58 protein-coding genes (2 of these 58 cut by a window edge) are annotated in these 55,034 nt (G+C 70.4%); 28 read left to right on the top strand and 30 right to left on the bottom strand.

The window, feature by feature from the left end:
* Positions 1-620, top strand: partial view of an SDR family NAD(P)-dependent oxidoreductase gene (locus ACQPXB_RS07485; RefSeq protein WP_366578793.1) — the 3' portion only. 127 nt of this gene lie to the left of the window's left edge; 620 of the gene's 747 nt are visible here — the last part of the coding sequence; the start codon falls outside the window, past its left edge; its stop codon occupies positions 618-620.
* A 40-nt stretch (positions 621-660) separates the two neighbouring features.
* Here the strand turns inward: ACQPXB_RS07485 and ACQPXB_RS07480 are convergent, their stop codons facing one another.
* From ACQPXB_RS07480 to ACQPXB_RS07470, 3 genes are all read right to left on the bottom strand, one after another.
* On the bottom strand, positions 661-1,575 hold the full coding sequence (locus tag ACQPXB_RS07480; RefSeq protein WP_386949075.1) for a GlxA family transcriptional regulator: 915 nt from the start codon (positions 1,573-1,575) through the stop codon (positions 661-663).
* Between the two features lie 108 nt (positions 1,576-1,683).
* A complete protein-coding gene (locus ACQPXB_RS07475; protein WP_386949078.1) occupies positions 1,684-2,676 on the bottom strand; it encodes a glutathione S-transferase family protein in 993 nt (330 codons plus the stop codon).
* A gap of 28 nt (positions 2,677-2,704) precedes the next feature.
* Positions 2,705-3,184 (bottom strand): MarR family winged helix-turn-helix transcriptional regulator, encoded by a 480-nt coding sequence (locus tag ACQPXB_RS07470; RefSeq protein WP_366578787.1) that lies wholly within the window; start codon positions 3,182-3,184, stop codon positions 2,705-2,707.
* A gap of 109 nt (positions 3,185-3,293) precedes the next feature.
* Between ACQPXB_RS07470 and ACQPXB_RS07465 the strand changes: the two genes are divergently transcribed.
* Entirely contained in the window at positions 3,294-3,854 is a 561-nt protein-coding gene (locus tag ACQPXB_RS07465) for a YceI family protein (RefSeq protein WP_366578785.1), read from the top strand.
* 96 nt (positions 3,855-3,950) lie between these two features.
* Here the strand turns inward: ACQPXB_RS07465 and ACQPXB_RS07460 are convergent, their stop codons facing one another.
* From ACQPXB_RS07460 to ACQPXB_RS07450, 3 genes are all read right to left on the bottom strand, one after another.
* A complete protein-coding gene (locus ACQPXB_RS07460; protein ID WP_432850340.1) occupies positions 3,951-4,838 on the bottom strand; it encodes a TIGR03620 family F420-dependent LLM class oxidoreductase in 888 nt (295 codons plus the stop codon).
* A 67-nt stretch (positions 4,839-4,905) separates the two neighbouring features.
* Positions 4,906-5,220 (bottom strand): ArsR/SmtB family transcription factor, encoded by a 315-nt coding sequence (locus tag ACQPXB_RS07455; protein ID WP_432850338.1) that lies wholly within the window; start codon positions 5,218-5,220, stop codon positions 4,906-4,908.
* A 42-nt stretch (positions 5,221-5,262) separates the two neighbouring features.
* Positions 5,263-5,856 carry a TetR/AcrR family transcriptional regulator gene (locus tag ACQPXB_RS07450; RefSeq protein ID WP_432850336.1) on the bottom strand — a complete coding sequence of 198 codons (594 nt, stop codon included), beginning with the start codon at positions 5,854-5,856 and terminating at the stop codon, positions 5,263-5,265.
* Positions 5,857-5,946: 90 nt separating this feature from the next.
* On the opposite strand from ACQPXB_RS07450, the gene ACQPXB_RS07445 reads away from it, so the two are divergent.
* Positions 5,947-6,717, top strand: coding sequence for an SDR family NAD(P)-dependent oxidoreductase (locus ACQPXB_RS07445; protein WP_432850334.1), 771 nt, complete (start codon positions 5,947-5,949; stop codon positions 6,715-6,717).
* A gap of 1 nt (position 6,718) precedes the next feature.
* Here ACQPXB_RS07445 and ACQPXB_RS07440 read toward each other — a convergent pair whose 3' ends face one another.
* Genes ACQPXB_RS07440 through ACQPXB_RS07430 form a run of 3 tightly spaced genes read right to left on the bottom strand, consistent with a single transcriptional unit; the run spans position 6,719 to position 9,206 of the window.
* Positions 6,719-7,345 carry a hypothetical protein gene (locus ACQPXB_RS07440; protein ID WP_432850333.1) on the bottom strand — a complete coding sequence of 209 codons (627 nt, stop codon included), beginning with the start codon at positions 7,343-7,345 and terminating at the stop codon, positions 6,719-6,721.
* A complete protein-coding gene (locus tag ACQPXB_RS07435; protein WP_432850331.1) occupies positions 7,342-8,910 on the bottom strand; it encodes an alpha/beta hydrolase in 1,569 nt (522 codons plus the stop codon). The genes ACQPXB_RS07440 and ACQPXB_RS07435 overlap by 4 nt, the downstream gene beginning before the upstream one ends.
* Positions 8,907-9,206 carry a hypothetical protein gene (locus ACQPXB_RS07430; protein ID WP_366578771.1) on the bottom strand — a complete coding sequence of 100 codons (300 nt, stop codon included), beginning with the start codon at positions 9,204-9,206 and terminating at the stop codon, positions 8,907-8,909. The genes ACQPXB_RS07435 and ACQPXB_RS07430 overlap by 4 nt, the downstream gene beginning before the upstream one ends.
* A gap of 360 nt (positions 9,207-9,566) precedes the next feature.
* On the opposite strand from ACQPXB_RS07430, the gene ACQPXB_RS07425 reads away from it, so the two are divergent.
* From ACQPXB_RS07425 to ACQPXB_RS07410, 4 genes are all read left to right on the top strand, one after another.
* The gene (locus tag ACQPXB_RS07425; RefSeq protein ID WP_366578769.1) at positions 9,567-10,967 is read left to right on the top strand and encodes a sugar porter family MFS transporter; all 1,401 of its coding nucleotides are present in this window, start codon (positions 9,567-9,569) and stop codon (positions 10,965-10,967) included.
* A gap of 167 nt (positions 10,968-11,134) precedes the next feature.
* Complete coding sequence (locus ACQPXB_RS07420) at positions 11,135-11,536, top strand: DUF742 domain-containing protein (protein ID WP_432850328.1); 402 nt, start codon at positions 11,135-11,137, stop codon at positions 11,534-11,536.
* Positions 11,537-11,558: 22 nt separating this feature from the next.
* Complete coding sequence (locus tag ACQPXB_RS07415; protein ID WP_432850326.1) at positions 11,559-12,770, top strand: monodechloroaminopyrrolnitrin synthase PrnB family protein; 1,212 nt, start codon at positions 11,559-11,561, stop codon at positions 12,768-12,770.
* Between the two features lie 141 nt (positions 12,771-12,911).
* Positions 12,912-15,515: a choice-of-anchor P family protein gene (locus ACQPXB_RS07410; protein WP_432850324.1), complete on the top strand. Its 2,604-nt coding sequence runs from the start codon at positions 12,912-12,914 to the stop codon at positions 15,513-15,515.
* A 118-nt stretch (positions 15,516-15,633) separates the two neighbouring features.
* Here ACQPXB_RS07410 and ACQPXB_RS07405 read toward each other — a convergent pair whose 3' ends face one another.
* Positions 15,634-16,077 carry a MarR family winged helix-turn-helix transcriptional regulator gene (locus ACQPXB_RS07405; RefSeq protein ID WP_432850322.1) on the bottom strand — a complete coding sequence of 148 codons (444 nt, stop codon included), beginning with the start codon at positions 16,075-16,077 and terminating at the stop codon, positions 15,634-15,636.
* Positions 16,078-16,139: 62 nt separating this feature from the next.
* Here ACQPXB_RS07405 and ACQPXB_RS07400 point away from each other — a divergent pair, with 62 nt between their 5' ends.
* On the top strand, positions 16,140-16,508 hold the full coding sequence (locus tag ACQPXB_RS07400) for a VOC family protein (protein ID WP_432850320.1): 369 nt from the start codon (positions 16,140-16,142) through the stop codon (positions 16,506-16,508).
* Positions 16,509-16,722: 214 nt separating this feature from the next.
* Here the strand turns inward: ACQPXB_RS07400 and ACQPXB_RS07395 are convergent, their stop codons facing one another.
* The 5 genes from ACQPXB_RS07395 to ACQPXB_RS07375 form a co-directional block, all read right to left on the bottom strand.
* Positions 16,723-17,577, bottom strand: coding sequence for a hypothetical protein (locus ACQPXB_RS07395; protein ID WP_432850318.1), 855 nt, complete (start codon positions 17,575-17,577; stop codon positions 16,723-16,725).
* A gap of 174 nt (positions 17,578-17,751) precedes the next feature.
* Positions 17,752-18,948 (bottom strand): DNA polymerase IV, encoded by a 1,197-nt coding sequence (dinB, locus tag ACQPXB_RS07390; RefSeq protein ID WP_432850316.1) that lies wholly within the window; start codon positions 18,946-18,948, stop codon positions 17,752-17,754.
* A gap of 148 nt (positions 18,949-19,096) precedes the next feature.
* Positions 19,097-20,092, bottom strand: coding sequence for a MerR family transcriptional regulator (locus tag ACQPXB_RS07385; RefSeq protein WP_432850314.1), 996 nt, complete (start codon positions 20,090-20,092; stop codon positions 19,097-19,099).
* Positions 20,079-20,765, bottom strand: a complete 687-nt coding sequence (locus tag ACQPXB_RS07380; protein WP_432850312.1) for a HEAT repeat domain-containing protein — start codon at positions 20,763-20,765, stop codon at positions 20,079-20,081. Before ACQPXB_RS07380 ends, ACQPXB_RS07385 begins: the two co-directional genes overlap by 14 nt.
* A gap of 53 nt (positions 20,766-20,818) precedes the next feature.
* Positions 20,819-21,379 carry a TetR/AcrR family transcriptional regulator gene (locus tag ACQPXB_RS07375; RefSeq protein ID WP_386949116.1) on the bottom strand — a complete coding sequence of 187 codons (561 nt, stop codon included), beginning with the start codon at positions 21,377-21,379 and terminating at the stop codon, positions 20,819-20,821.
* Positions 21,380-21,505: 126 nt separating this feature from the next.
* Here ACQPXB_RS07375 and ACQPXB_RS07370 point away from each other — a divergent pair, with 126 nt between their 5' ends.
* The gene (locus tag ACQPXB_RS07370; protein ID WP_366578747.1) at positions 21,506-22,426 is read left to right on the top strand and encodes an SDR family NAD(P)-dependent oxidoreductase; all 921 of its coding nucleotides are present in this window, start codon (positions 21,506-21,508) and stop codon (positions 22,424-22,426) included.
* Between the two features lie 82 nt (positions 22,427-22,508).
* Positions 22,509-23,150, top strand: a complete 642-nt coding sequence (locus ACQPXB_RS07365; RefSeq protein ID WP_432850309.1) for an HAD family hydrolase — start codon at positions 22,509-22,511, stop codon at positions 23,148-23,150.
* Between the two features lie 4 nt (positions 23,151-23,154).
* Here the strand turns inward: ACQPXB_RS07365 and ACQPXB_RS07360 are convergent, their stop codons facing one another.
* The gene (locus tag ACQPXB_RS07360; protein WP_432850307.1) at positions 23,155-24,642 is read right to left on the bottom strand and encodes a serine/threonine-protein kinase; all 1,488 of its coding nucleotides are present in this window, start codon (positions 24,640-24,642) and stop codon (positions 23,155-23,157) included.
* A 133-nt stretch (positions 24,643-24,775) separates the two neighbouring features.
* On the opposite strand from ACQPXB_RS07360, the gene ACQPXB_RS07355 reads away from it, so the two are divergent.
* The 6 genes from ACQPXB_RS07355 to ACQPXB_RS07330 all read left to right on the top strand — a co-directional run bounded on the left by ACQPXB_RS07355 (position 24,776) and on the right by ACQPXB_RS07330 (position 30,953).
* Positions 24,776-26,014: an MFS transporter gene (locus ACQPXB_RS07355; protein WP_386949128.1), complete on the top strand. Its 1,239-nt coding sequence runs from the start codon at positions 24,776-24,778 to the stop codon at positions 26,012-26,014.
* Positions 26,015-27,084: 1,070 nt separating this feature from the next.
* A complete protein-coding gene (locus ACQPXB_RS07350) occupies positions 27,085-28,323 on the top strand; it encodes a GGDEF domain-containing protein (RefSeq protein ID WP_366578739.1) in 1,239 nt (412 codons plus the stop codon).
* Positions 28,324-28,423: 100 nt separating this feature from the next.
* The gene (locus tag ACQPXB_RS07345) at positions 28,424-29,224 is read left to right on the top strand and encodes a heavy metal-binding domain-containing protein (protein WP_386949131.1); all 801 of its coding nucleotides are present in this window, start codon (positions 28,424-28,426) and stop codon (positions 29,222-29,224) included.
* A gap of 10 nt (positions 29,225-29,234) precedes the next feature.
* A complete protein-coding gene (locus ACQPXB_RS07340; protein ID WP_366578735.1) occupies positions 29,235-30,053 on the top strand; it encodes a heavy metal-binding domain-containing protein in 819 nt (272 codons plus the stop codon).
* Entirely contained in the window at positions 30,053-30,469 is a 417-nt protein-coding gene (locus ACQPXB_RS07335; protein ID WP_366578733.1) for a hypothetical protein, read from the top strand. Before ACQPXB_RS07340 ends, ACQPXB_RS07335 begins: the two co-directional genes overlap by 1 nt.
* Positions 30,470-30,536: 67 nt before the next feature.
* Positions 30,537-30,953: a VOC family protein gene (locus tag ACQPXB_RS07330; protein WP_386949137.1), complete on the top strand. Its 417-nt coding sequence runs from the start codon at positions 30,537-30,539 to the stop codon at positions 30,951-30,953.
* On the opposite strand, the gene ACQPXB_RS07325 is transcribed toward ACQPXB_RS07330, so the two are convergent.
* From ACQPXB_RS07325 to ACQPXB_RS07300, 6 genes are all read right to left on the bottom strand, one after another.
* On the bottom strand, positions 30,950-31,948 hold the full coding sequence (locus ACQPXB_RS07325) for an IS481 family transposase (RefSeq protein WP_432848563.1): 999 nt from the start codon (positions 31,946-31,948) through the stop codon (positions 30,950-30,952). The genes ACQPXB_RS07330 and ACQPXB_RS07325 overlap by 4 nt on opposite strands.
* 121 nt (positions 31,949-32,069) lie before the next feature.
* Positions 32,070-32,825 (bottom strand): SDR family NAD(P)-dependent oxidoreductase, encoded by a 756-nt coding sequence (locus tag ACQPXB_RS07320; RefSeq protein ID WP_432850303.1) that lies wholly within the window; start codon positions 32,823-32,825, stop codon positions 32,070-32,072.
* A 52-nt stretch (positions 32,826-32,877) separates the two neighbouring features.
* Positions 32,878-33,846 carry a zinc-binding dehydrogenase gene (locus ACQPXB_RS07315; protein ID WP_432850301.1) on the bottom strand — a complete coding sequence of 323 codons (969 nt, stop codon included), beginning with the start codon at positions 33,844-33,846 and terminating at the stop codon, positions 32,878-32,880.
* Positions 33,847-34,080: 234 nt separating this feature from the next.
* A complete protein-coding gene (locus tag ACQPXB_RS07310; RefSeq protein ID WP_432850299.1) occupies positions 34,081-34,308 on the bottom strand; it encodes a hypothetical protein in 228 nt (75 codons plus the stop codon).
* A 96-nt stretch (positions 34,309-34,404) separates the two neighbouring features.
* Positions 34,405-35,259, bottom strand: a complete 855-nt coding sequence (locus tag ACQPXB_RS07305) for an SCO6745 family protein (RefSeq protein WP_432850297.1) — start codon at positions 35,257-35,259, stop codon at positions 34,405-34,407.
* Between the two features lie 69 nt (positions 35,260-35,328).
* Complete coding sequence (locus ACQPXB_RS07300) at positions 35,329-36,345, bottom strand: S1 family peptidase (RefSeq protein ID WP_432850295.1); 1,017 nt, start codon at positions 36,343-36,345, stop codon at positions 35,329-35,331.
* Positions 36,346-36,618: 273 nt separating this feature from the next.
* Here ACQPXB_RS07300 and ACQPXB_RS07295 point away from each other — a divergent pair, with 273 nt between their 5' ends.
* Positions 36,619-37,053, top strand: coding sequence for an SRPBCC family protein (locus tag ACQPXB_RS07295; RefSeq protein ID WP_432850293.1), 435 nt, complete (start codon positions 36,619-36,621; stop codon positions 37,051-37,053).
* 13 nt (positions 37,054-37,066) lie between these two features.
* Here ACQPXB_RS07295 and ACQPXB_RS07290 read toward each other — a convergent pair whose 3' ends face one another.
* On the bottom strand, positions 37,067-37,378 hold the full coding sequence (locus tag ACQPXB_RS07290; RefSeq protein WP_432850291.1) for a GNAT family N-acetyltransferase: 312 nt from the start codon (positions 37,376-37,378) through the stop codon (positions 37,067-37,069).
* Positions 37,379-37,631: 253 nt separating this feature from the next.
* On the opposite strand from ACQPXB_RS07290, the gene ACQPXB_RS07285 reads away from it, so the two are divergent.
* From ACQPXB_RS07285 to ACQPXB_RS07260, 6 genes are all read left to right on the top strand, one after another.
* The gene (locus ACQPXB_RS07285; RefSeq protein ID WP_432850289.1) at positions 37,632-39,869 is read left to right on the top strand and encodes a family 2 encapsulin nanocompartment cargo protein terpene cyclase; all 2,238 of its coding nucleotides are present in this window, start codon (positions 37,632-37,634) and stop codon (positions 39,867-39,869) included.
* Between the two features lie 859 nt (positions 39,870-40,728).
* Positions 40,729-41,517, top strand: a complete 789-nt coding sequence (locus ACQPXB_RS07280; RefSeq protein WP_432850287.1) for an MBL fold metallo-hydrolase — start codon at positions 40,729-40,731, stop codon at positions 41,515-41,517.
* Positions 41,514-42,107, top strand: a complete 594-nt coding sequence (locus ACQPXB_RS07275) for a DedA family protein (protein WP_432850285.1) — start codon at positions 41,514-41,516, stop codon at positions 42,105-42,107. Before ACQPXB_RS07280 ends, ACQPXB_RS07275 begins: the two co-directional genes overlap by 4 nt.
* On the top strand, positions 42,104-44,224 hold the full coding sequence (locus ACQPXB_RS07270; RefSeq protein ID WP_366584374.1) for a phage holin family protein: 2,121 nt from the start codon (positions 42,104-42,106) through the stop codon (positions 44,222-44,224). The genes ACQPXB_RS07275 and ACQPXB_RS07270 overlap by 4 nt, the downstream gene beginning before the upstream one ends.
* Positions 44,221-44,445 carry a glutaredoxin family protein gene (locus ACQPXB_RS07265; RefSeq protein ID WP_366584376.1) on the top strand — a complete coding sequence of 75 codons (225 nt, stop codon included), beginning with the start codon at positions 44,221-44,223 and terminating at the stop codon, positions 44,443-44,445. Before ACQPXB_RS07270 ends, ACQPXB_RS07265 begins: the two co-directional genes overlap by 4 nt.
* Positions 44,442-44,678, top strand: coding sequence for a putative acetyltransferase (locus ACQPXB_RS07260; RefSeq protein ID WP_386949163.1), 237 nt, complete (start codon positions 44,442-44,444; stop codon positions 44,676-44,678). Before ACQPXB_RS07265 ends, ACQPXB_RS07260 begins: the two co-directional genes overlap by 4 nt.
* 49 nt (positions 44,679-44,727) lie before the next feature.
* On the opposite strand, the gene ACQPXB_RS07255 is transcribed toward ACQPXB_RS07260, so the two are convergent.
* From ACQPXB_RS07255 to ACQPXB_RS07235, 5 genes are all read right to left on the bottom strand, one after another.
* Complete coding sequence (locus ACQPXB_RS07255; protein WP_432850282.1) at positions 44,728-45,513, bottom strand: TetR/AcrR family transcriptional regulator; 786 nt, start codon at positions 45,511-45,513, stop codon at positions 44,728-44,730.
* A 42-nt stretch (positions 45,514-45,555) separates the two neighbouring features.
* Positions 45,556-46,077, bottom strand: a complete 522-nt coding sequence (locus tag ACQPXB_RS07250) for a hypothetical protein (protein ID WP_432850280.1) — start codon at positions 46,075-46,077, stop codon at positions 45,556-45,558.
* A 139-nt stretch (positions 46,078-46,216) separates the two neighbouring features.
* On the bottom strand, positions 46,217-46,411 hold the full coding sequence (locus ACQPXB_RS07245; protein WP_285970096.1) for a ferredoxin: 195 nt from the start codon (positions 46,409-46,411) through the stop codon (positions 46,217-46,219).
* A gap of 24 nt (positions 46,412-46,435) precedes the next feature.
* Positions 46,436-47,674, bottom strand: coding sequence for a cytochrome P450 (locus tag ACQPXB_RS07240; protein ID WP_432850278.1), 1,239 nt, complete (start codon positions 47,672-47,674; stop codon positions 46,436-46,438).
* 154 nt (positions 47,675-47,828) lie between these two features.
* Positions 47,829-48,455 (bottom strand): TetR/AcrR family transcriptional regulator, encoded by a 627-nt coding sequence (locus ACQPXB_RS07235; protein ID WP_366584388.1) that lies wholly within the window; start codon positions 48,453-48,455, stop codon positions 47,829-47,831.
* A gap of 116 nt (positions 48,456-48,571) precedes the next feature.
* Between ACQPXB_RS07235 and ACQPXB_RS07230 the strand changes: the two genes are divergently transcribed.
* From ACQPXB_RS07230 to ACQPXB_RS07220, 3 genes are read left to right on the top strand one after another with little or no spacing between them, the layout of a single operon-like run.
* Entirely contained in the window at positions 48,572-49,225 is a 654-nt protein-coding gene (locus ACQPXB_RS07230) for a YbaB/EbfC family nucleoid-associated protein (protein WP_432850275.1), read from the top strand.
* 16 nt (positions 49,226-49,241) lie between these two features.
* Complete coding sequence (locus ACQPXB_RS07225; RefSeq protein WP_386949179.1) at positions 49,242-49,559, top strand: hypothetical protein; 318 nt, start codon at positions 49,242-49,244, stop codon at positions 49,557-49,559.
* Positions 49,556-52,291 carry a hypothetical protein gene (locus tag ACQPXB_RS07220; protein WP_432850273.1) on the top strand — a complete coding sequence of 912 codons (2,736 nt, stop codon included), beginning with the start codon at positions 49,556-49,558 and terminating at the stop codon, positions 52,289-52,291. Before ACQPXB_RS07225 ends, ACQPXB_RS07220 begins: the two co-directional genes overlap by 4 nt.
* Before the next feature lie 618 nt (positions 52,292-52,909).
* Here ACQPXB_RS07220 and ACQPXB_RS07215 read toward each other — a convergent pair.
* A complete protein-coding gene (locus ACQPXB_RS07215) occupies positions 52,910-53,614 on the bottom strand; it encodes an SDR family oxidoreductase (protein ID WP_432850271.1) in 705 nt (234 codons plus the stop codon).
* A gap of 101 nt (positions 53,615-53,715) precedes the next feature.
* On the opposite strand from ACQPXB_RS07215, the gene ACQPXB_RS07210 reads away from it, so the two are divergent.
* Positions 53,716-54,204 carry a winged helix-turn-helix transcriptional regulator gene (locus ACQPXB_RS07210; RefSeq protein ID WP_432850269.1) on the top strand — a complete coding sequence of 163 codons (489 nt, stop codon included), beginning with the start codon at positions 53,716-53,718 and terminating at the stop codon, positions 54,202-54,204.
* Positions 54,205-54,346: 142 nt separating this feature from the next.
* Positions 54,347-54,925 (top strand): snapalysin family zinc-dependent metalloprotease, encoded by a 579-nt coding sequence (locus ACQPXB_RS07205; protein WP_432850267.1) that lies wholly within the window; start codon positions 54,347-54,349, stop codon positions 54,923-54,925.
* A 71-nt stretch (positions 54,926-54,996) separates the two neighbouring features.
* On the opposite strand, the gene ACQPXB_RS07200 is transcribed toward ACQPXB_RS07205, so the two are convergent.
* On the bottom strand, positions 54,997-55,034 hold the 3' end of the coding sequence (locus tag ACQPXB_RS07200; RefSeq protein WP_366584402.1) for a GntR family transcriptional regulator. Its footprint extends 640 nt past the window's final position; 38 of the gene's 678 nt are visible here — the last part of the coding sequence; the start codon falls outside the window, past its right edge; it ends in the stop codon at positions 54,997-54,999.

Below are 55,034 nucleotides of genomic sequence, written 5' to 3'. Positions count from 1 at the left end.
GGGGCGAGCAGGTGGTGAAGGAGATCGTCGCCGCCGGTGGGCAGGCCGCGTTCCTGGGCTCCGACCTCGCCGACGCCGCGTCGGCGCGGGACCTCGCGGTCCGGGCGCTCGCGGTGACCGGTCAGGTCGACGTGCTGGTGAACAGCGCCGGCATCTTTCCCTTCGGCCCCACCGAGGACACCACCGAGCCGGACTTCGACTCGGTGTACGCGTTGAACGTGAAGGCGCCGTACTTCCTCGTCGCGGCGCTGGCGCCGGCGATGGCCGAGCGGGGCGCGGGATCCATCGTGAACGTGTCCACCATGGTCGCCGAGTTCGGTGCTGCGGGGATGGGCTTGTACGGATCCAGCAAGGCCGCGCTCGAACTGCTCACCAAGTCGTGGTCCGCGGAGTTCGGGCCGCGCGGCGTGCGGGTGAACGCGGTGAGCCCCGGGCCGACGCGCACCGACGGCACGGCCGCGATGGGTGAGAGCCTGGACCAGCTGGCGTCCCTCGCGCCGGCCGGGCGCCCGGCCGGCCCGGAAGAGATCGCAGCGGCGATCGTCTTCCTGGTGACGGGTGGCGCGAGCTTCATCCACGGCGCGGTGCTGCCGGTGGACGGCGGACGGGTTGCGGTGTAAGGGATTTCGAGTGGCTGAGCCGGCGCGGGTTCACGCCGGGCTACTGGTGCTGCAGTTCCTGCGACTTCCGCAGCGACCGCAATGATCGTGAGTCCGCGAAACCCGCGCTGCGGGCCGCCGCCTCGAGCGTCGACCCGTCGGCCAGCAGGTGCTCGGCGTGTTCCAGCCGCAGCGTTTGCTGATAGCGCAACGGAGTCATGCCGACGGCGTCGACGAAGTGGCGCGTGACCGTCCGCTCGCTGCAGCCCAGCTCCCGCGCCAGCGACGAAAGCCGCAGCGGTTCCGCGTAGCGCGTCTCGATCAGGTCCTGCACGCGGTGCACCAGGTCGGACAGGTGGTTGCGGTGGCGGAGCAGGCCGGTGACGGGCTGCTGGCCGTTGCGGCGCGCGTAGAAGACGAGCGAACGCGCGATGCGGCCCGCGACGCCCGGACCGTGGGCGCTGGCGACGAGGTGCAGCGCCAGGTCGATGCCGCTGGCCATGCCGGCGGAGGAGGCAACGCGGCCGTCGACGACGTAGAGCACGTCGCGGACGACGGTGGTGGCCGGGTAGCGCAGGGCGAGGTCGTCCTGGAGGTCGTGGTGGGTGGTGCAGCGCCGGCCGTCGAGCAGACCCGCCTCGGCGAGCGCGACGGTGCCCGCGCAGACGCTCGCGACGAGGCCGCCCGCGGAGTGGTGGACACGCAGCAGGTCGAGCCCGCGTGGCATGGCCGGGGCGACGCCCGGCGTGAACCCGGCGCCGCCGGGGACCACGAGGATGTCGTCACGGCCGAGCACGGGGACGCGGGTCGAAGCGCGCACCGGCAGGCCCTCGGCGGTGGGCACGTCGGGTTCTTCGGCGAAGTAGGCCAGCTCGTAGGGCAGGCCCAGCGAGCGCGCGGCGAGGAACACGTCGGCCGCGCCCGCGATGTCCAGCAGGTACGCCTGAGGTGCGAGCAGGAACACCACCCTCGTCATGAGCGCGACGCTACCCGCGAGCGTCTCCCGGACCGGCGGCGTCGGCGCGGGTCCGGGAGACCTCGGGTAAGGGTGCTGCCCTCGTGGGCCCAGCTGTGGCGAAACGCGTCACGCCGCCAGCGGGGGCACCTGCTCGCCTTCGATCGGCGGCCCGGGCGGGGTGCCGTCGCCGAACGGACGGCCGCCCAGCTCCTCGCGGCCGTGCGGCGTCAGCCAGCCCGACAGGTCGGGCCCGGCGGGGATGATGCCGGTCGGGTTGATGGAGCGGTGCACCACGTAGTAGTGCTCCTTGACCTGGTCGAAGTCGATCGTGTCGCCGAATCCGGGGGTCTGGAACAGGTCACGCGTGTAGGCCCACAGCACCGGCATCTCGGTGAGCTTCTCGCGGTTGCACTTGAAGTGGCCGTGGTACACCGCGTCGAAGCGGACGAGCGTGGTGAACAGCCGCACGTCGGCCTCGGTGATGGTGTCGCCGACGAGGTAGCGCTGGTTCGCGAGGCGCTCGGAGAGCCAGTCGAGACGGGCGAACAGCGCGTCGTACGCCTTCTCGTACGCCTCCTGCGAACCGGCGAAACCGGCCTTGTAGACGCCGTTGTTCACGTCGCGGAACACCTTGTCGGCGACGTCGTCGATCTCGTCACGCAGAGGTTCCGGGTACAGGTCGGGCGCGCCTTCGCGGTGGTACGCGCGCCACTCCAGGGACAGGTCGAGCGTCATCTGCTTGAAGTCGTTGGTCACGACCTGGCCGGTGGGCACGTCGACGATCGCCGGCACGGTGATGCCGCGCGGGTACTGCGGGTCGCGCTTGAAGAAGGCCTCCTGCAGGCGCTCGATGCCCAGCACCGGGTCGCGCCCGCCCGGGTCGAGGTCGAACGTCCAGCTGCGCTGGTCGTGCGTCGGCCCGCAGATGCCCATGGACAGCACGTCCTCGAGGCCCAGCAGCCGGCGCACGATCGACGCGCGGTTGGCCCACGGGCACGCGCGGGCGATCACGAGGCGGTAGCGGCCGGGCTCCACGGGCCAGCCGTCGCGGCCGTCGGCGGTGATGCGGTCGGCGAGGTAGTTCTGGTCGCGCTTGAACTCGCCCTTGTCGGCAGTCATGGCACCACTTTCGTCGAAGGGTTGCAGGTCACTCGGGGCACGGCTGGGGGCCGTCCGGCTCCAGCGCCGCGGCCACCCGGGCGAGGATCGGGCCCGCGCCGCGGATCTCTTCGGGGGTCAGGTGGTCGAACAAGTGCGACCGTACGCGCGCGAGGTGCCCCGGGTAGGCGCCCGCGAGCTTGGCGCGACCCGATTCGGTGAGCGACGCGTTGGCCGCGCGGCCGTCGCTCTCGCACTTGGCCTTCTCCACCAGGCCGCGCTTGACCAGGCTGTCGACGACGCGGCTGATGCGGCTGAGCGAGAGCGCCGTGGCCTTGGCCAGGTCGGACAGCCGCAGCCACCCCTCCTCGGCCTCGGACAGGGACACGAGCACGGTGTAGTCGGTCATCGAGATGCCGGTCTCGTTCACGAAATGATCTTCCAGCACCCGCGGCAACACGGTGATGATCCGCGTCAGCGGCCGCCACACGGCCTCTTCTTCCCTGCTCAACGGCACTCTGTCCACCATATGGGCAGTCTACCGGAATACTTGCTCGCGCAATCAGGTTATGTGGGCTAGAGTCTTGTTGAGCCCTCAACCAAGTGGTTGGGGGAGCGAACCCGAAGGAAGAGATCCCATGACCAGCGCGACCACCACTTACCCCCAGCTGACCGGCGAGTACACGATCGACGCCGCCCACAGCCGCATCGGCTTCGTCGCCCGCCACGCGATGGTGACGAAGGTCCGCGGTGCGTTCAACGAGTTCGACGGCACCTTCACCGTCGACGGTGAGAACCCGGCGAACTCGACCGCCAAGGTCACCATCCAGGCGCACAGCATCGACACCCGCAACGCCGACCGCGACGGTCACATCCGCAGCAACGACTTCCTCTCGATGGACGAGTACCCGCAGATCACCTTCGTGTCCACCGGGATCACCCAGACCGGCGACACCAGCTTCGACGTGACCGGCGACCTGACCATCAAGGGCGTTGCCAAGTCCATCACCATCCCCTTCGAGTTCGAGGGCTCGGCGAAGGACCCGTTCGGCAACGACCGCGTCGGCTTCGAGGGCTCCACCACGATCTCCCGCAAGGACTACGGCATCACCTGGAACGCCGCGCTCGAGACCGGCGGCGTGCTGGTGTCCGACAAGGTCACCCTCGAGTTCGAGGTCTCGGCGATCAAGAACGCCTGAACCTCGTCCCAGACCCCGGGTAACCGGGTCGCGCAGGGCCGGCTCACTTCAGTGGGCCGGCCCGTTCGCGTTTGCAGGGTCCCCGCGCTCCGCGGTTCAGCTTTCGGGCAGGAGGGCTTCGCCCAGGCGACGCCAGTGCGGCATGGCCGAGGCTCCCGGTGAAGTGCCGATGACCTGGATCCCGACGTGGTCCGCGCCCGCTGCCAGGTGGCCGCGGAGTTTCTCCACGACGGTGTCCACGTCGCCCCAGAAGACGAGGGCGTCGACGAGGCGGTCGGAGCCACCGTGGGACGTGTCGGCTTCGGAGTAGCCGAGGCGGCGGAACTTGGCGACGTTGTACTTCGACGTCAGGTAGCGCGCCAGGTGCGCGCGCGCGACGGCGCGGGCCACCGAAGGATCGCGCTCGAAGAGGACGGCGTGCTCGACGCCCAGGAAGGTGTCCGGGCCGAGGATCTCGCGGGCTTGCGCCGTGTGGTCGACGGTGACGTGGTACGCGTGGGCGCCCGAAGCGCGGTCGCGGGCCAGCTCCAGCATCTTCGGTCCGTACGCGGCCAGGATGCGGCGGACCGGTGAAGCCGGCGCGGGGTTCGGAGTCTGCACGGCGTCCATCTCGTCCAGGTACGCGGCCATGGCGGCCAGCGGTTTGACGTCCGGCCGGGAGGCGCCGCCGTAGCCGAGACCGAGGACGTGGCGGCCGGGGTAGGCGTCAGCGAGCAGGTGGGCGGCGCCTTGGGTCCACCGCGCTTGGCGGGACCAGATCTGGGCGATGCCGTTGACGACGTGCACGCGCTGGGTCGCGGCAAGCAGGAAACCCGCGTGCGTCAAGGCTTCGCGGCCCAGCAGTTCCGGCACCCAGATCGCGCGCCAGCCGTGTTCTTCCAGTTCCTGCACCGAATCCCGGATCAAAGCGGCGGGCTGGTGTTCGAAGTCGAACGTCCAGATCCCGAACTTGCCCAGCCCGTCCACAGCATCTGCTCGCGTCACGTATCGAAGTATCGCAGAATTACGATATGACGCGCAACCAAGGAGCCGGGGCTGAGAACACCTGGACCTACAACGTCCGACCCAGCACCGAAACCAGCGAGGCGATCCGCTCCTCGTCGCGCCGGTAATGGGTCCACTTCCCCACTCGCGTGGACCGCACCAGGCCCGCGCGCTCCAGCTCCGCGAGGTAGGCCGACACCGTCGACTGCGCCAGGCCCGCCTTCGCCTGGATGTGGCTCACGCACACGCCGACGTCGAGCACCCCGCCGTCGAGCGGGAAGTGCTGCGCGGGGTCCCGCAGCCACGTGAGCAGATGCAGCCGCACGGGGTTGGCCAGTGCGCGCAACGCCCGCACGACCTCGGGATCCGCGACTGTTTCCACAGCTGCAGGATACCGCGCACATTTCGTGGTATCCCGATCCGACTAGCTGCGCCGCAGGTTCTCGATCGCCACGTCCAGCGCGTTCTCCAGGTGCGCGGACGACCCCGTGGACAGCAGCATCATCACCCCGCCCTGCAGCCCGGCGAGCAATGCCGACGCCGCTCGCGCGGGATCGACCGACGGTCCGACCTCGCCGGCCGCCTGCAGGTGCCGGATGCCGGCCGCGAGCTCGGCGAGCCAGCGCTCCATGAGCTGCGTCGACACCGCCTGTGCGCCCGGGGTGTTGCGGCCGAGCTGCGACATCACGACGTTGATCGGACAGTGCCGGCCCTGCTCGGTGTAGTGCGCCACCACGGTGTCGCGCCACGACTGCCACGCGTCCCACGTGTGCAGCGCGCCGAGGTAGGGCTGCTGCGAACCCAGCACCTGCTCGGCCTCGAACTCCGCGACGGCCAGCAGCAGCTGCTCCTTGCCGTCGGGAAAGTAGTGGAAAAGCTGGCTTTTGCTCGTGCCGGTGCGCGCTCGGACGTCGTCGAGCGTGGTGTCGAACACCCCGCGCTCGCGGATCTCGGCAGCGGCGCCCTCGACGATGCGCTGCCGCGTCGCGGCGCCCTTGCTGGTGAGCGTCTGGGTCACGGCCACCCCTTCGCGGTCTGGACTTGCCGGTCCAATTTAGCGCGGGCACGGTTGAACCCGCCAGTCCATTCCACGAAAGGAAGCTCCACCGTGACCTCACGTTTCGAAGGCCGCACCGCGCTCGTCACCGGTTCGACGGGCGGAATCGGCGTCGCCGTCGCGCGCGCGTTCGCCGCCGAGGGCGCCCACGTGCTGGTGAGCGGCCGCGACGCCGAACGCGGCGAGAAGGTGACCGCCGGGATCGCCGAGTCAGGCGGCCGCGCCACGTTCGTGCGTGCCGACCTCACCACCGGCGCGGCCGTGCGCGAGCTCGCCCAAGCCGCCGAACAGGCAGCGGGTGGCGCGCTCGACATCCTCGTCAACAACGCCGCCCTGCTGATCTTCCCCTCGCCCACCGCCGACGTGGCCGAAGAGCTGATCGACGCCGCGCTCGCCGTGAACATCAAGGCGCCGATGCTGCTCACCGGCCTGCTCGCGCCGGGCATGGCCGCGCGCGGCAGCGGCGCGATCGTGAACCTCGGCTCCATCAACGGCCTCGACGGCATGGCCGGCTCCGCCCTCTACAGCACCACCAAGGCCGCCGTGCACTCGCTGACGAAGTCGTGGGCCGCGGAGTACGGACCGTCGGGCGTGCGCGTGAACACCGTCGCGCCCGGACCCACCTTCACCGAGCGCATCGCGGGTTCGGCCGAAGCACTGGAGCACGTGCGGCCGATGCTGGCGACCCTCCCGTCGCGGCGGGCGAGCCAGCCGGAGGAGATCGCGAACGCCGTGCTGTTCCTGGCGAGCGACGACGCGCTGAACATCCACGGCACCACGCTCAGCGTCGACGGCGGCTACCCGGCCGTGCGGTCGGCCTGAGTCAGAAGGCCGTTCCGCCGTCCGACCAGTTCGTCTCGCCGAAGTCCTCGTCGTCCACCGCCGCACGACGAGGACGCGGCTGCGGTTTCGGCGCGGGCTCGGGCTCCGGCGTCGCGGCCACCGCGGTCTCCGCGGGCTCCCCCGCGGCTTCCGGCACCCCGTTCGGCCACACGCACGGCGAGGTCGCCCCGAGGTACAGCTTGCCGAGCTCGTTGGCCTGGATCGACATGTCGAAGCTGTCGGAAGCGTTGCGCGCGAACACGTACTGGTCCGTCGGCCGCCGGTCGATGACGACGGTGAAGCCGTGCGCCCGCCACCAGGTGACCACGGCGTCGAAGTACTGGCCGAACGCCGCCACCTGCACCCCGGTGATCTCGTAGGTCACCGAGATCTCGAAGCGCCCGGGTGGGCCGTCGTCGGTCGGGTCGGTGCACTCGGACCGGTTCTGCGAGAACAAGGTGCGCGACGCCGCGGGCGGCAGCGCCTCGAACGCGGCGCGCACGTAGTCCTCGACCCGGTCGTGGGCTTGTTTCTCGGTCATCGTGGTTTCCATGGCCCCACCTCCGGGGGAGCAGGCGACACAGGTCAGCAGGACGGTCAGCGCGGCGAGCGCGCGGCGAGCGCTCACCCCGGCTTCCCCGCGATGATGCGGCCGAAGCTGCGCAGCGAGGGGTTGTTGTCCTCCCAGTACTGGCTGTGCGCCGCCCCGGAAAGCCCGCCCTCGTACCACGGGCCCTTGGTGCCCGGCGCGGAGTCGAAGACCTGGCCGCCGAAGTCCGAGCCGGTCGGGCTTGGCCCGAGGGGGTCGTGGCCGGCGACGCCGACGTTGGTGATCTTGATCATGTCGTGCTCGGCGACGGTGGAGTGCACGTGCTGCGCCACCTGGTCCTGCGGCACGCCGTCGAGGTGCAGCTGGTTCGCGTGGTCGACGCCGACGCCGGGGCTCGCGACGAACACGAGCTCGTCGGCGTCGAGGCCACCGTCGCGCGCGGCGTGGCCGACCACGGTGGTGCCGTAGCTGTGGCCGAGCACGGTGTTGTGCGAAGGCGCGCCGTCGTGCGAGGCGCGCAGGCCTTCCTCGAACTTCGACAGGTCGGCTTTTCCGTGATCGGCATAGCTTTCGCCGGCGGCGTCCCACAGCTCGTCCGGCGCGTCGTAGCCGACCCAGGTGATCACGGACGGCGAGGGTGAGCCCGCCATCGTCGCCGACTGCCACATCTTGTCCGAGCGCCCGAGGTCACCGCCGATCTTCGAGAGCTCACTGCCGGTGCCGGGCACGTACGTGGCGACATCCGTTGCTGTGTCGGGGTTTCCCGCGGCGACCACGGCCTTGCCGTCGCCGCTCGTGTCGAGCTGCACCAGGTACGCCTGCGGTTTGCCGGGACCGGTGTCCTTGAGCCGGTTGTCGATGTCGGTGAGCCCGCGCAGCTTCGCCTTCGCGTCGTCACTCGGATCGTTGCGCAGCCGGGTCATTTCCCGTTGCAGGACAAGCCGGTTGGCGGCGTCGCGGTCCTTCACGGGGACGCCGTCGAGGTTGCGGACGAGGTCCGGGTTGTCGCGCAGGATCGTGCCCTGCGCGGTGGTCGACAGGCTGTCCCACCACGCGCGGTTGTCACCGGGCGTGCCACCCTGCGGCGGGCCGATCGTCGACAAGCCGCTTTGCGCGGTGCCGGCGTCGGCCGCCTGCGCGAGCGTGGTGGCGCCCTGGTCGGTGATCTCGCCGTTCGCCGCGCGCGTGAGGATGCCGGCGAAATCGGCGTCGACGTCGGTGGCCTGGCGCAGGATCTGCTCGATCCGGTCGGACAGCTCGACGCGAATGCGCTCGTCGGGCGCCGCGCCCGGGCCCGGCACGGTCGTGACCCAGCCGCCGTCGTCGATGGCGAACCCGTTGTGCGCGGCCAACTCGTCGGTGTCGCGGACGTCGGCGGAGATGCGTTCCACGGCCAGCTGCGTCTCGTGCGCGCCGCGCCGCACGGCCGAAGCCTCGGCGACGAGCTGTTCGAGGCGAGTGGTCAACGCGGTGCCGCGGGCCTGCGCGGCCGTTGCGGCGTCTCCGGTCCAGCCGTCGAGGCGCGACATGCCTTCGACGTCGCCGTCGGCGGCCAGGAGCTGCTCGCAGCGTTGGTTCAGCAGGTCGGCCACCGTGCCGACCGCCCCGGCGTTCCAGCTCCGCACGTCGCCCCAGGTGATCACCGGCCTGCCCCGTTCACGTCGTTCGTGGCCTGCTGCTCGGTGCCGCGGTAGCCGCGCGCGGCGTCGTCGAGCTGCCCGCCGTAGGCCTCGGTGTCGGTCGCCCACTGCGGCACGGCCTCGTGCCAGACCTCGCTCAGCCGCGCCGCCGCGGTCACGCTCGTGCCGCCCGGCAGTCCGGTCGCGATCCCGCCGAGCGCGCCGGCCAGATCCACCGGACGCACCGCCGCGGCCGCGCGGTGGGCGTGCCCCGCCGCCTCGCTCACCGTCGCCGGAACGACTTCGAACCCCGCACCCATGCGCGTACCTCGTCTTCCCCAGGTGACCAGACGACACCGTACGACGAACGGCGTATGCACGCGGTTCCGAGACAACCCCGGAAATCCGGATTGTCTGTACCACTGCGCCTGACCTGCGCACTTTCGCTCTTACCTTGTCCACATATGTGAATGCCAGTCACGTGACTGAATAGTTATCAGCCGGTGTATTGCCCCCGGATGGGCTGCGTGTGACGGTGTACGGCGAAGTTCGCCGGAACGCGTCCGGCGCCCTGCCAGGGAAAAACCGGCTATTCGAGACCCACCATGTTCGGCCGACGGCGCTGGTCCCCACCGGCGAACCGCACCGGCCGGCCAGCACCGGAAAGAGACGGCTCGGTTATGACACAGACAGCCGCGGCGCGGCGGCCCATCAACAGGACCACGTTGTACTTCTTCGGTGCCCTCGGCGGCATCCTGTTCGGTTACGACCTCGGTGTCATTTCGGGTGTGCTGCCGTTCATCGGCAAGACCTGGAACCTGACCGGGTGGGACAAGGGCGTGATCACCGCCAGCCTGTCGGTCGGCGCGATCATCGGTGCCGTCTTCTCCTCGCGGATGAACGAGAAGCTGGGCCGGCGGCGCACGATCATGGTGGCCGCGGTCATCGTCATCATCGGCACGATCGCGGCGAGCGTCTCGCCGAGCTTCGCGCTGCTGATCGTCTCGCGGCTCGTGATCGGTGTCGGCATCGGGCTTTCCTCGTCCACGGTGCCGACCTACCTGTCCGAGCTGGCCCCGGCCCGCCAGCGCGGCGCCATGGGCGCGCTCAACCAGATCTTCATCGTGCTCGGCATCCTGATCGCGTTCCTCGTGAGCTACGGCCTCGGCCCGTCCGGCAACTGGCGGCTGATGTTCGCCGGTGCCGTCGTGCCGGCCGTGATCCTGCTGGTGGGCTTGATCTTCCTGCCCGAGACGCCGCGGTGGCTGGTCGCCAACGGTCACGAGGAGCAGGCGCGCTCGGTGCTCAAGAGCTCGCACGGCAACTCGGTGAACGTCGACAAGGAGATCAGCACCATCCGCGAGGTCATCCGCCTCGACACGGAATCGGCCAAGACGCGCTTCCGCGACCTGTGGGCGCCGATGGTGCGCCCGATGCTGATCGTGGCTCTGCTGCTCGCCGTCGGCCAGCAGTTCAGCGGCGTGAACGCGGTCAACGCGTACTTCCCGACCATGCTGATCGGCCTCGGCTTCGCCACGCAGGCGGCGCTGCTGTCCGGTGTGCTGCTGGGTGTCACGAAGTTCCTGTTCACCGCGTGGGTGGTGTTCGTGGTCGACCGCTGGGGCCGCAAGCCGCTGCTGCTGATCGGCAACGTGCTCATGGTCATCACGCTCGTCGCGGCCGGGTTCATCGTGATCGAGGTGGACGACGTGACCACCAAGGGCATCCTGATGCTCGTCGCGATGGTGCTCTACCTGGTGGGCTACGAGCTCGGCTGGGGCGCGGTCGTGTGGGTGATGATGGCCGAGGTGTTCCCGCTCAAGGTCCGCGCGGCGGGCATGGGCATCAGCAGCGTGGTGCTGTGGGCCGCGACCGGCATCATCAGCGCGATCTTCCCGATCATCTCCGATCCGGGCGCGCTGGGGCTCGGCGGTTCGATGTTCCTCTTCGCCGGGATCAACGTCGTGCTGTTCGGCCTCACCAAGTGGCTGGTCCCCGAGACCAAGGGGCGCACGCTCGAGCAGATCGAGCTCGACCTGCGCGGGCGCCACAAGGCGCGCGCCAAGGCCGAAGCGGCCTGATCATTCCCATCCGGCCGGCCGGCCGGGGCGGGGCGTTCGCGCCGCGCCCCGGCCGCCGTCGTTTTCAGGTCCGCATCAGGTCCACTTCGGACAGAATTTGCCGCGCGGAGTTGGCACGGCGGTGATCACGGTGCTGTACTGCCACCAGAGCGCGAGGAGGTGGCGGCATGACCGAGCCGGACGGGACACCGGGCCGCCACCGCGTGTCCGACCCCGCCGAGGGTGCCGGTGACCTGCCACTCGTGCGGCCGTACGCGCGCACCCGCACGCCCGCGCCGGTCAGCCACGAGCTGGCGCTGGAGACACTGGTCTCGACCACCGAGCTGGGCCGACGGCTGAGCCGCCTGCTGCGGGAGCCCTACGGCAGCGCGTGCGGGCTGTGCGTGTCCACGGTGTCGGTCGCCGAGCTGTCGGCGTATCTGAACCTTTCGATCGGCACCGCGCGCGAGCTCGTCGACGAACTGGTCGGCGAGGAGCTGCTCTACGCCCACCCGCCGGTCGGCGCGTACGACCCGGAGTCCCGCACGCAGGTGCTCGACCGCATGCTCGGCGGGCTCGACCGGCTGTAGCGGCGCGGATATCGTCGGAGCGGTGACGACTTCCGTGGCCCGGTTCGACCGGTGGATCAGGAACGAGTTCGTCGAGTACAACACCGCGCTGGAAGAGGCGTACTTCGCCGAGCGGCGCGAGGTGCTCGGCGGCCGTCCCGAGCTGGACGAGCTCAAGCGCGCCATCGTCACCGAAGGCCACCACCTGATCGGCCGCATCCTCGACGAGGGCGCGCTACCCGTGGTAGAGCGGGAGAAGTACCAGCTTCTCGGCATGGTGGGCTACCACCTCGCTGCCTGCCGGAGGCACGAATCGGTTGCGCCGGGTGCCGAGGAGCTGTCGTCCGCCTGGTCGCTGGCATCGTTGCTCGGGTCCTCGCTGGGTGTGGCGCCGCGGTTCGTTTTCGCGCACCAGGCGATGTACAACCCGGCCAGTGGCGGGCAGTTCCAGACCTTCACTTCTCTCGAGGACGAGGCTGTTTTCCTGACCAACAACGGGCTGGCCGTTTTCGCGTACCAACGCGCAGCCGAGGCCGTTCGGCGGATTGTTCCGATCGGGGTGTCGAGTCCGCTTTCCGCGTATTTACTGGAAACGGCTCGGGCGGCTTTGGAAGACGTACTGCAGTTCAACCGGACGCTGTCGAAGACGCTGGACGTGGAGCGGTTCTTCTTCAACGTCCGACCGTACTTCAAAACGTACCGAGTGGGCAACGCCGAATACCGCGGGGCGAACGCCGGCGATTTCTCCGCGATCAACGAGCTCGACGTCCTGCTGGGACTGGCGACTACGCGGGATCCCTTCTACCAGAACGTGGTGGTGGAGAAGTACCCGTACGTGACCCCCGAAGACCAGGTGCGGCTGCGGGCGATCGGCGACGAGGAATCACTGCTCACGCGGTTCCTGCGGGAAGCCGAGAGTGCACCCGGCCCGCAGCTGAGCCGCAACGCGGAACTGTTCCTCGCCGTGTGCCGCGCCCACGGCGCCGCGTACACCTACCACCACCACAAGCTCGTTCTGCCGTTCCTCGTCGAACCCGCGAAAACGGCGCCGCCGGAACGGCTTTCCGAACTCACGGCGAGCGGCCCGCCGTTGGAGGTCGTGGTTTCCGGGCTTTCACACCTGGCGGATCTGCGTTCGGCACGCGACCGGCCCGGAAAACCGTCGGCGCGAAAAGACCTCGACCGGCTCCGGGAACTGGTTTCACGCGGAACCGGTGACGGCCACCCTGCGTCACTCACCGCATCGGCCGAGTAACTCCGCAGGTGCGGCGGCGACTTTCCCACCGTTGATCCCGATCGACGAAGGGGAAGTGAAGCCTTGAGACCGAGAATGTGGGCCGGCGCCGCAACGCTGGCCGTGACGGCTCTTGCCATGAGTGCGATACCGGCCGCGGCCGTGACCGGGAACCTGCCGGGCGGGACGAGCATCGCGGTCACCGTGACCGGGCCGGCCGAGGACACCGTGATCCCCCAAGGCCCCGCGACCGTCACCGGCACCGCGTCGGTGGGCACCGGCGCGGCGGTGAAGGACACCGGGCTCACCTACGTGCTCGACGTGTCCGGCAGCACCGGCTCCGGCTGCGCGAACACCACCGTGCTGGGCTGCGAGATCGCGGCGGCCAAGGCGCTCAACAACGACGCGGCGGCCCCCAACACCGTGATCGGCAGCGTCGGCGCGGCCGTGTTCGGCACCGGCGGCGCCGCGGCCGACGTGCGTCCCGCGGCCGGCGACCAGCCGCTGACCACCCCGACCGCCGACGACAACGGCAACGGCACCCGCGACATCAACGAGGTCCTCGACTCGGCCGTGATCGGCGGCGTCGGCAAGTTCACCGCGAAGAACTTCCCGAGCGGCACGGACTACGTCGCCGGGATCAACGCCGCGAAAACCGTGACCAACGCGCAGAGCGAGAACCGCAAGATCGTGGTCTTCCTCTCCGACGGCATCGCGGCCGGTGACGTGCGGCCGCCGCTGAGCTCGGTGCCCGCGAGCGTCACGTACTACACGTTCGCCGTCGGTGCCGGCGCGAGCTGCGCCGGCACCTCGTACCCGGCGAGCCTGCAGGCCATCGCCGACCTCACCGGCGGCACCTGCACCGCCGTACCCGACCCCGCCAGCCTGCCCAACGTGCTCCCGGGCGTGATCGACTCGCAGCTCAGCGCGCTGACGCTGTCGGTCGACGGCGGCGGCGCGACGCCGGTGACGAACGTGAACCCCGGGCTGCCCCGCACGGGCCCGGCGTCCGTCACGTATTCCGTGGCCACCGGCCCCCTCGCGCCGGGGCGCCACGAGCTGTGCGTGACGGCGCACGGCACCGACGGCGGCGGCCCGGGCACCGTGGCCGACTGCACGCACGTGATCGTGAACGCGCCGCCGGTGGTCTCGGCGGGTGGCCCGTACGCGGGTCAGGAAGGCGCGGCGATTTCGCTGGCCGGCACGGTCACCGACCCCGACGGTCCGGCCGGCACACGGCACTGGAGCATCGCGCCGGGCTCGGGCGTCGACGCTGGCGCGACGTGCTCGATCGGCGACGCGGCTGCGCTGAGCACCACCGTGACATGTGACGACGACGGCGTGTGGACCCTCACCCTGACCGCCGACGACGGCGTGAACCCGCCCGTCTCGCGCACGGCGAACCTGACCGTGTCGAACGTGGCCCCGCACGTGAGCGTCACCGCGCCGGCCACCGACGCGGTGTTCGACCACGGGGCCGCGGTGGCGGTGACCGCGCCGTTCACCGACGTCGGCAAGCACGACACGCACACGTGCACCGTCGACTACGCCGACGGTTCGCCGCTCGTGACGGGTTCGGTCTCGGAGACCCCGGGCTCGGGCACCTGCACGGCTTCGCATGCGTACACGGTTTCGGGCACGTACAACGTGCTGGTGCGCGTGACCGACGACGACGGTGGCGCGGCGACGGCGATCGTGCGGATCATCGTGAACGATCCGCCGGTGGTGGTGGCCGGTGGCCCGTACGCGGGCCAAGAGGGCACGGCGGTTTCACTGGCCGGTTCGGTGTCCGATCCGGACGGTCCTTCGCTTGCCACGCACTGGAGCGCGACTCCGCAGTCCGGTGTGGACAGTGGGACTTCCTGTGCCTTCGCCGATTCCGCCGCGTTGTCGACGACGGTGACCTGTGACGACGACGGCGTGTGGACGCTCACGCTCTCGGCCGACGACAGCCTGCACCCGGCTGTGCTGAAGACGACCACGCTGACGCTGACGAACGTCGCGCCGCACGTGAGCATCTCGTCGCCGCCCGACGGACAGCTCGTGCTGCGGGGCGCGGCCATCGGCGTCACCGCGCCGTTCACCGACATCGGCACGCACGACACGCACACCTGCACGGTCGACTTCGGTGACGGAACGCCGGTGGCCACCGGCGCCGTTGCCGAGACGCCGGGTTCGGGCACCTGCACCGCTTCGCACGCCTTCACCGGCGTCGGCGCGCACAACGTGCTGGTCACCGTGACCGACGACGACGGCGACGCGGCCACCGCCGTGGTCAAGATCGTGTCGTACGTGCGGGCCGAGGCGTGGTCGCTCAGCGCGAGCGGCCTGATCAACGTCAGCAAGACGCCGCTCGCCGGTTGCCCGCCGAACAGCGACCACACCACGGCTTCGCTGAACGTGCTCGGGCTGGCCTCCGTCCAGGCCCTCCACGCCGACTGCACCCTCGACGCGGCCACCGGCCGCACCGACGCGGGCGCCCTCGTCTCGGGCGCTTCGCTGCTCGGTGGCGTGATCTCGCTGAAGGACATCCAGACGTCCTGCGTCGCCGATGAGACCGGTCTGCACGGGTCCTCCCGCGTGGGCACGCTGAACGGCCAGCCGATCGGCACCGGCCCGGTCACCATCGGCATCCCCGGGGTGGCGACGGTGCACCTCAACGAGACGGTCACCGGACCGAACGGTCAGCTCGCGCAGTACGCCGTGCGAGTCGTGACGCTGCTCGGCCAGGAGATCGTGCTGTCGGGCTGCCGCATGGGCTTCTGACTGCGCGCGGGTTTCCGACAGCGCATGGGTTTCTGACAGCGCATGGGTTTCTGACAGCATGGTGCCGCGGCGGAGGTTCCGTCGCGGCACCACGTCGTTCTGCGTGACCGCTCGAGGTTCAGCTGCCCTCGCGCAGGGAATGGATCATGCTCCGCAGGATCCGGAACGCGCCTTCCTGCTCGGTCCCGGTCAGGCCGGTCAGCATTCTGACCTCGACAGACCGGACCGCCACGGTCGCCTTCTCCAGCAGCCGCCGGCCGCGCGGCGTGAGCCGCGTGGGAAGAACCTTCCCGACCGGTGCCTCCGCGGGCCTGGTCACCTGCCCCTCCCGTTCCAGGGTCTGGAGCAGCACGTTCATCGACTGCCGGGTCACGAACGCGCCCCGCGCGAGCTCGGAGTTCGACAAGCCCGGTCGTTGGGCCAGCAGTTCGAGGCAGGAGTAGTGCGTCACGGTCATGCCGAGCGGCCGCAACACCTCCTCCATGGCTGCGCGCAGGGCGCTCGACGCCTCCTTCAGCAGGTAGCCCAGTGACTTGTCCAGGTCGACGCCCTCTTGACTCATGTCAGCATTCTGACATAGATTGCCTCGTGTCAGAAGACTGACACGAAAAGAGGAGCTTCGTCATGCCCGTCACCGGCCCCGACTTCATCTCACTCCAAGCGCGCGACCTCAACGCGTCGCAGGCGTTCTACGAGCAGTACCTCGGCCTCGTCCGCTCGCCGGCCGGACCTCCGCACGCCGTCGTCTTCGAGACGAAGCCGATCGCGTTCGCGCTCCGCGACGTCGTTCCCGGCACCGATCTCGCGTCCGTCGCCCAGCCGGGTATCGGTGCCGCGATCTGGCTGCACGCCACTGACGTCCAGGCCATTCACGATGCGCTCGTCGCCGACGGCCACACCATCGTCTCCGCGCCGATCGACGGTCCCTTCGGCCGGACCTTCACCTTCGCCGACCCCGAGGGCTACCAGGTCACTCTCCACGACCGCGCCTGAACCGCGGAAAGAACTCATTCGGGCGCGTGTGACGAGCGAAATAGGGCCGGAGATGAATTGTTATCCCGGCAGGGTGGACAGACCGCGTGGAAAATGTCTCGTCGACCCGATCGGGTGAGTGCGGAAAAAAGTCCACCGGCGCATTAACCCGCGCGACGTGAAGCGGCCCGGCACCCCGGGGGGAAGGGTGCCGGGCCGGTTTCACGGAGAGAGGTCAGCAACTGATGAGCAGGCTGGTGACGGCGTGGCAGGAGCGCGACGCCTTGTCGTTGACCGGGTTGGGGTCCGTCGGGGAGCTCGCCTGGCGCTGGGCCGTGGTGGTGAGCGTGCCGATGGTCAGGAGGCCGGCGCGGGCCGTGAAGCTCGCCTTGGCCGAGGAGCCCGAGGCGAGGGACGCGACGTTGCAGGTGACCGTGCGGCCGGAAGCCGCGCAGCTGGAGGACTTCGAGTACTGCAGGCCGTTGGGCAGCGTGGCCTGGAGCTTGACGCCCGTGGCGGTGGCGGGGCCGCTGTTCTTCGCGGTGATCGTGTAGGTGATCTCCGAACTGAGGACGCCCGCGGGAGCGGCGGTCAGCGACACGGCGACGTCGGCGGAGTCGGTGGCCGGGGTGATGGTGATGGCCGGGCCGTCGAGGGTTTCGAAGGCGAAGTTGTCGCCCACGAACTGGTCCTGCAGGGTGACCGAGCCGGCCGGGGCGGTGTCCTTGACCTTGAGGGTGAAGGTGACCGTGGCGCCCTGGCTCGGCGCGAGGTCGCCGACGGTCGCGCGGAGGCTGCTGCCGAGCACGCCGCACGGGACGTCGCAGGACACCACGTCGGCGACGTCGGTGATCGGCGTCTCCTTGCCGTACAGCGCGGCCTTGGCGCCGGTGACGGTGAAGTCCTGCGGGTTGTACAGCGTCTCGGTGACCGTGAAGGTCTCACCGCGCTGCAGGCTCGTGGGGCTCACGTCGATCGCGCTGCTGGGCGGGGCGGCGAGCGCCGCTCCGGGCGCCACGAACAGCACCGCGGCGGAGGCCGCCACCACCGAGAGAATGGTGATACCGCGCCGGCGTCTTTGCTTGTCCATGCTTTCTCACTATTTCGTCCGAGGGGTACCGCTCTGGCATTTTCGGGAAGACTCGGGAAAACGTAGCTGCCCCTCCGTCGCCCGAAGCCCTTCGTTCGTTACAGGGCCATTCAGCGCACCCGCCGCTGATCCACAGTGAGTTTTTCACCTGATGCCGGCAAATCCCAGTGGAGATCAGTCCGGCAGCAGCGGCACCGACATCCCGGGGTCGTGTCCGAGCAACGACCCGCGCGTGATCGCCGCGCTGCCGAACCGGTCGCGGATCCCGTCGACGGCCGAGTCGACGGCCACCCCGTCCTCGATCTCGAACGGCAGCACCAGCTGCACCGACCCGTGCGGCGTCAGGTTCGAGAACGAGATCCCCAGCAGTGTGAGCCCGCGGTCGTAGACCATCGATTGGGCCTCCACCAACAACTTCCGCGCCGCGGCCAGCAACGTCTCGGTGTGGTCGGTGGCCTCGACCAGCGTGCGCGACCGCGTGGCCAACGTGAAGTCGGCGAACCGCATGCGCAGCACCACCGTCCGCGTGAGCCGCGACGCCGACCGCAGCCGCCGGGCCAGCCGGTCCACAATGGACACGAGCAGCTCGTCCAGCTCCGCCATCGACCGCCGCCGACGCCCCAGCGCGCGCTGCGACCCCATGGACCGGCGGCGCCGGCCGACCTGCACCGGACGTGGGTCCAGACCACGCGACAGCGCGTGGAGGTGGTGCCCGGCTCCCCGGCCGAGCATCGACACCAGGTCCACCTCCGGCAGCTCCGCCACCTGCCGCACGGTGCGGATCCCGCGTGAGCGCAGCTTTTCCGACGTCACCTTCCCCACGCCCCACAGCCGCTCCACCGGCAACGGGTGCAGGAACTCCAGCTCCCCCTCGGGCGGCACGACCAGCAACCCGTCCGGCTTCGCCACCGCGCTGGCCACCTTCGCGAGGAACTTCGTGCGCGCCACCCCCACCGTGATCGGCAGGCCGACGCGCGCGAGCACCTCGGCCCGCAGCCGCCGCGCGATCTCCGACGGGCTGCCCGCGATGCGCCGCAGCCCGCCCACGTCCAGGAACGCCTCGTCGATCGAGAGCCCCTCCACGACCGGTGTGGTGTCCCGGAAGACCTCGAACACGGCCTTGCTCGCCGCGCTGTACGCCGCCATCCGCGGCGGCACCACCACCGCGTGCGGGCACAGCCGCAGAGCCTGCGCACCACCCATGGCGGTCCGCACGCCCAGCCTCTTCGCCTCGTAACTCGCCGCCAGCACCACCCCGCCCCCGACGATCACGGGCCGGCCGCGCAGGCGCGGATCATCGCGCTGCTCGACCGACGCGTAGAACGCGTCCAGGTCGGCGTGGAGGATGGGGCCTTCGGTCGACACGAACATATGTTCGCATCGATCACCGACAAAACCGGCCCCCTTGTCACCCGAATGGCGCAGTAGGCGGTGTCGGGCGTGCCCGGCAGCCTCTCACCTCTTCCACCGGTTGAGGATCCGGCGAGCATGCCTGCCGGCGAGTCGTTGAGCGGCGTGCTCAGCCGTCGGGCCGCTGCGTTCGCGTGAGAGCCGAGGCCACGAGAGCGACGGCCGGGTCGTCGTCCTGGGTCAGCTGCTGCAGGAGGTCGTCGGCCGCCGGCAGTTCGGCGAGGGCTTGCGTCAGCCGGATCCGTACGGCCGAGTCCGAGGTGTGGGCGGCGAGCTGGTCGGCCAGGGCGGCCTTGATCGGGCCGGCGCAGGAGGCGTCCAGCGACAGCGCGCCCAGGACTTCGGCCGCTTCGACGTCGTTCGGGCCGTCCACCACCATCGCGACGAGCGTGGGCACGGCCGCGGGAAAACCACGGCCGCCGGACGCCAGAGCCGCCCGAGTCCGGACCGTCGGGTCCGGGTCGTCGAGCGCGCCGAGCAGCGCCGCCGACGCGTCCTCCCCCGGCAGCGAAGCGATGGCCCGGACCGCGCGCCGCCGGACGTCGACGTCGGCGGAGCGCAGGCCCGCCGCCAGGCTTGCCAGGCCGTCGCCGCCCGCGCGGGCGAGGGCCCACCGCAGGGCGCCCGCGACGTTCTGGTCGGGTTCGGCGAGCACCGCCTCGGCCAGCAGCTCCGCCGGCACCTCCTCGACCGGAGCCAGCGCGGCCTGCTGCCGGCGTGCGGCGTCCGGCGAGTCCAGCCCGTGCAGCAACTCGACCAGGCGCAGCACGTCCTGCCAGCCCGGCGGCGCTGACGCGTCGACCCGGCGCAGCCGCTCCAGCAGCTCCTGCTCGCGCTTCAGCCGGTCTTCGGTCCGCCGGATCAGCTCACCGACCAAAGTGGACGGTGCGAACGCCGGATCCTCAAGCGCGCGGCCGATCTCGCGCAGCGACAACCCCAGCGACCGCAGGCTTTCCACGTGGAAGATCCGCCGGATGTCCTCGGCGGAGTACTCGCGGTAGCCGCCGACGGTGCGGCCGGTGGGGCGCACCAGCCCGAGGGTGTCGTAGTGCCGGAGCATCCGGGCACTCACCCCCGAGCGGCGCGCCACCTCACCGATCAGCACCGGCCACCTCCGCCGCCCGTTCCGGCCCGAGCGCGGCCATCCGCTTGGCCTCGTCGACGGCCGGGTCGAAGGCCGCCTCCGGGTCACGCAGCAGCCGTTCCGTGGCGCGGGCATGCGCACGGACCACGGGGTCGGCACTCACCAGCACCTTTCGCAGCAGCGGTTCGATCCCGTCCCCGAGCGCCACCAGCGCCCGGCTCAGGCTCAGCTTCACGTGCCGGTCCCCGCGGCCGAGCTGCGCCGACAGTTCCTCGGCCAGCGCGAGCTTCTCCGCCTCGGGCACGAGCACGACGGCCGCCCGCCAGGCACTCCGCGCGACCTCGTCGTCGGCGTCGCGCAGCAACGACCGCGTGATTTCGGGCCAGACACTCGCGTCGCCGATCTTGGACAGCGTGTGCAACGCCTGGCTGCGCGCCTGGGCGCGCCCGGACCGCAGCTCCGCGACGAGCCGGGGCACGGTCAGCTCAGCCGGCAGCCGCGTCAACGCCCAGGTGAGCATGTCGCGCACGAAGAAGTCGGGCTCCACCGCGCACCGCGCCACGAGCGGCTCGAGCAGCCCGGGGTCGGCGTCCGTGCCGGCCGCCAGCGCCGCCTGCAGCCGCGTCGACGAATTTCCGGCGCCGAGTGCTTCGCGCAGGTGTGGGTTCTTGTGTGGCGTGTTGATCGGAACCACCTCCTGCGACCCAGTGAAGACCTTGTCACGATGTCAAGGTCAAGCGCAGAAGTTCAGCCGCGGAAGCGCAGGCCGTCCAGCAGCAGGTCGAGCAGCCGCCCGGCTTGCTCGCGTTGCGCCGGCTCGCCGGCCGCCAGCGCGATGCCGCTGAGGCCGATGAGGACGTCGTCCACGAGGACGTCGCCGCGGAGGGTGCCGGCGGCGATCAGCGGGGCGACCAGCTGCTCGATGGTGGAGTTCAGGCGGTCGCGGCTGTGGGCGTACGGGTTGCCGCCGGAGGCGATCACGGCGCGCAGGGCGTCGGACATGCCGATCTTCGTGGTCATGTAGTCCACGAAGCGGTCCATCCATGTGCGCAGCGCCTCGAAGGGCGGCAGCTCCTGCAGCAGCGCGGGGCCGGCGTCGCACAGCTGGTCCAGCTCGTTGCGGTACGCGGCCTCGATCAGGGCCTCACGCGTCGGGAAGTGGCGGTACAGCGTGCCGATGCCGACGCCGGCGTCCTTGGCGATCGCGTCGAGCGTCGCGTCGAGGCCCTTCTCGGAGAACTGCCGCACCGCGGACGCGAGCAGGAGGTCGCGGTTGCGCCGCGCGTCCGCACGTAGTGGTTTGGTCACAGTGGCTTCGTCACCTCTCACCCCTTCCGTCTCGTCAACTCAAGCATACTTGCGAACGGAGGCTCCTCCGATTAATGTCGGACTCAACCGGAGGTTCCTCCGTATCGAGTCCAGGACAGGAACGCCATGCGCATCACCACCCCGTTCACCAGGGAGTCCACCGCCGCCGACGTCAGCGCGGGCGTCGACCTCACCGGCCGCCGCGCGATCGTCACCGGGGGCGCGTCCGGCATCGGCGTCGAGACGGCCCGCGCGCTCGCGCAGGCCGGGGCCGAGGTCACGCTGGCCGTCCGCAACACCGAGGCCGGCCACCGCACCGCCGAGGCGATCACGGCGGCCACGGGCAACGCCGCCGTCGACGTCAAGCACCTCGAACTGGCCGACCGCGACTCCGTCGCCAAGCTCGCGAGCGACTGGCAGGGCCCGCTGCACATCCTCGTGAACAACGCCGGCGTGATGGCCGAGCCGCTCAACCGCACGCCGGAAGGCTGGGAGCACCAGTTCGCCACCAACCACCTCGGCCACTTCGGCCTCGCGCTCGGCCTGCACGACGCCCTCGCCCGAGCCGGCGACGCGCGCATCGTGGCCGTGAGCTCGAGCGCCCACCTGCGCTCGGGCGTCGTTTTCGACGACATCCACTTCGAACGCCGCGAGTACGACCCGTGGTCGGCCTACGGCCAATCGAAGTCCGCGAACGTCCTCTTCGCCGTCGAGGCCACCCGGCGCTGGGCCGCCGACGGCATCACCGCCAACGCCCTCATGCCGGGCGGCATCCGCACCAACCTGCAGCGCCACCAGGCCGACGACGCCGAGTTCAACGAGATCGCCAAGACCTACCCGTGGAAGACCACCGAGCAGGGCGCGTCGACCTCGGTGCTGCTCGCCGCGTCTCCCCTGCTGGCCGGCGTCGGCGGCCGCTACTTCGAGGACAACAACGAAGCCGAGCCCCACGTCCCGCCGTCCCGCGACGGCGTCGCGGCCCACGCGGTCGACCCGGAAGCGGCGACGCTGCTGTGGGAGGTCTCGCTGGAGCTGCTCGCGCGCTGACCCGACGGTCGGCCTGCGCCGCTCGGGTCGTTCGGGCCGGATCAGCGTGCGGGTGCCCGCGGTGTCTGCTTAGGGTCATTCGGTGCGGCTCGTGCTGTTCGACCTCGACAACACCCTCGTCGACCGGGCGGAGGGGTTCCGGCGCTGGGCTTGGGAGTTCTGCGCGGAACACCGCCTGACGCCCGGCGACGCCACGTGGCTCGCTTCCGCTGACGAAGACGGCCTCGCCCCGCGCGACGTCTTCTTCAAAGCCGTGCGCGACCGGTTCGCCCTGCGCGACACCGCCGCGGAGCTGCTCGAGTCGTACCAGCAGCGGCACCCGGCGCTGATCCCCGCCGCGCCGGGCGTGCTGACCGGCCTGCCGCGGTTGCGCGCGGCGGGCTGGCGGATCGGCGTGGTGACCAACGGCAACGCCGAACAGCAGCTCGCCACCCTGCTGTGCACGGGGGTCGCGGGGCTCGTGGACGGGTGGGCGATCTCGGAGCACGAAGGCGTCGCCAAGCCGGACGGGCGGCTGTTCGAGATCGCGGCGGAACGCTGCGAGGCGCCGTTGCGCGACGGCTGGATGGTCGGCGACGGCGAGGAGACCGACGTCGCCGGCGGCCGGGCCGCGGGGCTGCACACGGTGTGGGTCGACCGGGGGCGCGCGTGGAGCGGGGACGAAAAGGCCCCGGACCACGTCGTCACCGACGCTGCCGGGGCCATCGAACTGCTGCTGGAGTGAGGACTCAGCTTTCGGAGTCGATCTTCCAGACGCCGTTGTCGTTGACCATGTGGTACGTGTGGTGGTTGGTCTGACTGGCCCCACCGGCGGACACGTAGGTGATGTCGGCGCTGAGCATGTCAGTGCCGATCGACTTCACGTTGCTCGCGCGCGCGGACTTGTAGTCGTCCCAGAAGTTCTGGTACGTGGCGAAAGTCTGGTGCTTGCTCGCCTTGAAGTTGTCCGTGAGCAGGCCGAAGCCCTGTTGCAGGTCGCCCGGGATGAGCGAGAAGTAGCGCGTCAGCGCCGCTTCCATGTCCTGCGGCGAGCTGACCGAACTGCTGGTGGGTGACGACGGCGGGCTGCTGGGCGCCGACGGGGTGCTCGAAGGCGGCGGTGTCGTCGGCGGGTTCGTGGTCGACGGCGGCGGCGCCGGGGCGTTCGCGGACGACGAGTTGACCACCGGAGACGCGCCACCGGCCGTCGGGGGCGTGCCGTTGTTGCGGTTCACCAGCACGATCGCCACGACGACGAGCACCACGAGCACGGCGCCGACGCCGGCGAGGACCATCGAGCGCCGTCTTCGGTCGACAGGTGCCGGGGCGGGAGTCGTCGGGGCGGCGGCCGGAGCCGGAGCGGCCGGGAGCGGCGCGGGCACCGTCAGTGGGATCGGCACCGACGCGACGGGCGTGACGCCGCCGTCGAGCTCGCGCAGCTCGGTGAGCACCTCGGCCATCGACGGCCGGTCCTCGGGCTTGAGCTCCAGCAGCTTCAGCAGCAGCGGCTCCAGCTTCCCCGCCTGCTTCGGCGGGTTGATCGAACCGCTGGACACGCGGTACAGCAAGGCGATCGCGTTGTCGGCCATGCCGAACGGCGGCGCGCCCTCCACCGCCATGTAGAGCGTGGCGCCGAGGGCGAAGACGTCGGAGGCGAACATCGCTTCCTCGCCGCGGGCGACCTCGGGCGCGAGAAACGCGGGCGTACCGGAGATTTCGCCCGTGGCCGTCAGCGTGACGTCGCCGACCGCGCGGGAGATACCGAAGTCGGTGACCTTGACGGTGCCGTCTTCGCCGAGGAGCACGTTGCCGGGCTTGACGTCGCGGTGCACGATGCCGGCGCGGTGCGCGGCGGCCAGCACACCGGCCAGCTGCACGGCGATGGGGATGATCTCTTCGACGGTCAGCGGGCCGTCGTCGTGCAGCTTCGCCGAGAGGCTGCGCGAAGGCAGGTACTCCATGATCAGCCACGGGCGGTCTTCGTACTCGACCACGTTGAACACGGAGATGGCGTTGGGGTGCTGCAGGCGCGCGGCGATGCGGGCCTCGCGCATGGCGCGGTTCTTCGCCTCGGCGACTTTCTCCTCGCCCTGGTTCATCGGCATGAGGAGTTCTTTCACCGCGACGACGCGGCCGAGGATCTTGTCCTCGCCGCGCCAGACCATGCCCATGGCGCCGCTGCCGATGAGCTCGACGAGCTGGTAGCGACCGGCGATCTGCCGGCTCTCCTCGGTCAACGAAAAACCCCTCAGTGCGACGTTCACGGACGGCGATCGCCAAGTTTTTCACGGCGCTCGCCCGGGTGTCCCTACGACCCACCGGAGGGTGCGGGGGTTGCTCCGCGTGGCCGAACCGGGACACTCTGATCATATGAGCGCCGGCGCCCCGACATTCCGAAACGTGTTCGGCGTGACCGAATTCCGGGCCCTGTGGCTCGCGCACGTGCTGTCGGTCGCCGGTGATCAACTGGCTCGGGTCGCGCTCACGGTCCTCGTGTTCGACCGTACCGAATCCGCGGGCTGGGCGGCGCTCACGTACGCGCTGACTTACCTGCCCGATCTCCTCGGCGGCGCGCTCGGCGGGCTGGCCGACCGGTTCCCGCGCCGCACGGTGCTCGTGGTGGCCGACGTGCTGCGGGCCGTGCTCGTGGCCGTGATGGCGATCCCGGGGCTGCCGTGGCCGGTCGCGGCGGCGCTGCTGGTGGTGGTGCAGCTGGCGGCCGGGCCGTTCCAGTCCGCGCGGCAGGCCGTGCTGCCGGACATCCTCGGCCCCGACCGGTTGCCCGTCGGCCAGGCGATGTTGTCCTCGACGTACCAGGCGGCGCTCGTGATCGGCTTCGGCGCGGGCGCGGCGGTGGTCGCGTGGCTCGGCGTGACGGGCGCGCTGGCCGTGGACGCGGTGACCTTCGCCGTGTCGGCACTCGCGCTGCGGTGGGGCCTGCGGCCGCACCCGGTGAACGTCGTCGAGCGGGGTCCGGCGCCTTCCCAGTGGGCTTCGCTCGTCGCGGGCTGCCGGCTGGTCGGGCGGGACCGGCGGTTGCGGTCGTTGCTGGCGATCGCGTGCTGCAGCGGGTTCTACGTGGTGCCCGAAGGCCTGGCCGTGCCGATCTCCGCGCAGCTCGGCGGTACGGCGGTGCTGGCGTGGCTGCTCATCGCCAACCCCGTCGGTTCGCTGCTCGGCGCGGTGCTGCTCAGCCGGGTGCCACGCGTACGCCAGGCGCGGCTGCTCGGGCCGCTCGCCGTGGCGACCAGCCTGGTGCTGCTGCCGACGGGCTGGACGCCCGGGCTCGTCGTGCTGGTGGTTTTGTGGACGTTGTCCGGGATGTTCTCCGCGCACGACTTGATCACTCAGGTGCAGTACAGCCTCGCCGCCCCGCCCGAACAGCGCGGCCAGGTGATCGGCGTCGCGATCGCGGCCCTGCGGGCGTCGCAGGGCGTCGCGATCGCGGCCGCCGGCGCGCTCACCCAGGTGCTCGCGCCCACGACCGTGGTGGCCGTCGCGGCCGTCGCCGGCGCGACCGTCGCCGCCCTCGCCGCCGCGGCCTGGCTGCGCGCGGCGTGGCCTCGTCGAAGTCCCCTCGACGAGGCCACGCCACCTGCCGCGTCCTGAACCACACGGCTCACGTCCGGTGACCGGCCCACCTCCTCGTGGTTCTCGTGGTGCTCGTGGTTCTCGTGCACAGTCGGGCTCTCTCGCGGGCAGGACTCACGTCCAGTTGTTGTCACGCATGCCTTTCACCCCCTCGTCGGGTGTTCGCGGGCTTCGGGTCAGCAGGTCCAGTTGTTGTCGCGCACCTGGCGCTCCTCTCGGTCGGTCGGGGCCGTTGCTGTCGTCGGGCGGGGGGTCAGCGGGTCCAGTTGTTGTCACGCACGGGCGTCTCCTCTCGGGCTCGTCGGGGTGACCGGCTTGGTTCAGCGGGTCCAGTTGTTGTCGCGCACCGGCGTCACCTCTCCGCTCGTCGTGTTCGTTGGTCTGACCTCAGAACCGCGGACCTCAGCGGGTCCAGTTGTTGTCACGCATCGTCGAAACCTCCTTCCCCGCCAGTGCTTCGCCCCATTCGCCGGTCACCAGTTGTTGTCACGCACGGCTCTACCCCCTTTCACCTCGGCTGTTCAGCGGACTTCGGCCGTCACCAGTTGTTGTCCCGCACCGCCGGACCTCCTTTCCGCATCGCGGTTCGCCAACAGTTCGGACACTCACCAGTTGTTGTCCTGCACCGTGGACACCTCCTCCCACAGATCGCACCGAAACGCTTGCAACCCTCGACCTCAGGTCGAGCTCAACGGTCCAGACCACTCAAGCCGAAGCCGCCCAGTTGTTGTCGCACACCGTCGTCACCTCCTCGCCAGGGCCGCACCGACCGGCGGGTTCGCGGAGCTCGCCGGTCACCGATCGTGGTTGTCGCACGTCAGTGGCTTCAGTGGCCGGAGACCGCGGATTCCCAGGTACGCCAAGGAATCCCGGCGGGCCACCACTACGCTCAGTGGTCACCTCCCCTCTGCGCGGGCCGGGCGCTGGGCTGTCCGGGCGAAATTCCCCGGCCAGGTCCCATAGTCCGGACCACGGGCGGCACACGGCGCGCCCCGTCGTTTACGGTAGAAGCCAACCGGGTGAGGTGAAGAGTGCGCGGACGAGCAAACCGGTCTGCCGGATGGTTCACGGGCTGGCGCCTTTGGCGGTTGCCCTCGCACGTCCGCACTTATGTGCTCCTCGTCAACTTCCTGGCGATCCTGGCGTCGGTGAGCACCGCGTGGCTGGTGCCGGTGCACCAGCAGGACTTGATTCGCTTCGGCGTGCTGGCCGTGTGCGCGGCCGCCGCCATCGAGGCCACGCGCCACATCGAGCGCCAGCGCGAGTACAACCGCGCGCCCACGGTCGCGTACGTCGACACCAAGGCCGTGTGGAGCATCGCGGCCGTGGTGGCGCTGCCGGCCGTGCTCGCGACGGCGATGGTCGTGTTCACGTACGCGGTGGCGTGGTGGCGTGTCTGGCCGCGGGAACGGCCGGTGCTCCCCCACCGCTGGATCTTCTCCGCCGCGTCGGTGCTGTGCGGCACCCAGGCGGCGGTCGCCGTGCTCGCGCTGGGCATGCACCACTACCCCGGCGTGCCGGCCGCGGGGTTCCTCCCCGGCCTCACCGACCTGGTCGTCGTCATCTTCGCGGCCGCCCTGCGCTGGGCCATCAACACGGCGCTGGTGATGGTCGCCATCGCGCTCTCCAGCCCGCCGCGGACGCTGTCGGACCTGTTCTCCGGCTTCGGCGACCAGCTGCTGGAGGCCGGCGCGATCGGCCTCGGCCTGGTCACCGCCGCGCTGCTCCTGCTGGCCAACCCGCTGGTGCTCACCGGCGTGGTCGTGGCGCTGGTGGCGCTGCACCGCGGCCTGCTGCTCGCGCAGTTCCAGCGCGACGCGCGCACCGACGTGACCACGGGCCTGGCCACCAAGCGCTGGTGGCGCACGCTGGCCGAGCAGTACCTCGAGCGCGCCCGCACGGGCAACGGCACCGTCGGCGTGCTGCTGCTCGACCTCGACCACTTCAAGGCCATCAACGACACCTACGGCCACCCGACGGGCGACGTCGTGCTGCGCGAGATCGCCATCGCGCTGCGCAGCGAGGTGCGCGACCAGGACATCTGCGGCCGCTGGGGTGGCGAGGAGTTCGCGATCGTGCTGCCCAACGTCCCGACGATGGAGCAACTCGGGCAGCTCGCCGACCGCATCCGCCGGCGCATTCCGAAGGTCGTCGTGCCGTTGCCCGAGCGCGACACGGTCATCAGCGACCTCACCGTGTCGATCGGCTGCGCGCTCTACCCGGCCGAGCACCTCACGGGCGTCGACGACGTGCTGGTCGCCACCGACACCGCTCTTTACCGGGCGAAGCAGGCGGGCCGCAACCGCGTGGAGCTCGCCACACACTGAAGGACGTTCCGGACAACCCCGCCTTCTCGTTCCGACTTAGCCTCCCCCGCGTGCCACGATGGACGCTGAGGGCCGCGCCGAGGCCCGCGAGGAGGTCCGAGTGCCCGACTGGGATGGCCGTGGACTGCCGCCGGTCGCGCGGGCTCGCGTCGACCGGTTCGCTTCGTCCGGCCTGCGCACCTCACTGCTGAGCGTCCCCGGCGCGGTCGGCTCGGAATTCGCCGGATTCACCCCCGTGGGGGAGGTCATGGGGTGCGTCGTGGAGCGCCTCGGCTGGACCTCCGGCTTCGGCATCACGCCGAACCAGCAGGCCGCCATCTACGCCGACGCGCTGCGGCAGGGCTACCGCATCGCGCTGGACCGGCTGCGGCTGGAGGCCGAGGCGATCGGCGCGGACGGCGTCCTCGGCATCACCACGTCCGTCACGCGGCTCGACGAGACCATGCAGGAGTTCGTGGCCCTCGGCTCCGCGGTGCGCGCCGAGACGTCGCAACGGCCGGGCCGCGTCTTCACCACCGAGCTGCCGGGCCAGGACGTCGGCAAGCTGATGCAGGCCGGCTGGGTGCCCGCGGCCGTCGCGATCGGCATCTCCGCGCACACCACGTTCGACTACAACATGCAGTACCAGACCACGATGTGGGCCGGGAACGTCGAGGTCGACGCCCACACCCGGCTCGTCACCGAGGTGCGGGCCGACGCGCGCAGCCAGTTCCGCAAGACCGTGCAGACCACCGGCGCCGACGGGGCGATCGTCTCGCGGATGTCGCTCGACACGTGGCAGCTGGGCGAGGTGGCCGTGGCCGGGGTGGCGAGCGTGTTCGGCACCGCCATCGCGCGTTTCCACAGCGGCAGCGCCGCGCCCACGTCCGCGCTCACCATCCTGCCGCTGAACCGAGTTTGAAGGAGGCCCTGTGACGACCACGGACCCCGCCGCGCAGCACATCCCCGAGGATGCGATGCGCCGGCTCGCCGAGATGCGGCCGGGCCAGGCGACGAGCCTGTTCACGTCCGACCTGAGCGTGAACGAGTTCCTGCTCGTGCGCGAGGCCGGCTTTCGCCCGCTGGGCCTGGTGCTCGGGTCGAGCATCTACCACGTCGGGTTCCAGATGGGGCGCTGGAGCAAGAACCAGGAGATGGACCGGCTGTCGGCCGCGATGTACCACGCGCGCGAGCTCGCGATGACGCGCATGGAGACCGAGGCCGACCTGCTGGGCGCCGACGGGATCGTGGCCGTGCGCCTGGAGATCGAGTTCAAGGAGTTCGGCAGCGACCTGGCGGAGTTCATCGCCGTCGGCACCGCGGTGAAGGCCGACGAACCCGGCCAGTGGCGCAACAACACCGGCAAGCCGTTCACGTCCGATCTGTCCGGCCAGGACTTCTGGACGCTGGTGCAGGCCGGGTACGCACCGCTGGGCATGGTGATGGGCACCTGCGTCTACCACATCGCGCACCAGCGGTTCCGCCAGGCGATGAGCAACATCGGGCAGAACGTGGAGATCCCGCAGTACACCGAGGCCCTCTACGACGCCCGTGAGCTCGCGATGTCACGCATGCAGGCCGAGGCCGAGCAGCTGCACGCCGAAGGCATCGTGGGGGTGCAGTTGCTGTCACTGCCGCATCGATGGGGCGGGCACACGACGGAGTTCTTCGCCATCGGCACCGCCGTGAAGCCACTGCGCCCCGACCACCGCATCACCAAGCCGCAGCTCGTGCTGCCCCTCACCGACTGATGGCCGGGTCAGAGCTCGGCCCGGCCGGCGAGTTCCACCTCCTGGTGGCCGCGCTGCGCGCCGATCGCGCCGACGTCGAGTCCTACACGCGCGTGCTGTCCGAGACCCTCGGCGACGCCCTCCCCCCGGGCATGGTCGAGATCGACCGGCGGCGCAGCTTCGCCGACCGCGTGGCCGGGCGCCTCGGGCAGCCGGTGGAGGTGCGCGTGTCGACGCCGCACCAGCTGCTCGTGCTCACAGCCGGGCGATCCGGCGGGGTCACGGGTGAGATTCGCCAGGTGGTGCGCGGGGTCGTGATCAGCCGCCGGGACACCGACGTCGAGGAATGGGTGACGGTGCTCGCCGAGGAGCTGCAGGCGCTGGCTTCGCGGGACGCGAAGGCGCGGGAAGCGTTGTCGCGGTTCCTCGGCAGCTGACTTTCTGGCCGGCGTGGTTGAACCGCCCGACCTTGACCCGCCTGGTTTGCCCGGTTAGACATCGGGGATGGACTGGACACTCGAGGTCGTCATCGTTCCCGTGTCCGATGTGGACCGCGCCAAGGCGTTCTACGCCGAGCAGTGCGGTTTCCACCTCGACCACGACACCGTGGTGGGGCCCGGCGCCCGCGTCGTGCAGCTGACTCCCCAGGGCTCCGGGTGCTCGATCGTCGTCGGCGAGGGTGTGGTGCCACCGATGCCGCCCGGCTCACTCAAGGGCCTGCAGCTCGTGGTCGCCGATCTGCCGCGCGCCCGCGAGACGCTGCTCGCGGGCGGCGTCGACGTCAGCGAGATCCAGCTCCTCGGGCCCGACCCGGCCACGGGCCGGCCCGAGGACCTCGACAACATCGGCTTCTTCCACTTCTCCGACCCGGACGGCAACGCCTGGGCCGTGCAGCAGATCTCGGCGCGCGGCAAGAGCTAGTTGTGATGTCCAGGGAGGTTGGTCAGCCGGGTGATCGGTGGGTGGCCTCCGATGGCGCTGTGGGGTCGGTGGTGATTGTAGAAGTGGAGCCAGGCTGGTAGGGCGGCTCGACGGTCGGCTTCTGACTTGTAGAAGTGGGCGTAGGCCCAGCCGTCGGCCAGGGTGCGGTGGAATCTTTCGATCTTCCCGTTGGTTTGCGGGCGGTAGGGCCGTGTCCGCTTGTGGGTGAGGCCAAGAGCGGTGCAGGTGTCGCGCCACGCGAACGAGCGGTAGGCCGAGCCGTTGTCGGAGAGCACTCGCTCGGTGGTGACGCCGCGGTCGGCGAACCAGGTAACGGCCCGGTGCAGGACGCTGATGGCGGTCGCGGCGGTCTCGTCCGCGCAGATCTCGGCGTAGGCGACCCGGGAATGGTCGTCGATGACGGTGTGCAGGTAGGCGGTGCCGAGTTTGGGTCCGTGGTGCCTGTCGCGTTCTCCGGTGCGGTAAGCGGTCTGCGTGCGGTTGCGCTTGCCCTGCCGTTTGCCGACGTAACGCCAGCCGCCGCCGTCGGGAATGTTGCCGAACTTGGTCACGTCGACGTGGATCAGTGAGCCGGGGCGGTCGTGCTCATAGCGACGCAACGGTTCTCCGGTGACCCGGTCGATGCGGGCAAGCCGGTTGATCCGGCACCGGGTCAGAACCGCATGCACGGTGGAAGCGGGCATACCCAGCCGGCCACCGATCTGCACGGGCCCCAACCGCTGCCGCCACCGCAACCCTACGATCCGGCGCACGAGCTGCTCAGGTGTTGCAGCCGGGCTGCGGTGTGGCCGGGAGCTGCGGTCGGCCATACCCGCCTGACCCTCGGCGCGATACCGCGCGGCCCACTTGCCGGCCGTGCGCGGCGCGACCATGAACATTCTCGCCGCAGTAGTCGCGGTCCAGCCCTCTTCGACAATCAACCGAGCAAGACGCAACCGGGCCCGCGGGGTCAACGCAGCATTAGGGTGGGACACGAAGGCCTCCCGTTGGTGAAGCGGTTCCTCAACAGCTCCACTTCACAACCGGAGGCCTTCGCCTGTCTGCACGACAGGCCGACCTCACCTCAACCGAGAACAACGTCCCCGGACATCACAGCTAGTCCACCAGCGCGCCGCAGCTGATGTTGGCCGTCGCGGCGGTCATGGTGCGGCCGCGATCGGAGGCCACGAACGCGGCGACCGCGCCGACGTCCGCGAGCGTCGCGGGCCGGCCGAGCATCGTGGTCTTCGCGATCTCGTCCGTGACCAGGTCGGCGTGCGCGAAATCCGCGGGCAGCGATTCGGGCACGCCGCCGGACCTCAGAGTGACGGTGCGGACGCCGTAGCCGCCCAGCTCAGCGGCGAGCTGGCGGCGCATGGCCTCGAGCGCGGCGAACGCCACCTGCAGACCGCCGACCGGGTGCGTGCGCACCGGGTCCCCGTCGCCGCCGAAAACGAGCACGACGCCGCCGCCCTGGCGCTTCATGTGGCGGCCGGCCGCCCGCATCGTGAGAAACGTGGTGCGCACGGCGGTGACCACGGGCTGTTCGTAGTCGGCCAAGGACATCTCCAGCAACGGGGTGCCCTGCACGTCGCCGTGGGTGATGACGTTGACCGAGATGTCGAGGCTGCCTGCCTCGGCGACCACGGCGTCGGCGTGCTTGTCGACGGCCTGCTCGTCCAGGGCGTCAAACTCCTCGACGTCGGCGCGCCCGCCCGTCGCGCGGATCTCGTCGGCCACCTTCTCGAGCTTCGCGCGCGTGCGGCCGGCCAGGAAGACGCGTGCGCCCTCCTCCGCGAACGCGCGCGCGATGGCGCCGCCGATCGCTCCGCCACCGCCGTAGACCACTGCGTTCTTGCCTTCGAGCAGCATGGGCTCTCCGTTCGTCGGGTTTCCGCTTCCACCCGTGCGTCGAACGAGGTGCTCAGGAATCGACAGGATCTCCGTCATTTCGGACGACGAGCACGATCCGGCGCCCGTGCAGCTCACCACGCTCCATCCGGCCGTGCGCGTCGGCGGCTTCGGCGAACGGCACCCGCTCCACGGCGCGCGGCCGCAGGCCACCGGCGGCAAACCGCTCGTTCAGCGCCGCCGCCGCGTCGGCCAGCTCGGCGGCGCTCGCGCGGGAGATGACGAACCCGACCACGGACTGGTCGTTCAGGTACAGCTCACCGGCGGGCAGCACCGGGCGGCTGCGCGGCCCCGCGAGCAGCACGATCCGGCCGCGGAAAGCCAGGTGCGCCACGGCGGTTTCGAGGTCGTTGGTGCCGGAGGTGTCCACGTAGAGGTCGATGCCGTCGGGCAGGTCGGTCCTGCGGTAGTCCAGCGCCACGTCGGCCCCGCGGGTCACGCAGTGGTCCAGATCCGCGGCCGACGCCGTGGCCACCACCCGCGCACCCGCCGCCGCGGCGAGCTCGATCAACGCGGTCCCGACGTTGCCGCCACCCCCGACGACCAGCACGGTCTGCCCCGCGCGCAACCCGCCGTGCGTGAACAACGCCAGGTACGCCGTGGCCGCCGGGTGCACCACGGCGACGGCGTCGAACGGATCCACCCCGGCGGGCAGGCGGTACAGCCGATCCGCCGCCACGGCCACGCGCTCGGCCACCGCGCCCTGCCGGCCCCCGTGCCCGAGGCTGTTGCCCCACACCGTTTCCCCGGCCGCGAAGCCGTTCGCCGAATCCACGACGCGACCGACGAAATCGCGCCCCAGCACGAGCGGCCACGGCCCGGGCACCGGCCACATCCCGTTGCGCACGAACGTGTCCACGGGGTTCACACTGCCCACGACGACGTCGACGAGCACCTCCCCGAGCGCCGGCACAGGATCGGGGAGCTCGCCGAAGCGGATCTCCTCGACCGGGCCGGGCTTCCCGACGAACGCAGCCTTCACTCAGGCGAAACTACCAGCGGTGAGGATCGCGTGGCCGTGTCGTTCTTTGGCTTCGAGGTAACGGTGGCCATCGAGTACTTACGCACTGAACGCGCCCGCCGACCGTGAAGTCGCGACCCATGTTCAATAGCTGGTGTATCAGCGCTGCCGAGAATCTTTCGCGAGAACCCGGCATGTCATCGGTTGCTGGGTCCCGCAGTGGCCAACGACCACTTCACGACCTCGACGGCAGGCTCAAAGGTCACCAGCAGAGCGACGACGCTCCGCCAGGGCCTCGCGGCTCGCGCGGCTGTGCAGATCCGCTGTGGACAGTCCGACCTGCGTTTCGTTCATCCAGCCCACGTAACTGCCATCACCACTCTGGGTGACGAGCACTGCCGTGGTCGGCGTTTTCGCGCCGGGCGTCTGCTTGACCAGATCGGTCGGCAGACCCGCTTCGTCGAGGTAGGAAACAATCGACATGACCAGGTCGTCACCTCGACGGCGCGATCAGGCGAGACCGCCGGCGGACACCGCACGGCCCGCGACTCGAGAACCGAGCCGCGGGTTTTCCGTGTCTTACGGCCGGACCGCGCCCATGGGGTTCGGGATCGGCAGGCCGCCCGCGTCGACGACCGCGCGGCTGAGGGGTTCGGCCAGCTCCAGCACGCGGTCCACGGCGTCCGGGCCGAGGGCGTCGAGCGGGTCGGTGGCCAGGCGGTCGGTCATCTCCTCGACGTCGCGGCGGACGGCGGCGCCGCTCGCCGTGAGCCGGCCCGCGGAGTCGAGCAGGCCACGGGAGAGCAGGCGCGCCGTCGAGTCGTCCCATTCCTCGTCGGTCCAGCCGCGGGCGCGTTGCACGAGCTCGCGGGTCGTGGCGCCGGCGGCGATGTGGGTGAGGCTCGCGTCGAGGCCGGACAGCCCGGCGGAGACGCCGGCGAGCACGTGGCCGTCGCCGCGGTGTTCCCGCAGGGCGCAGGTGGCGAGCCAGAGGCGGGCCGGCGGCCGGTCGGGGCGTTCGGCCGAAGCCCACGCGGCGGCGAGCGGACGGCCGTCGAACCGGCAGCCGGCGACGGCGCGTTCGAGCAGCTCGGCCAGTTCGGTGAGTTCGGCGCCCGGCGGCAGCAACCGCGTCAAAGCGGCTTCCACGGCGAGAATCCGGCTCTGCAGCACGTCTTCCGGCTTCGCGAACGTCCACGCGTCGGGCAGGGCGCGCGCGACCATCCCCGGTGCGAAGCCGTAGAACATCGACGTGACCGGCCCCGGTCCGATCGGGCCCAGCGGCGCCGCGCGGCCCGCGAAATAGCCCATCCACCAGCCGCGCAGGCCCACTTCCTTCGCCGCCGCAGCGGGCTCGGGCGCGAAGTAGACGACGGCGTGCAGCGGCTCCAGCGCGACCCAGAACCGCCTGGCCAGGCTCGAATTCGGCTCCATGACGATCAGCGTACGCACGAAGAAGGCCCCTCCACCTGATGAGTGGAGGGGCCTTCCGTGGCGCAGGTGTCAGGCGAGCTCGAGCCCGTAGGACTGCAGCTCGAGGGTGAGCGGGTAGAAGTAGCTGGTCACGGTGTCGCCGCCGGACAGCGTGCCGAGGCCCTTCGAGCCGTCGTACGCCGGGCCGCCCGAGTCACCGTGGTCGGTGTGCGCGGTGGTGCCGAACTCGTGGTTGAGCACGCCCACGTCGAAGTTCACGGACTCGTCGACCGAGGTGACCTCGCCGCTGCCGCCGCCGGTGGTCTGGCCCTGCTTCTGGATCTGCTCGCCGACGGTCGGCGTGCCGGCGCTGCTGATGGTCTGGCCGGTGTTGATGGCGCCGTCACCCGAGCCGTTCGGGCGGGTCAGCAGACCGGAGTCCGCACCGGGGCAGTCGCTCTCCACCACGCGGGCGCCGGAGACGTCGCCGCCCGACCAGGTGCCGCCCTCGTTGGTGCAGTGGCCCGCGGTGAGCATCATCGGCTCGCCGCCCCGGGTGACGTTGAAGCCCAGCGAGCAGGTGAACTGGCCGTTGTTGATCGAGTCGCCGTCGGCGATGTAGGTCGACAGCTTGCCGGCGCGGTGCTCGATGCGGGCGGAGTCGCCCAGCTTCGCGGCGGCCGCGGTGACCTTGTCGACGGTGGTCTTCGAGGCGGCGTCGTAGATCTTCACGACGACCTGGTTGTTCTTGGTGTCGATGCCCCACGCGGTCTGCGGCACGTTCTTCACGGCGTCGAGCGAGTTCTTCGCGTTGGTCAGCGCGGCGAAGCTGTGCTTCACCAGCTTCGTGGCGAAGCCGGCGGCCTCGGCCTTCTGCTGGGCGGCCGCGTCGGTGACGTTGACGATGGCCTTGCCGTTGTCGAGGTAGATGCCACCACCCGACAGTCCGAGGCTGTCGACGACCTGCGACGCCTGGGTGATGGCCTGGGCCTGCATCTGCGCGAAGGCGAGCGGGCTGGCCGAAGCGGCGTTCACGCAAAGGCCGGCGGTGAGCGCCGCCGCCGAGAACACGGTGAAACCGGCGACGAACGTTTTCCGGGAAGTCATCGAATCTTCCTCCAGTTGAGCTGGACGGATCCTGCGCGAACGGCTCGCGCGACCACGGTGGGACTCCCCACACTTTTGTTGCCAGGCAACCAACGCACCACCGACGAAGGTTGGTTAATAACCAATTCATCCGGGCAAATCGGACTGTCCGCACCCGTTCGGCGCAGGTGCGCTAGGCCGAACAGCCGTGCGACCGCACCGTTCACTGGGATGGGTTACCCGCCGGGTGCCACGAGCCAATCGCGGAGCGGGGCTTCCGGTTAAGGTCGGCGCGTGCCCGACACCGAGCTGAGCCACGCGTTCACCGTGGCCGCGCCGCCCGCGGACGTCGTCGCCCACCTCGCGGAGCCGGCGAACTACGTCGGTTTGTCGCCGCTGGTGGTCCAGGTGCGCGATGTCGCGAGGGAAGAGGGGCTGACGCGGTACACCGCGGTGGAGCGGTTCCGCTTCTTCGGTTTCCTGCGGCACGACAACCCGATCGTCGTCACGCTCCTCACCACCGGCTCGACGGCGGTGCACGGCGACGTGGTGTCGCCCGGCGGCGTGCGGATGGGTTACCGGTTCGACCTCGAGCCCGACGGCGGCGGCACGCGCGTCACCGACACGCTGCGGCTGCACGCGCCGCCGGGCCTGCTTCGTTTCGCCGCTTCACGGGCCCGCGCGGTGCAACTCGCCCGCGCGGGCATCCTCGCCGAGCGGCTCGGCTGAGTCCACAAAGGACTCACTTCGCGGCGGAAGTGCCTTCCGGCCACTGGACGTGCTCTTCGTAGCCGGTGTGCTTGCGCAGGAACGCCGCGATGAACGGGCAAACCGGCACGATCACGCCACCGTTGGCCACGACGTCGTCGAGCGCGTACGTGGCCAGCGTGGTGCCGAGGCCGCGGCCGCCGAAGGCCTTGTCGATCTCGGTGTGGGTGAACACCGTCTGGTCGCCGCGCACGAGGTACTGCGTGAAGCCGGCCAGCTGGCCGTCCGCGTACACCTCGTAGCGGTGCTTCTCGTCGTTGCGGACCACGCGGGTCTCGTCGCTCATTCGTCGCTCCTCAAAGTCCGGGCATTCAGGTGAACGCCGGACAGCCTGCCGTACTTCCGGATGTCCCCGTGATCTTCACCGAAGAATGACGCCGCGGCGCGGGAAACGACCCACAGGTGATCCGGGCTGGGCCGCCCGGGCGACACGGTGCGGGCGATCGGGTGGAACGCCCGTGCGGACCTTCCGGGGCGCCGGGCGCGTTTGGTTGATTCTCTGGGTCGGTGACCACCACTGGGAAGGCCAGGACCGCGCTGTGCAGCCGTTCGCTCTGCCCGAGTTCTACATGCCCTACCCGGCCCGGCTGAACCCGCACCTGGACGGTGCGCGGGAGCACAGCAAGGCGTGGGCGTACACGATGGACATGATCGACGTCCCCCAGCACGGCACCGTGATCTGGGACGAGCACGACTTCGACTCCCACGACTACGCGCTGCTCTGCGCCTACACCCACCCGGACGCCGGCGCGACGGAGCTCGACCTCATCACCGACTGGTACGTGTGGGTCTTCTACTTCGACGACCACTTCCTGGAACTGTTCAAGCGCACCGGCGACATCGACAGCGCCCGCGCGTACCTCGACCGGATCGCCCTGTTCATGCCGGTCACGGGCGCCATCACGGCGACCGCGGAGAACCCCGTCGAGCGCGGTCTCGAGGACCTGTGGAACCGCACCGTGCCGCACCGCTCGGAGGGCTGGCGCCGCCGCTTCGTCGAAAGCACGCGCAACCTGCTGGACGAGTCGTTGTGGGAACTGGCCAACATCAACGAGGGCCGCGTCTCCAACCCCATCGAGTACATCGAAATGCGCCGCAAGGTCGGCGGCGCGCCCTGGTCCGCGAACCTCATCGAGCACTCGGTGCACGCAGAGGTCCCCGACGCCATCGCCGCCTCCCGTCCCATGGAAGTCCTGCGCGACTGCTTCGCCGACGCCGTCCACCTCCGCAACGACCTGTTCTCGTACCAGCGCGAGGTCGAAGACGAGGGCGAGCTCTCCAACGGCGTGCTGGTGTTCGAGAAGTTCCTCGGCTGCACCACCCAGGAAGCCGCCGACGCCGTCAACGACCTCCTGACGTCCCGGCTGCACCAGTTCGAACACACCGCCCTCACCGAGGTCCCGGCTCTCTTCGACGAGCACGCCGTCGATCCGTCCGGCCGCGCCGAGACCTTCGCCTACGTCAAGGGCCTCCAGGACTGGCAGTCCGGCGGCCACGAATGGCACCTGCGCTCCAGCCGCTACATGAACGAAGGCGCCCTCGACTCCCGCGGCGGCCCCGAGTTGCTGGGCGGCCCCACCGGCCTGGGCACCTCGGCCGCCCGCATCTTCTCTTCCCTGGTGGCGACCGCTCCCCAGCGCCTGCGCTCCTTCTCCCACCAGCCCCACGAGACCGTCGGCCCCTACGTCCGGCCCGAGATCTACATGCCGTTCGAGCTCCGCCTCAGCCCCCACCTCGCCACCGCCCGCGACCACCTCGCCACCTGGTGCACCTCCATGGGCTTCCTCGACGGCGCCGTCTGGGACGACCACAAGATGCGCGCCATGGACCTCCCCCTGTGCTCCGCCGGCATCCACCCGGACGCCTCCCCCGAGCAACTCGACCTCACCAGCGCCTGGCTGGCCTGGGGCACCTACGGCGACGACTACTACCCCGTGGTCTTCGGCGCTCCCAGGAACCTCGGCGGCGCAAAGGCGGCGACGGAGCGCTTCAAACTCTTCATGCCGCTTGCGGACGAGCCCATGCCCACTCCGGAGAGCCCGCTGGAGACCGGCCTCGCCGACCTATGGCTGCGGACAGCGGGCCCGATGAGCCCGGAGTCGCGCCGCGCGTTCCGCAAGTCGGTGGTCGACATGTGCGAAAGCTGGCTTTGGGAACTGGCAAACCAGGCCGAGAACCGCATTCCCGATCCGATTGACTACGTCGAGATGCGCCGGAAGACCTTCGGCTCGGACCTCACCATGAGCCTGTCGCGGATCTCTCACGGCCGGCTGGTTCCGCCGGAGATCTACCGGACTCGGACGATTCAGGCCATCGAGCACTCGGCCATGGATTATGCCTGCCTGCTTAATGATGTCTTCTCGTACAAGAAGGAGATTCAGTACGAGGGCGAGCTTCACAACTCGGTACTGGTGGTCCGCAACTTCCTCGACGTGGATGAGCAGACGGCATTAGAGATCGTCAACGACCTGATGACGGCCCGCATGAAGGAATTCGAACACGCCGTCAACGCGGGATTACCGGGCTTGTTCTCGGACTTCTCCCTCGACGACGACGTCCGCGCCGCACTGACGGCCTACACGGACGAACTGAAGGACTGGATGGCAGGCATCTTGAACTGGCACGAGGGCTGCGCCAGGTACACAGAGGAGGAAATCCGCCGCCGCCCAGGCATTCCAGCAGAAGCCGCCCCTGCCACCCCAACCTTCTCGACGGGCCCGACAGGACTGGGCACGGGCGCACTGCGCATCTCTTCCATCCTCCCCGCCGCCAGATAACCCACCAAGACCAACCACCTACCACTCAACCACCCACTGTCGGCCACCCAAACCCACCCACACGACAGACAGCGGGTCTACCCAACCCAAGACCCTCTCAACCAACCCCCCCGACCCTTCCCCGGCCGGCCCCCGACGAAGGTGAACCAACACGGCTCGGGGTAGCTTGTCAAGGTACTCTTTCCCGCCTTGACAAGCTACCCCGAGCCGTCGTGACAATTGAACTTCGGGGAGTTAATCGCAACCAATCTTTTGATCTTTAAAGAGAAAGACAAAAGATTAAAAGACATGAGCATGGCTAGCCCCCGCTGCGCTCAATGGTTCTACGGGACTTGCTTTGTGTCAAGGCTGGAAAGAGTACCTTGACACAAAGCAAGTCCCGTAGAAGAAAGTGCTTCGCCGGGGGCCGGCCGGGGGAAGGTTAGCCGGGGATATCGACGGCTTTGTTGGGCGGTTGGGTTGGGAGTCGTGTCTGCCGATCGGTGACCATTGGGTAGATGGTTGGCCGGTTCGCCGATGAGCCCAGTAGATGGCTGAGCCGTGTGACGGTGTTGAGGTGGCCGATGGGTAGATGGTTGGCGGTTTTGCCGGTGCGTGTTGTGGGTGGTTGAGCTGCGTAACGGTGTTGAGGTGACCATTGCGTAGATGATTGGCCGGTTCGCCGATGCGCGTGGTGGGTGGTTGAGCTGCGTAACGGTGTTGAGGCGGCCGTTGGGTAGGTGGTTGAGCCGGTGAGCCCGGCGAGCTGTGTGGTGGCCGAGCTGCGGCGCGGACCCCACCCAGGCAGAGATCAACCCGATCAGGGTGCAACCCACCACTCCTCCGGGCGTTTTCGCCCTCATCAGGTGATACTCGAAGCGTGAGAGGCTTGAACCTGCACTTCCTCGGCCACGCGACGACGCGAGTGGAGCTCGGTGGACGGGTGGTGCTGACGGACCCGGTGCTCACCAAACGTGTCGGGCCGTTGACGCGAGTGGTGCCGCTGCCCGATTCGTCGGCCTGGGCGGAAGTGGACACCGTCCTCATCTCTCACCTGCACGGCGACCACCTGCATCTCCCCTCGCTCCGGTTGCTCAGGGAGGCCCGGATCGTCGTCCCGAGGGGTGCGGGCGCGTGGCTCGAGAAACACGGCGTCCGCAACGTCGAAGAAATCGTCCCCGGAGAAACCGTCCAGGACGGCGACCTCCGCATCACGGCGACGGAGGCCGTCCACTCCGGCCACCGCTGGGGACCGCGGCTCACTCACGGACCGCAGAGCCCGGCGCTCGGCCACCTCCTCGAAGCCGACGGCACCAGGGTCTACTCAGCCGGGGACACGGACCTCTTCGAAGGCATGAAGCAGCTCGGCCCCGTAGACGTCGCTCTGCTCCCTGTGTGGGGCTGGGGCCCCAACCTCGGCCCCGGGCACCTCACGCCCGAGCGGGCCGCCGTCGCCGCCGGACTGCTCAAAGCCGCGGCGGTCGTTCCAATCCACTGGGGGACGTTGGCCGTCCCTGGGATCCACCTGACGAAGCAGATGAAGAAGCTCCTCGTGGAACCGCCGGAAATCTTCGCCGAGCACGTGGTGGAAGCGGGCTTGCCGACGGACGTCCTGATCACGCGGCCCGGTGCCGAAGTGACCTTGCCCGCCCCCGAGGAACGGGCGTGAACTGGTCGGACCCGTCGGCGATCGGCTACCCGGCGCTGTTCGGCGGGGTGCTGCTGGGGTCGGTCATCCCGATCGTGCCGACGGGGGCGCTCGTGGGGGCGGCGGCGGCCGTCGCGACGACGACGGATCACCTGTCGCTCCCGCTGGTCATCGTGCTGGCGATCGCGGGTGCGTACCTCGGGGACGTGTTGACGTTCGCCGTGCCCCGGCTCGGGAGCGAGCCCCTGCTGCGCTGGGTGGAGAAGCGCCAGCAGGCCGAGCGGCTGGCGAAGGGCCGGGAGCAGTTCGCGCGCCGGGGCTGGCAGCTGGTGGTGATCGGGAGGCTGGTGCCGGCCGGGCGCATCCCGGTGTTGCTGGCCGCCGGGACGCTGGGATACCCGTGGCGCAAGCTGCTGCCGGCGGGGCTCGTGGCCTGCGTGTTGTGGGCCGTTGCCTATTCTCTGCTCGGCATCGTGAGCGGCGGCATCTTCGATTCGCCGTTGATCGCGACGCTGCTGGCCACGGTGCTCGTGCTGCTGGTGACCGTGTTGTTGACGGTGATCAGCAAGCTGCGCGCGAGGGCGGCCGAACGGACTGGAGGACCTCAGTGACGACACCCGCTCCGTCGAAGGGGCGCCTGCTGGGCGGCGGCCGGGTCGTCGCCCGCGTGGTGCTGGTGTGGGCCGCGGTGACGGGCGCGTTGCGGCTGCTCGACATGTGGCTCGACGGGTTCAGCATGCAGTCGTGGTGGCAGCCCACCGTGTGCGCGCTGATCCTCGGGCTGCTCACGTCCGTGGTGTGGCCGTGGGTCGTGCGGGTCGCGTGGCCGATCGCGTACTTCACGCTCGGCGTGGGCACGTACCTGCTGCTGGGCGCGGCGACGTTGGCGATCCTGCAGGCCGTGCCGGGCGTCGAGCTGTCCGGGTTCGGGACGGCGGTGATCATCACGGTGGTGATGTCGGCCGTCGGCGCGCTGATCTCGAGCGCGCTCGCCGTGGACGAGGACGAGATCTTCTTCCGCCGGGCCGCCCGCCGCCGGCGCAAGCACGCGCCCGGTGAGGACCTCGCCGAGGAGCCGCCCGGCGTCGTGTTCCTGCAGATCGACGGGCTGGGCTACGACACTGTGCGCCGCGCCGTGCGGGACGGGGACATGCCGACGTTCGCCGCGTGGCTGTCCGAGGGCACGCATTCACTCACGCGCTGGCACACCGACTGGAGCTCGCAGACCGGCGCCAGCGTGTGCGGAATTCTGCACGGCTCCAACCACGACATCCTCGGGTTCCGCTGGTACGAGAAGGACCGCGACCACGTGATGGCGTGCGCGCACCCTAGCGACGCGGCCGAGATCGAGCGCCGCCACACCAACGGGCAGGGCCTGCTCGCGGGCGACGGCGCCAGCCACGGCAACCTGTTCTCCGGTGACGCCGAGCACGTGAGCCTCACGATGAGCTCCATCCCGGTCCTGGTGCCGCGCAAGGTCCGCGGCCCGCGCCACGACTCCGTCGGCGCCGGCTACCGCGCGTACTTCGCGAACCCCGTCAACGTGCTGCGGACGTTCGGGGTGGCCCTCATCGACGTGTTCCGCGAGCTGTCCGCGGCCGCCAAGCAGCGTCGCGCCGGCGTGGTTCCGCGGATCCCGCGCGGCGGCTTCTACCCGCTCGCGCGCCCGGGCACCACGGTGATCGCGCGCGACGTGGTCGTCTCCGCGATCATCGGCGACATGCTGGCGGGCCGGCCGGTGGTGTACGCGGACTTCCTCGGCTACGACGAGGTCGCGCACCACTCCGGCATCGAGCGGTTCGACACGCTGGAGGTGCTGCGCTCCATCGACCAGCAGTTCGCGCGCCTGCTGCGCACGAGTCGCATCGCGCCGCGGCGCTACCACATCGTCGGGCTGTCGGACCACGGTCAGACCCAGGGCCAGGCCTTCGTCGACCGCTTCGGCGAGACGATGGAAGCCCTGGTCGGACGCCTGTGCGGCGGCGCACCCGTGGCCGAGCACGGCAAGCGCCGGCAGGCCGAGAGCTGGCAGGTCAACGCGGCGCTCGCCGAGGCGACGAACACCGGCGGCCTGATCGCGCGCCGGCTGCGCTCGCGCGTCGAGGACGCCGAGTGCGCCGAGAACCGGCCGCGCACCACGAGCGGCTCGCCCGGCGAGGTCACGCGCGTGGCGCCCGGCGTGGTCTGCGTGGTGTCCGGGCACCTGGCGATGGTGTCGTTCACCGAGCACGAGGGCCGCGTGAACCTGGAGACGATCGAGCGCGAGTACCCGGACCTGCTGCCGACGCTGGTCGACCACGACGGCGTCGGGTTCATGCTGGTGCACAGCTCGGAGTTCGGCCCCGTCGTCCTCGGCCGCGACGGCCTGAAGCGCCTGGCAACGGGCGTTGTCATCGGCGAGGACCCGCTGGCGGACTACGGCCCGTACGCCGACGAGCTGGTGAAGCGCGTCGACACGTTCCCGCACTGCGCGGACATCATGATCAACAGCCGCTACGACCCGGAGTCGGACCAGTCGTCGCCGTTCGAACGGCACGTCGGCTCCCACGGCGCCCTCGGCGGCCCGCAGCAGCGCGGCTTCATCCTGCACCCGCGCTCGTTCCCGGCGCCCGGCGAACCCGTCGGGGCGGAGGCGGTGCACCACGTTTTCAAGGACTGGCTGACGTTCCTGGGCCACGGTGAGCCCGCTGCGGCTACGCCGGTCGAGGTTTCGGAGGTGGCGTCATGATCGTGTACGGCGCGAGCTGGTGCCCGGACGTCAAGCGCAGCCGCGCGCTGCTCGACTCCCGCGGCGTGGCGTACGACTACGTGGACGTCGAGGCGGACCCCGCCGCCGAGGCCCTGGTGCGCTCGCTTCAGGACGGCGCGCGCCGCATCCCCACCATCGTCTTCGCCGACGGCACCCACCTGGTGGAACCTTCGGACACCGAACTCTCGGCGCGCCTGTGATCCTGCTGGACCTGCCCCTCGGCACCCGGGTCGTCGTCCGCTACCGCGTCGAGGGCGGCTTCACCGACGCCCTCGGCGAGCTGCGGGCCCGCGATTCTTCGTCCTGCACCGTGGAAACGAAGCGGGGCCTCGTGGTGGTGCCCCTGTCCGACGTCGTCGCGGCGAAGCCGGTGCCGCCTGCCCCGGCACGCCGCCGCCCGAAATCGAGCGGCCCGCCACCCGGGGATTCGTGACGGTCAGTGCCCTCACCCGGCGCAGCACCGAAAACTCGCAAGCCCTGAATCAGCGCTCGCGGGCGATGGCCGCCTCGATGCCGTCCAGCAGGAGATCCAAACCCGACTCCAGGCTCAGCCGGGCCTCCCGTTCGAGGTAAGGCTCATCCGACGGAACCGGCGGCTGCTCCGAACCCAGCTGCCCCACCAGCGGGTACCGCGAAACCAAGTCCGGCACCAGCTCCCCCAGCACCGCCGCCCGTGCGGACCACCAGTCCTCTTCGGACAGTCCCGTCTCGCGCGAGGCCTGGCGGGACTCGGCGGCGATCTGGACCGAGCCACGGACCGTGTTCAGCAACGCGCCCACGATCCACCGCACCCGGGCCGCGGGCAGGCCGGTCGCGAAGAGGACCCGCAGCACCAGCTGCTGCATCCGGAACTCCCCCGGCCCCAGCACCGGCCGGGCATACGAAACCTGCAGCAGCCACGGATGCCGCAGGTGGAAGTCCCAGAGCTCGCGCGCCAGGGCGACGATCGCGGGGCGCCAGCCGCCGGACAGGTCGTGGTCGTCGCGCAGCTCGGTGAGCGTGTGGTCGTACATGAGGTCGATGAGCTCGGACTTGCCCGGCACGTAGGTGTACAGCGCCATCGCCGTGCGGCCGAGTCGCTCGCCGACCGCGCGCATGGACAGCGCGGCCATGCCCGAGGCGTCGGCGATCTCCACGGCCGCCGCGACGATGGCGTCCACGCTCAGCCCGGGCTTGGGGCCGGGCCCGCCGCCGCGGGGTGCGACGTCCTTGCGCCACAGGAGCTCCATCGAGCGGCGGGCGTCCCCTTGCCCGGCGAAGACGACCACGAAGGAACCCCCTGTGAAGGCGACTCCTTACAGTATAAAGGGTCAGAAGCCGAGCGCGGTGACCGTCAGCACGTACTTGCCCTGCAGCAGCTCACCGCGCATCTCCGGCGTGATGGCGTTCGACGTGTCGGTGTAGGTGCCCGGCGAAGCGGTCTGCACGGCGTACACGAAGTTGCTCACGCTCGGGTCCACGACGAGGCTGATCGTCGGCGTGAGCGTGGGCGAGAAGCGGTTCACGGCGCGCACGTACGTGAAGACCGAGTGCACGACGGTGTCGGCCGCGGCCGAGTCGGTCGTGCAGCCCGTGGCGGGTGCGGCAGGCAGGCCGGCGGTGGCGTCGTTGAACGCCGTCGCCACCGGGTTCGCCGTCGCGTTCGGGTTGGCGCCCATCTCGGCGACGATGGCCTCGACGCGGGAATCCAGCTTGGCCACGACGTCACCGACCGCCGCGCACCGCAGCGGCGACGGCGGGATCGGCGCGATGGACGCCGAGGCGGGCACGGCGGCCGCCCCGAGGAGGGCCGGCGCGGCGATCAGCACGGACACGAGACGGCGGAACGACACGACGGGTTTCCCTTCCCCGGCAACCAGGACGAGTCACCCTAGCCAGCACCGCGCCGACCACGACATTCCCCGGTCGGGCGTCACACCACCGTGTGGCGCCCGACCGGTTCCACAATGGACAACCAACAACGGACGGGAACTACCCGGCCAGCTCGATCGCCAGCGCGGGACAGATCTGCGCCGCCTCCCGGACCTGGTCGTGCAGCTCCTCGGGCGGATTCTCGTCCAGCAGCACGACGATGCCGTCGTCTTCGCGCTGGTCGAACACCTCCGGCGCCGCGAGCACGCACTGGCCCGCCCCGACGCACCGGTCCTGGTCGATGACCACCTTCATCTCAACAGTCCTTTCGCGGGAGTTTCACCAGGTCACGGGCAGTGAGTGCACGCCGTAGACCAGCATGTCGTGCTTGAAGTCCAGCTCCGCCAACGGGGCCGCCAGTTTCAGCGTCGGGATCCGCCGGTAGAGCGTGCTGTAGACCACCTGCAGCTCGACGCGCGCGAGCGGCTGGCCGAGGCACTGGTGCACGCCGTAGCCGAACGCCACGTGGTGGCGGGCCTTGCGGGTGACGTCGAGCTTGTCCGGGTCGGGGAAGGCGTCGGCGTCGCGGTTCGCGGTGTCCGAAGCGGCGATGAGGCCGTCACCCTTGCGGATCTGCCGGCCGGCGATCTCCATGTCCTCCAACGCGACGCGCCGGCGTCCCGTGTGGACGATCGTGAGGTAGCGCAGCAGCTCCTCCACGGCGTTGGCGATCAGCGGTGCGTCACCGTCGCGCACGAGGTCGAGCTGGTCCGGGTGTTCCAGCAACGCCACGGTGCCGAGCGCGATCATGTTGGCCGTGGTCTCGTGGCCGGCCACGAGCAGGAGCTGGCCCATCGCGGCGACGTCGTCGGCCGTCATGGCCCCGGTGGCCACCTGCTCGGTCGCGAGGCGGCTCAGCACGTCGTCGCCCGGGTCCTTCAGCTTCTGCTCCACCAGCCGACTGAGGTAGGCCAGCAGTTCCTCGATCGCGTCCAGCGACTGCTGCGGCGTGGCCTCCTGCGAGATCAGCACCTTGCTGAGGCGGTGGAACAGCGCGCGGTCTTCATACGGCACACCGAGCAGCTCGCAGATCACCAACGACGGCAACGGAAGTGCGAAGGCCTGCACGAGGTCCGCGGGCTTCGGGCCGGCCAGCATGTCGTCGATCAGCTCGTCGACGATCTTCTGGATCCGGGGGCGCAGGCGCTCCACCTTCTTGACCATGAAGTCGGCGGTGAGCATCCGGCGCTGGGAAGCGTGGTCGGGGTCGTCCATGCTGATGAACGCCTTGGCGCGCTTGCGCCGGGCCGCGACGCCCGGCGACTGCGGCGGGTAACCCGGCAGGTCGGTGTTGGCGCTGACGCGCGAGTCGCGAAGCAGCGCGCGGACGTCTTCGTAGCGCGTGAACAGCCACGGCTCGCTGCCGTCCCAGATCCGGACGCGGGACACCGGCTCGTCGTGCAGCCGCCGTTCGAGCTCGGGCGGCGGGTCGAACGGGCAGCGCCCGCGCGACATCGGGAACTCGGGCTCAGGGGCGGCGGACACGGCCGGCGACGAGGACGAGAGGGCCTCCGTCATCGAAAATCCCTCCTACGGAGAGTTACCAAACGATTGTTCGGATACTTACTGAACACATGTTAGGCAATCTGGTGGAGAGTTGGCCAGCTTCGTGGACAAGATCACCGGGACGGCCGAGAGCAGCCGGGTGGAAACGGGAGAAAACGCCCGTGGCTCAGGCGAAAACGAGCGAAACGAGCTCGTCGACGAACGGCAGGACGGAGTCGGCGCCGCCCCGCGCGGGCGAGTTGTGGAACAGCGCGACGCGGCCGTGGGCGCCGACGAAGGCGATCACGCCGGCCCGCTCGGGCGGCACTCTGAGCGAGAAACCCGCGGCGTCGCAGCGCGCGAAGCCGGTCGTGAGCAGTTCGATGAGATCGGGCAACGGCCCCTGCGGGTACGCGTCGGGCGTCGCGCGAGTGGCGCCGTTGGCCATCATCAGCCGGTGGTGGCCGGGGTTGTCCATGGCGAAGCGGCAGTACGCGTGGATCAGCGCGCGTACGCGGCCGACGACGTCGTCCGGGTCCTCGCTCGCCTCGGCCGCCTCCATCGCGGCGCGCAGCCGCGCGAACTCGTAGTCGAGCAAGCCCGCGACGAGGGCGGAGCGGTCCGTGAAGTGCTGGTAGATGCTGGCGGGCGCGATGCCGACCGCGCGGGCGACGCCGCGGATCGTCAGGCCGTCTTCACCGCCGAGCTCGGACAGCAGCCGGCTGGCCGCGTCGAGGATCTCCCCGCGCAGCCGATCACCCTCGCCCCACCTGTTGCGGGTGCGTCCGGCGCTGACCTCGACTTCTTCCGGCACGTGCCCATTCTTACCGCTTGACCTGCCCGAGCGTCGGATGGGCCGCCTCGTTTCGTCGTCGACCCGTCATCTGCGGTTCACCCCGGCAGGCCGGACATCTCGATATTTTTTTCCTGGTGGACGAGCAGGAGTGGCTGGACGACTTCCAGCGGCGTGTGGACGAGATGCGCGCGAAAAGCGTTGCGCTGCAAGAAAAGGTCACCGAGGCCGAGGGCAAGGCCCGTTCGTCGGACGGACTGGTCACGGTCACCGTCACCCCCAACGGCGCGCTGAAGAACCTGCACATCGACGACCGGGCGCTGCGTTCGTCCGGCGGCGCCCAGCTCACCGCCGCCATCATGGAGACCTACGGCAAGGCCCAGCGGCAGGTGTCGCGCGAGGTCGCCGACGCGCTCGAGCCGCTGGCCGGCGGCACCGAGATGATGGACGTGGTCCGGTCCTTCCTGCCTGCCCCGGAGCCCGAGGAGGACGAGCCGCAGGACGCGCCGCGTCAGCCCGGTGAGCCCGAGGCCGAGGACCGCACTCCGCCGCCGCCCGTGCCGCCGCGGATGCCGCCGGCCGGGGGGATGCCGCCCGGGCGGCCTGGAATGCCGCCGCAGGCGCCTCCGCCGCCTGTGCCTCCGCGGATGCCTCCGCCGCCCGTTCCGCCGGCGCCGCAGTCGGGTCCGCCCGCGCAGCCGCAGCCGCGGCCGGACCAGCAGCCGAGGCCGCAGTCGGGCCCGCACCGCCGCCGTATGGACGGCGACGACGACGAGATGCAGCCGTGGTGACGAGGGAGATGCGCTGATGGACGGGTACACCGTCGAGCCCGACGTGCTGACGACGTACGCGAGTGGTCTGGACGAGCGCGGCGGCAAGGTGACGGCCGCGGCCAACCGCATCCAGGAGGTCAACGGCGGCGACATCAACGCGTTCGGCGTGGTCGTCGGCCAGGTGCTGGGGATCCCGACGCGCATCGCGCTCGGTGTGCTGCACGACCAGGTCAACGGCGCCGCGAAGGCGATCACGGACCAGGCCAACAACACGCGCACGGCCGCGGACCAGTACCGCACCACGGAAACCAACCACGCGCAGGCCATCACGACAGCGGGGACCCCGACGTGACCACGACGTTCGACCCGAACGCCAAGCCCGACTTCGGTGCCGGGGTGGTGATCACCGACTCCAACAAGTTCTCCGGCGCGGGTTTCCTCGACTCGTACTCGTTCCTCATCAAGAGCTGCGAAGACATGAAGACCGCCGACGACTCCGACAAGGCGGCCCTGGGCGTCTCGATCGGGCTCGGTGTGGTGGCTTCGGCCGTGGACACGGTGAAGTTCGCGCTCAACCCGCTGGGCAGCCTGATCTCCGCGGGGCTCGGCTGGCTGATCGAGCACGTGAGCTTCCTGCGCGAGCCGCTCGACATGCTGATGGGCGACCCGGACCAGATCCAGCTGCTGAGCCAGGAAGTGCACACGATCGCCGAGACCATCCGGCAGATCGGCGAGGACCAGAAGTCCTCTTTGGACGGTGCGGTCAAGGACTGGCAGGGCAACGCCGCCGACACGTTCCGGCAGCGCATGCAGGAGCTCGCCGCCGACCTGGACAGCAAGGCCCACGGCACCGACATCGTGGCGTATCTGATCCAGACGAACATGGCCATCATCGCCGCCGTGCGCGGTCTGTTCCGCGACCTCATCACCACGGTCCTCGGCGACATGATCTCCACGATGCTCATCGCCCTGGCGGCGGCCATCCCGACGTTCGGCGCATCCATCGTCGCGGGCGTCGGCTGGTGCGTCACGCAGGCGACGCTTACCGCCACGTCCCTCGGCGCGAAGCTCGCCGCGGTCGTCGCGCAGGCCACCCGCTCCGCCGCGCGCATCGGCAACATCGTCAAGGGCCTCAAAACCCGCCCTGGCGCCGGCGGCAGCGCCGCCCACGCCGGCGACGACATCCCCATGACCCCGACCCCGGCCCGCGGCGGCTCCGGCGGCGGCGCGGGCTCCTCGGGCGCCGGCTCTTCCGGTGCGCACAGCGGCGACGATGCGGCCACTCCCCCGCCGGTGCCGCCGAAGGATGACGTGCCTCCGCCTTCGGGTGGTTCAGGTTCGGGCTCGGGCAGCGGCTCTGGTTCAGGTTCGGGCAGCGGCTCTGGTTCAGGTTCGGGCAGCGGCTCTGGTTCAGGTTCGGGCAGCGGCTCTGGTTCTGGCTCGGGCAGCGGCTCTGGTTCTGGCTCGGGCTCCCACTCCGGCGACGACGCCGCCACACCTCCGCCGCCGAAGGACGTGCCCCCGCCCCCGGGTGGCAGCGGTTCGGGTTCTGGCAGCGGTTCCGGCTCCGGCTCGGGCACCCACTCGGGCGACGACGCCGCCACACCGCCTCCCGCCAGCCACGCCGGCGACGACGTGCCCCCGCCCGCGGGTGGCAGCGGTTCGGGCTCGGGGAGCGGCTCTGGTTCCGGCAGCGGTTCTGGCTCGGGCACCCACTCCGGCGACGACGCCGCCACTCCTCCGCCCCCGACCCACAGCGGCGACGACGCCGCGACCCCACCCCCGGCCTCCCACTCCGGCGACGACGTCCCACCCCCAGTCCCACCGAAGGACGACGTCCCACCGCCCGCCGGCAGCAGTGGCTCCGGTTCTGGCAGCGGCACCCACTCCGGCGACGACGCCGCCACACCGCCTCCCGCCGGCCACGCGGGCGACGACGTACCGCCTCCGGTTCCGCCGAAGGACGACGTTCCCCCACCGGCAACCCACACCGACAACGCGGCCACTCCCCCGCCCGCTTCGCACGCCGGCGACGACGTGCCGCCACCCGTACCCCCGAAGGACGACGTCCCGCCCCCGGCAACCCACGCCGGCGACGACACCGCGACACCGCCTCCGGCCAGCCACGCCGGCGACGATGCCGCCACGCCGCCGCCCGCAAGCCACGCGGGCGACGACGCCCCACCGCCCGTCCCACGAAAGGACGACGTTCCCCCGCCGGCAACCCATGCCGGTGACGACGCCGCCACGCCGCCGCCCGCAAGCCACAGCAGCGACGACGCGGCGACCCCGCCGCCGAGCAGCCACGCGGGCGACGACGCCCCACCGCCCGTGCCCCCGAAGGACGACGTCCCGCCGCCGGCAACCCACGGCGACGACGCAGCCACCCCGCCCCCGGCCTCGCACGCCGGTGACGACGCCCCGCCGCCCGTCCCACCCAAGGACGACGCTCCCCCGCCGGGGACCCACTCCGACGACGCCGCCTCGACCGCGGGCACCCAGGGCAGCCACCACAGCGACGACGCCGCCTCCGACACCGGGACTCACGGCAGTCACCACGGCGACGACGCCGCCTCGGACAGCAGCCACGGCGGCACCCAAGGCAGCCACCACGGCGACGACGGCACACCCCCAGGCAGCAGCCACCACGGAGACGACGGCACCCCGCCCGCCAGTCACCACGGCGACGACGGCACACCCCCAGGCAGCAGCCACCACGGTGACGACGGCACCCCGCCGGCCAGTCACCACGGCGACGACGCCGCCACACCCCCGGCCAACCAGCCGCCGAAGACGCCGTGGACCAAGGCTCACGAGGACTGGCTGAAGCAGCACCAGCCGGACGCCTACGCCAAGTACAAGTACCTCGAGAACCAGCTGAAGGCGAACCACCCGCAGGCCTTCTCGATCCTCAAGCAGTGGGTCGCCGACTCCGACAGCGCCAAGGAAATGTGGGCGTGGCCGGTCAAGGGCGGCCAGGAGATCATGAAGCAGATGCTCGACATCCAGAAAACAGCCGAAACCGGCTGGGCCAACGCCAACACCGGCGGCGGCGACCAGCCCCCAGCAGACGGCGGCCACTAGCCCGCCACGAAAACCACCGCGCCCCTGGCTGCCCACAAGGCGGCCAGGGGCGCGGTGCTTCACCCACACACCAACAAAAGCGTGCCGACGCGCCCGCGCTGCTTGGCGCTCGCTCCTCGGCAGACCACCGAGCCGCCGACACGCGCCCCACGGCCGGACACCGCTACCGGAGCAACCGACCGAAACGACCAGCGGCCAAGGAAAATTCGACGCCCGACAAGCAGCCACCGGCGAAGTCACCGAAACCACCGCGCCCCCGGCAGCCCACAAGGCCACGAAGGGCGCAGCGCTTTGCCTACACATCAACAAAAACCAGGTGAGCCACCTGGCCAGGCGGCTCGGCGCTTCGCCCCTCGGCAGACCACCGAGCCGCCAAGTCGCCCCGCGGCCGGAGACCGCTACTAGGGCGACTGCCCCGCAGCGGCCAACGAAAAGCCGGTCCCTCACAAGCAGAGATCACCGAAACCGGCTGGGCCAACGCCAACGCCAACACCGGCGGCGGCGACCAGCCCCCAGCAGACGGCAGCCACTAGCCCGCCACCGAAAACCACCGCGCCCCCGGCAGCCCACAAGGCGGCCAGGGGCGCGGTGCTTGACCGAACCAGCAAAAGGCGACCGTCAGGAAACCAGCTGCGGGTACTGCCCCGCGATGTCTCCCGACAGGCTGGCCCGCACGGCGCGGCTGACGTCGTCCGCGACGATTTCGAAGTCGCCCTTCTCGAGGCCGTCCAGGGCGAGCGCGGCGATGGCCGCGGGGGCCGACTTGGGGGCCGTGATGTCTGCCGCCATGTCCGTGTCCATGTAGCCGACGTGCAGGGCCGACACGAGGGTGCCCTGGTCGTGGAGGGCGAGGCGCAGGCCGTTGGTCAGCTGGAGGCCCGCCGCTTTGCCCGCGGAGTAGGCGTTGACGTGGGGCGCGGTGAACCACGACAGCACCGAGAGGATGTTCAGGATCGCGCCACCGCCGTTGCGGGCCAGCACGGGGGCGAAGGCGCGCGCCGTCTGCAGCGGGCCGAAGTAGTGCGTCTCCATCTCGAGGCGGACGTCGTCGAGGGAACCGTCGAGAAATGAGGCTCCCGTGGAGACGCCGGCGTTGTTGATCAGCAGCGTCACGTCGCCGGCGGCTGCCGCGGCGGCCTGGATCGAGGCCGGGTCGGTGACGTCGACCGCGAGCGGCACGACACCCGGCAGGTCAACTGACTCCGGACGGCGCACCGCGGCGTAGACCTTCGCCGCCCCGCGCTCCAGCAGAGCGGCGGCCAGCTCCCGGCCCAGCCCACGGTTCGCGCCCGTCACCAGTGCGACAGAACCCTTGATCTCCATCAAAACCAACTCCCAACACACCTGACTTGTTATCTGCAAGCTAGCCGTCACCGACAGTACGGGGTAAACTTGCTTCAAGCAAGCCAGCACGGGAGGAAACCATGGGCCGAAGGTCAAGCTGGGAAGGCACGCCCTGCCCCATCGCCCGCGGCGCGGACGTGCTCGGCGAGCCGTGGACGCTGGTGATCCTGCGCGAAGCCCACGCGGGCACCACGCGCTTCGACGAGTTCCGCACCACCCTCGGCATCGCGGACAACGTGCTGTCCTCACGGCTCGCGCGGATGGTCGAGACCGGCCTGATGGCGCGCGTCCCGTATCGCGACGGCGGCCGCACCCGCGACGAATACCGCCTCACCCAGGCCGGCGCCGACACGCTGCCGGTGATCCACGCGCTGGGCGCCTGGGGCGACACGTACACGCACTCCCCCGCGCCGGGTGAGCCGATGCAACTGGTCCACACGCCGTGCGGCGAGCTCACCCGCCCCGGCGAGAAGTGCGACCACTGCGGCGGCGACGTGCACCGAACCGAGCTCCGCCGGTTCACCAAGGACACGCACGAGAAGGTGCCACTGGCCGAACCCGTCGCCTGAGTCAACCCGCGGATGGTGTTGGTAAATCACCACTTTCCGGACAGTACGAAAGTCGGGTCACAAACAGGGCTTGATTGCCTAGATTCGGCGCAGCGCGCGCAAATCAGGCAAAACTCCCCTCACCCACCCGAGGAGCTTTCCGATGTCGAGGAAGTTCTTGCTGTCCGGCGCCATCGCGCTGGCCGTCGCCGCCGCCCCGCTCGTCGGCGGCACGGCCACCGCCGCCACGGCCGCCACCGACCAGGCCGCGGCCGTCACCACGGTGTACTACAGCACCTCCGGCGCGCCGACTTTCCGCGCGGCGATCAACGCCGGCGCGGCCAACTGGAACCGCTCGGTCACCAACGTCAAGCTGGTCGAACGCTCCTCGGGCGCCTCGCTGCGCTACGTCGAGGGCAACGACCCGCGCGGCTCCTACGCCCAGAGCGACGGCCACGGCACCGGCACCGTCTTCATCGACTACGCCCAGGCCCGCCAGTACGACAACACCCGCATCGCCGCCCACGAGACCGGCCACGTGCTCGGCCTGCCCGACCACTACTCCGGCCCGTGCTCCGAGCTGATGTCGGGCGGCGGCCCCGGCCCGTCGTGCACCAACGCCAACCCCAACGCGCAGGAACGCTCCCGCGTGAACTCCCTGTGGGCCAACGGTTTCCGCACGCTGGGCGCCGGCGGACCGCAGCAGCGCATCTACGAGACGCTGCCCGTCCTGACCCACTGATCCTGCCTGCTTCAAGCACCCCAATGTGGCGTTCGGTGCGCTCAACGCACCGAACGCCTCATTGGGGTGCGTCACATGCGGGACAACAGCCGGTCGCGCGCCACGTCCA

The sequence above is a fragment of the Amycolatopsis sp. CA-161197 genome, assembly GCF_050942255.1.
Taxonomy (GTDB): Bacteria; Actinomycetota; Actinomycetes; order Mycobacteriales; family Pseudonocardiaceae; genus Amycolatopsis.
The sequence above is the reverse complement of the archived record's forward strand: the minus strand, read 5'-3'. Positions and strand labels throughout refer to the sequence as shown.

What these genes read in the sequence shown, in the direction of transcription:
- ACQPXB_RS07480 (WP_386949075.1), bottom strand. Translation starts at nt 1,575, where the DNA reads ATGACGAGGGTGGTGTTCCTGCTCGCACCTCAGGCGTACCTGCTGGAC.
- ACQPXB_RS07475 (WP_386949078.1), bottom strand. Translation starts at nt 2,676, where the DNA reads ATGACTGCCGACAAGGGCGAGTTCAAGCGCGACCAGAACTACCTCGCC.
- ACQPXB_RS07470 (WP_366578787.1), bottom strand. Translation starts at nt 3,184, where the DNA reads ATGGTGGACAGAGTGCCGTTGAGCAGGGAAGAAGAGGCCGTGTGGCGG.
- ACQPXB_RS07465 (WP_366578785.1), top strand. Translation starts at nt 3,294, where the DNA reads ATGACCAGCGCGACCACCACTTACCCCCAGCTGACCGGCGAGTACACG.
- ACQPXB_RS07430 (WP_366578771.1), bottom strand. Translation starts at nt 9,206, where the DNA reads ATGGGTGCGGGGTTCGAAGTCGTTCCGGCGACGGTGAGCGAGGCGGCG.
- ACQPXB_RS07425 (WP_366578769.1), top strand. Translation starts at nt 9,567, where the DNA reads ATGACACAGACAGCCGCGGCGCGGCGGCCCATCAACAGGACCACGTTG.
- ACQPXB_RS07420 (WP_432850328.1), top strand. Translation starts at nt 11,135, where the DNA reads ATGACCGAGCCGGACGGGACACCGGGCCGCCACCGCGTGTCCGACCCC.
- ACQPXB_RS07405 (WP_432850322.1), bottom strand. Translation starts at nt 16,077, where the DNA reads ATGAGTCAAGAGGGCGTCGACCTGGACAAGTCACTGGGCTACCTGCTG.
- ACQPXB_RS07400 (WP_432850320.1), top strand. Translation starts at nt 16,140, where the DNA reads ATGCCCGTCACCGGCCCCGACTTCATCTCACTCCAAGCGCGCGACCTC.
- ACQPXB_RS07395 (WP_432850318.1), bottom strand. Translation starts at nt 17,577, where the DNA reads ATGGACAAGCAAAGACGCCGGCGCGGTATCACCATTCTCTCGGTGGTG.
- dinB (WP_432850316.1), bottom strand. Translation starts at nt 18,948, where the DNA reads ATGTTCGTGTCGACCGAAGGCCCCATCCTCCACGCCGACCTGGACGCG.
- ACQPXB_RS07370 (WP_366578747.1), top strand. Translation starts at nt 21,506, where the DNA reads ATGCGCATCACCACCCCGTTCACCAGGGAGTCCACCGCCGCCGACGTC.
- ACQPXB_RS07355 (WP_386949128.1), top strand. Translation starts at nt 24,776, where the DNA reads ATGAGCGCCGGCGCCCCGACATTCCGAAACGTGTTCGGCGTGACCGAA.
- ACQPXB_RS07335 (WP_366578733.1), top strand. Translation starts at nt 30,053, where the DNA reads ATGGCCGGGTCAGAGCTCGGCCCGGCCGGCGAGTTCCACCTCCTGGTG.
- ACQPXB_RS07330 (WP_386949137.1), top strand. Translation starts at nt 30,537, where the DNA reads ATGGACTGGACACTCGAGGTCGTCATCGTTCCCGTGTCCGATGTGGAC.
- ACQPXB_RS07320 (WP_432850303.1), bottom strand. Translation starts at nt 32,825, where the DNA reads ATGCTGCTCGAAGGCAAGAACGCAGTGGTCTACGGCGGTGGCGGAGCG.
- ACQPXB_RS07310 (WP_432850299.1), bottom strand. Translation starts at nt 34,308, where the DNA reads ATGTCGATTGTTTCCTACCTCGACGAAGCGGGTCTGCCGACCGATCTG.
- ACQPXB_RS07305 (WP_432850297.1), bottom strand. Translation starts at nt 35,259, where the DNA reads ATGGAGCCGAATTCGAGCCTGGCCAGGCGGTTCTGGGTCGCGCTGGAG.
- ACQPXB_RS07300 (WP_432850295.1), bottom strand. Translation starts at nt 36,345, where the DNA reads ATGACTTCCCGGAAAACGTTCGTCGCCGGTTTCACCGTGTTCTCGGCG.
- ACQPXB_RS07290 (WP_432850291.1), bottom strand. Translation starts at nt 37,378, where the DNA reads ATGAGCGACGAGACCCGCGTGGTCCGCAACGACGAGAAGCACCGCTAC.
- ACQPXB_RS07265 (WP_366584376.1), top strand. Translation starts at nt 44,221, where the DNA reads ATGATCGTGTACGGCGCGAGCTGGTGCCCGGACGTCAAGCGCAGCCGC.
- ACQPXB_RS07245 (WP_285970096.1), bottom strand. Translation starts at nt 46,411, where the DNA reads ATGAAGGTGGTCATCGACCAGGACCGGTGCGTCGGGGCGGGCCAGTGC.
- ACQPXB_RS07240 (WP_432850278.1), bottom strand. Translation starts at nt 47,674, where the DNA reads ATGACGGAGGCCCTCTCGTCCTCGTCGCCGGCCGTGTCCGCCGCCCCT.
- ACQPXB_RS07225 (WP_386949179.1), top strand. Translation starts at nt 49,242, where the DNA reads ATGGACGGGTACACCGTCGAGCCCGACGTGCTGACGACGTACGCGAGT.
- ACQPXB_RS07215 (WP_432850271.1), bottom strand. Translation starts at nt 53,614, where the DNA reads ATGGAGATCAAGGGTTCTGTCGCACTGGTGACGGGCGCGAACCGTGGG.
- ACQPXB_RS07210 (WP_432850269.1), top strand. Translation starts at nt 53,716, where the DNA reads ATGGGCCGAAGGTCAAGCTGGGAAGGCACGCCCTGCCCCATCGCCCGC.
- ACQPXB_RS07205 (WP_432850267.1), top strand. Translation starts at nt 54,347, where the DNA reads ATGTCGAGGAAGTTCTTGCTGTCCGGCGCCATCGCGCTGGCCGTCGCC.